49 protein-coding genes, 1 tRNA gene and 1 pseudogene (1 of these 51 running past the window's edge) are annotated in these 57,084 nt (G+C 66.4%); 25 read left to right on the top strand and 26 right to left on the bottom strand.

Going from position 1 to position 57,084, the window contains the following annotated elements; translation table 11 throughout:
* A protein-coding gene (locus tag FHY18_RS01925; RefSeq protein WP_259150635.1) for a barstar family protein crosses the window boundary here: on the top strand, positions 1–134 show its 3' portion. It extends 292 nt beyond the left edge of the window; 134 of the gene's 426 nt are visible here — the last part of the coding sequence; its start codon lies beyond the left edge, outside the window; the stop codon is at positions 132–134.
* Positions 135–345: 211 nt separating this feature from the next.
* Here the strand turns inward: FHY18_RS01925 and FHY18_RS01930 are convergent, their stop codons facing one another.
* Positions 346–2,238, bottom strand: a complete 1,893-nt coding sequence (locus tag FHY18_RS01930) for an ATP-binding cassette domain-containing protein (protein WP_259150636.1) — start codon at positions 2,236–2,238, stop codon at positions 346–348.
* Positions 2,239–2,338: 100 nt separating this feature from the next.
* Between FHY18_RS01930 and dbpA the strand changes: the two genes are divergently transcribed.
* Positions 2,339–3,715: an ATP-dependent RNA helicase DbpA gene (gene dbpA, locus FHY18_RS01935; protein ID WP_259150637.1), complete on the top strand. Its 1,377-nt coding sequence runs from the start codon at positions 2,339–2,341 to the stop codon at positions 3,713–3,715.
* 313 nt (positions 3,716–4,028) lie between these two features.
* Here dbpA and FHY18_RS01940 read toward each other — a convergent pair whose 3' ends face one another.
* Positions 4,029–4,589 carry an adenine phosphoribosyltransferase gene (locus FHY18_RS01940; protein ID WP_259150638.1) on the bottom strand — a complete coding sequence of 187 codons (561 nt, stop codon included), beginning with the start codon at positions 4,587–4,589 and terminating at the stop codon, positions 4,029–4,031.
* Positions 4,590–4,681: 92 nt separating this feature from the next.
* On the bottom strand, positions 4,682–6,238 hold the full coding sequence (locus FHY18_RS01945) for a YdiU family protein (RefSeq protein WP_259150639.1): 1,557 nt from the start codon (positions 6,236–6,238) through the stop codon (positions 4,682–4,684).
* 281 nt (positions 6,239–6,519) lie between these two features.
* Here FHY18_RS01945 and FHY18_RS01950 point away from each other — a divergent pair, with 281 nt between their 5' ends.
* On the top strand, positions 6,520–7,395 hold the full coding sequence (locus FHY18_RS01950) for an alpha/beta hydrolase (protein ID WP_259150640.1): 876 nt from the start codon (positions 6,520–6,522) through the stop codon (positions 7,393–7,395).
* A 125-nt stretch (positions 7,396–7,520) separates the two neighbouring features.
* Here the strand turns inward: FHY18_RS01950 and FHY18_RS01955 are convergent, their stop codons facing one another.
* Positions 7,521–8,219, bottom strand: a complete 699-nt coding sequence (locus FHY18_RS01955) for a glutathione S-transferase (RefSeq protein WP_259150641.1) — start codon at positions 8,217–8,219, stop codon at positions 7,521–7,523.
* A gap of 350 nt (positions 8,220–8,569) precedes the next feature.
* Positions 8,570–8,785, bottom strand: a complete 216-nt coding sequence (locus FHY18_RS01960; protein WP_005923176.1) for a cold-shock protein — start codon at positions 8,783–8,785, stop codon at positions 8,570–8,572.
* Between the two features lie 268 nt (positions 8,786–9,053).
* On the opposite strand from FHY18_RS01960, the gene FHY18_RS01965 reads away from it, so the two are divergent.
* From FHY18_RS01965 to FHY18_RS01980, 4 genes are all read left to right on the top strand, one after another.
* Positions 9,054–9,539: a YaiI/YqxD family protein gene (locus FHY18_RS01965; protein WP_259150642.1), complete on the top strand. Its 486-nt coding sequence runs from the start codon at positions 9,054–9,056 to the stop codon at positions 9,537–9,539.
* A gap of 56 nt (positions 9,540–9,595) precedes the next feature.
* Positions 9,596–10,144 carry a YaeQ family protein gene (locus FHY18_RS01970; RefSeq protein WP_014503075.1) on the top strand — a complete coding sequence of 183 codons (549 nt, stop codon included), beginning with the start codon at positions 9,596–9,598 and terminating at the stop codon, positions 10,142–10,144.
* Positions 10,141–11,322, top strand: a complete 1,182-nt coding sequence (locus tag FHY18_RS01975; RefSeq protein ID WP_259150645.1) for an NAD(P)/FAD-dependent oxidoreductase — start codon at positions 10,141–10,143, stop codon at positions 11,320–11,322. Before FHY18_RS01970 ends, FHY18_RS01975 begins: the two co-directional genes overlap by 4 nt.
* Before the next feature lie 228 nt (positions 11,323–11,550).
* A complete protein-coding gene (locus FHY18_RS01980; RefSeq protein ID WP_259150646.1) occupies positions 11,551–13,620 on the top strand; it encodes an EAL domain-containing protein in 2,070 nt (689 codons plus the stop codon).
* Positions 13,621–13,846: 226 nt separating this feature from the next.
* Here the strand turns inward: FHY18_RS01980 and htpX are convergent, their stop codons facing one another.
* A complete protein-coding gene (htpX, locus tag FHY18_RS01985) occupies positions 13,847–14,725 on the bottom strand; it encodes a protease HtpX (protein WP_259150647.1) in 879 nt (292 codons plus the stop codon).
* 97 nt (positions 14,726–14,822) lie between these two features.
* On the opposite strand from htpX, the gene gluQRS reads away from it, so the two are divergent.
* The 3 genes from gluQRS to phaR all read left to right on the top strand — a co-directional run bounded on the left by gluQRS (position 14,823) and on the right by phaR (position 17,276).
* The gene (gluQRS, locus tag FHY18_RS01990; RefSeq protein WP_259150648.1) at positions 14,823–15,722 is read left to right on the top strand and encodes a tRNA glutamyl-Q(34) synthetase GluQRS; all 900 of its coding nucleotides are present in this window, start codon (positions 14,823–14,825) and stop codon (positions 15,720–15,722) included.
* Positions 15,723–15,806: 84 nt separating this feature from the next.
* A complete protein-coding gene (locus FHY18_RS01995) occupies positions 15,807–16,547 on the top strand; it encodes a beta-ketoacyl-ACP reductase (RefSeq protein WP_259150649.1) in 741 nt (246 codons plus the stop codon).
* 159 nt (positions 16,548–16,706) lie between these two features.
* Positions 16,707–17,276 carry a polyhydroxyalkanoate synthesis repressor PhaR gene (gene phaR / locus FHY18_RS02000; RefSeq protein ID WP_259150650.1) on the top strand — a complete coding sequence of 190 codons (570 nt, stop codon included), beginning with the start codon at positions 16,707–16,709 and terminating at the stop codon, positions 17,274–17,276.
* Between the two features lie 55 nt (positions 17,277–17,331).
* On the opposite strand, the gene FHY18_RS02005 is transcribed toward phaR, so the two are convergent.
* From FHY18_RS02005 to FHY18_RS02030, 6 genes are all read right to left on the bottom strand, one after another.
* Positions 17,332–18,294 carry a TraB/GumN family protein gene (locus tag FHY18_RS02005; protein WP_259150651.1) on the bottom strand — a complete coding sequence of 321 codons (963 nt, stop codon included), beginning with the start codon at positions 18,292–18,294 and terminating at the stop codon, positions 17,332–17,334.
* A gap of 33 nt (positions 18,295–18,327) precedes the next feature.
* Positions 18,328–19,263 carry a DUF1684 domain-containing protein gene (locus tag FHY18_RS02010; RefSeq protein ID WP_259152458.1) on the bottom strand — a complete coding sequence of 312 codons (936 nt, stop codon included), beginning with the start codon at positions 19,261–19,263 and terminating at the stop codon, positions 18,328–18,330.
* Positions 19,263–21,134: a DNA mismatch repair endonuclease MutL gene (gene mutL / locus FHY18_RS02015; RefSeq protein WP_259150653.1), complete on the bottom strand. Its 1,872-nt coding sequence runs from the start codon at positions 21,132–21,134 to the stop codon at positions 19,263–19,265. Before mutL ends, FHY18_RS02010 begins: the two co-directional genes overlap by 1 nt.
* Before the next feature lie 138 nt (positions 21,135–21,272).
* Positions 21,273–22,952 (bottom strand): N-acetylmuramoyl-L-alanine amidase, encoded by a 1,680-nt coding sequence (locus tag FHY18_RS02020; RefSeq protein WP_259150654.1) that lies wholly within the window; start codon positions 22,950–22,952, stop codon positions 21,273–21,275.
* A gap of 70 nt (positions 22,953–23,022) precedes the next feature.
* The gene (gene tsaE, locus FHY18_RS02025) at positions 23,023–23,523 is read right to left on the bottom strand and encodes a tRNA (adenosine(37)-N6)-threonylcarbamoyltransferase complex ATPase subunit type 1 TsaE (protein WP_259150655.1); all 501 of its coding nucleotides are present in this window, start codon (positions 23,521–23,523) and stop codon (positions 23,023–23,025) included.
* Positions 23,520–25,007 carry an NAD(P)H-hydrate dehydratase gene (locus FHY18_RS02030; protein WP_259150656.1) on the bottom strand — a complete coding sequence of 496 codons (1,488 nt, stop codon included), beginning with the start codon at positions 25,005–25,007 and terminating at the stop codon, positions 23,520–23,522. Before FHY18_RS02030 ends, tsaE begins: the two co-directional genes overlap by 4 nt.
* Before the next feature lie 24 nt (positions 25,008–25,031).
* On the opposite strand from FHY18_RS02030, the gene queG reads away from it, so the two are divergent.
* Positions 25,032–26,099: a tRNA epoxyqueuosine(34) reductase QueG gene (queG, locus tag FHY18_RS02035; protein WP_259150657.1), complete on the top strand. Its 1,068-nt coding sequence runs from the start codon at positions 25,032–25,034 to the stop codon at positions 26,097–26,099.
* Between the two features lie 54 nt (positions 26,100–26,153).
* Positions 26,154–27,491: an exodeoxyribonuclease VII large subunit gene (gene xseA, locus FHY18_RS02040; RefSeq protein ID WP_259150658.1), complete on the top strand. Its 1,338-nt coding sequence runs from the start codon at positions 26,154–26,156 to the stop codon at positions 27,489–27,491.
* Between the two features lie 483 nt (positions 27,492–27,974).
* Here xseA and FHY18_RS02045 read toward each other — a convergent pair whose 3' ends face one another.
* Both FHY18_RS02045 and FHY18_RS02050 read right to left on the bottom strand, forming a co-directional pair.
* Positions 27,975–29,228 carry a virulence factor gene (locus FHY18_RS02045; protein ID WP_259150659.1) on the bottom strand — a complete coding sequence of 418 codons (1,254 nt, stop codon included), beginning with the start codon at positions 29,226–29,228 and terminating at the stop codon, positions 27,975–27,977.
* Positions 29,229–29,368: 140 nt separating this feature from the next.
* On the bottom strand, positions 29,369–31,234 hold the full coding sequence (locus FHY18_RS02050) for an SUMF1/EgtB/PvdO family nonheme iron enzyme (RefSeq protein WP_326521191.1): 1,866 nt from the start codon (positions 31,232–31,234) through the stop codon (positions 29,369–29,371).
* Between the two features lie 93 nt (positions 31,235–31,327).
* Here FHY18_RS02050 and rnd point away from each other — a divergent pair, with 93 nt between their 5' ends.
* Positions 31,328–32,422 carry a ribonuclease D gene (gene rnd, locus FHY18_RS02055; protein ID WP_259150664.1) on the top strand — a complete coding sequence of 365 codons (1,095 nt, stop codon included), beginning with the start codon at positions 31,328–31,330 and terminating at the stop codon, positions 32,420–32,422.
* A 95-nt stretch (positions 32,423–32,517) separates the two neighbouring features.
* On the opposite strand, the pseudogene FHY18_RS02060 reads toward rnd, so the two are convergent.
* A pseudogene (locus FHY18_RS02060) lies at positions 32,518–32,682 on the bottom strand (DNA polymerase LigD); the annotation flags it as partial.
* A gap of 332 nt (positions 32,683–33,014) precedes the next feature.
* Here FHY18_RS02060 and FHY18_RS02065 point away from each other — a divergent pair.
* From FHY18_RS02065 to FHY18_RS02080, 4 genes are all read left to right on the top strand, one after another.
* Positions 33,015–33,416, top strand: a complete 402-nt coding sequence (locus FHY18_RS02065) for an H-NS family nucleoid-associated regulatory protein (RefSeq protein WP_259150665.1) — start codon at positions 33,015–33,017, stop codon at positions 33,414–33,416.
* Positions 33,417–33,502: 86 nt separating this feature from the next.
* Positions 33,503–33,578, top strand: a tRNA-Ala gene (locus tag FHY18_RS02070).
* A gap of 152 nt (positions 33,579–33,730) precedes the next feature.
* On the top strand, positions 33,731–33,907 hold the full coding sequence (locus FHY18_RS02075) for a hypothetical protein (protein WP_259150666.1): 177 nt from the start codon (positions 33,731–33,733) through the stop codon (positions 33,905–33,907).
* A gap of 202 nt (positions 33,908–34,109) precedes the next feature.
* Positions 34,110–35,195, top strand: coding sequence for a diguanylate cyclase (locus tag FHY18_RS02080; protein WP_259150670.1), 1,086 nt, complete (start codon positions 34,110–34,112; stop codon positions 35,193–35,195).
* A 328-nt stretch (positions 35,196–35,523) separates the two neighbouring features.
* Here FHY18_RS02080 and FHY18_RS02085 read toward each other — a convergent pair whose 3' ends face one another.
* Together FHY18_RS02085 and FHY18_RS02090 are read right to left on the bottom strand one after the other, a co-directional pair.
* Positions 35,524–36,033, bottom strand: coding sequence for a chemotaxis protein CheW (locus FHY18_RS02085; protein WP_259150672.1), 510 nt, complete (start codon positions 36,031–36,033; stop codon positions 35,524–35,526).
* 11 nt (positions 36,034–36,044) lie between these two features.
* On the bottom strand, positions 36,045–37,703 hold the full coding sequence (locus tag FHY18_RS02090; protein WP_259150673.1) for a methyl-accepting chemotaxis protein: 1,659 nt from the start codon (positions 37,701–37,703) through the stop codon (positions 36,045–36,047).
* A gap of 298 nt (positions 37,704–38,001) precedes the next feature.
* On the opposite strand from FHY18_RS02090, the gene FHY18_RS02095 reads away from it, so the two are divergent.
* Complete coding sequence (locus FHY18_RS02095) at positions 38,002–38,622, top strand: DNA-3-methyladenine glycosylase (RefSeq protein WP_259150674.1); 621 nt, start codon at positions 38,002–38,004, stop codon at positions 38,620–38,622.
* Here the strand turns inward: FHY18_RS02095 and FHY18_RS02100 are convergent.
* Positions 38,562–42,956, bottom strand: a complete 4,395-nt coding sequence (locus FHY18_RS02100; RefSeq protein ID WP_259150675.1) for a DEAD/DEAH box helicase — start codon at positions 42,954–42,956, stop codon at positions 38,562–38,564. The two genes, FHY18_RS02095 and FHY18_RS02100, sit on opposite strands and share 61 nt — an antisense overlap.
* Positions 42,957–43,175: 219 nt before the next feature.
* Here FHY18_RS02100 and FHY18_RS02105 point away from each other — a divergent pair, with 219 nt between their 5' ends.
* On the top strand, positions 43,176–43,520 hold the full coding sequence (locus FHY18_RS02105) for a DUF3301 domain-containing protein (protein WP_115046748.1): 345 nt from the start codon (positions 43,176–43,178) through the stop codon (positions 43,518–43,520).
* A 233-nt stretch (positions 43,521–43,753) separates the two neighbouring features.
* Here the strand turns inward: FHY18_RS02105 and FHY18_RS02110 are convergent, their stop codons facing one another.
* The 8 genes from FHY18_RS02110 to FHY18_RS02145 all read right to left on the bottom strand — a co-directional run bounded on the left by FHY18_RS02110 (position 43,754) and on the right by FHY18_RS02145 (position 51,546).
* A complete protein-coding gene (locus FHY18_RS02110) occupies positions 43,754–44,140 on the bottom strand; it encodes a hypothetical protein (RefSeq protein WP_259152460.1) in 387 nt (128 codons plus the stop codon).
* Between the two features lie 30 nt (positions 44,141–44,170).
* Positions 44,171–44,611, bottom strand: coding sequence for a ClpXP protease specificity-enhancing factor (locus FHY18_RS02115; protein WP_259150676.1), 441 nt, complete (start codon positions 44,609–44,611; stop codon positions 44,171–44,173).
* A 78-nt stretch (positions 44,612–44,689) separates the two neighbouring features.
* On the bottom strand, positions 44,690–45,325 hold the full coding sequence (locus FHY18_RS02120) for a glutathione S-transferase N-terminal domain-containing protein (RefSeq protein ID WP_039407816.1): 636 nt from the start codon (positions 45,323–45,325) through the stop codon (positions 44,690–44,692).
* A gap of 1,211 nt (positions 45,326–46,536) precedes the next feature.
* Positions 46,537–47,295, bottom strand: coding sequence for a cytochrome c1 (locus tag FHY18_RS02125; protein ID WP_259150679.1), 759 nt, complete (start codon positions 47,293–47,295; stop codon positions 46,537–46,539).
* Entirely contained in the window at positions 47,288–48,547 is a 1,260-nt protein-coding gene (locus FHY18_RS02130; protein WP_259150680.1) for a cytochrome bc complex cytochrome b subunit, read from the bottom strand. The genes FHY18_RS02125 and FHY18_RS02130 overlap by 8 nt, the downstream gene beginning before the upstream one ends.
* Positions 48,547–49,191 (bottom strand): ubiquinol-cytochrome c reductase iron-sulfur subunit, encoded by a 645-nt coding sequence (gene petA / locus FHY18_RS02135; protein ID WP_259150681.1) that lies wholly within the window; start codon positions 49,189–49,191, stop codon positions 48,547–48,549. Before petA ends, FHY18_RS02130 begins: the two co-directional genes overlap by 1 nt.
* A gap of 368 nt (positions 49,192–49,559) precedes the next feature.
* On the bottom strand, positions 49,560–50,531 hold the full coding sequence (locus tag FHY18_RS02140; protein ID WP_259150683.1) for a transglycosylase SLT domain-containing protein: 972 nt from the start codon (positions 50,529–50,531) through the stop codon (positions 49,560–49,562).
* A gap of 49 nt (positions 50,532–50,580) precedes the next feature.
* Positions 50,581–51,546 (bottom strand): WYL domain-containing protein, encoded by a 966-nt coding sequence (locus tag FHY18_RS02145; RefSeq protein ID WP_259150685.1) that lies wholly within the window; start codon positions 51,544–51,546, stop codon positions 50,581–50,583.
* Between the two features lie 108 nt (positions 51,547–51,654).
* On the opposite strand from FHY18_RS02145, the gene FHY18_RS02150 reads away from it, so the two are divergent.
* The 6 genes from FHY18_RS02150 to FHY18_RS02175 all read left to right on the top strand — a co-directional run bounded on the left by FHY18_RS02150 (position 51,655) and on the right by FHY18_RS02175 (position 57,050).
* Entirely contained in the window at positions 51,655–52,299 is a 645-nt protein-coding gene (locus tag FHY18_RS02150; protein WP_259150686.1) for a glutathione S-transferase family protein, read from the top strand.
* 36 nt (positions 52,300–52,335) lie between these two features.
* Complete coding sequence (gene miaB / locus FHY18_RS02155) at positions 52,336–53,805, top strand: tRNA (N6-isopentenyl adenosine(37)-C2)-methylthiotransferase MiaB (RefSeq protein ID WP_259150687.1); 1,470 nt, start codon at positions 52,336–52,338, stop codon at positions 53,803–53,805.
* Positions 53,806–54,481: 676 nt separating this feature from the next.
* Positions 54,482–55,471, top strand: a complete 990-nt coding sequence (locus FHY18_RS02160) for a PhoH family protein (RefSeq protein ID WP_259150688.1) — start codon at positions 54,482–54,484, stop codon at positions 55,469–55,471.
* Positions 55,468–56,022 (top strand): hypothetical protein, encoded by a 555-nt coding sequence (locus FHY18_RS02165; protein WP_259150690.1) that lies wholly within the window; start codon positions 55,468–55,470, stop codon positions 56,020–56,022. The genes FHY18_RS02160 and FHY18_RS02165 overlap by 4 nt, the downstream gene beginning before the upstream one ends.
* Positions 56,023–56,046: 24 nt before the next feature.
* Positions 56,047–56,532 carry an rRNA maturation RNase YbeY gene (gene ybeY / locus FHY18_RS02170; RefSeq protein ID WP_259150692.1) on the top strand — a complete coding sequence of 162 codons (486 nt, stop codon included), beginning with the start codon at positions 56,047–56,049 and terminating at the stop codon, positions 56,530–56,532.
* Entirely contained in the window at positions 56,532–57,050 is a 519-nt protein-coding gene (locus FHY18_RS02175) for a hypothetical protein (protein ID WP_259150695.1), read from the top strand. The genes ybeY and FHY18_RS02175 overlap by 1 nt, the downstream gene beginning before the upstream one ends.
* Positions 57,051–57,084: the final 34 nt, after the last annotated feature.

A 57,084-nucleotide genomic window follows, 5' to 3' on the forward strand; every position in this document is an offset into this window, starting at 1 on the left:
CCGAGGCATTGGCGCAGGCAGCGCCGAGCGAGCGCGATACCTTGCTGGACATTCTCGACGAAGCCGCCACCAGCTGGGCCACGCGCGAACTGACGTTTGCAGCGTTCGTGGCGCCGGCCAGCGCTTGCGATTGAATGAGTCGGCTCACCATTGCTGCCTGAAGATGACAGGTGCGTTACCTGCATGCGCGGCGTCGCTTGCTTGTAGCTGAGCGCAACTTGCAAATGACGGCATGAGGCGCGGCCTGCGAAGCGTAGTCATCGCCCGCAGGGACGCAGCGACGCCTGCGCGAACAAACAGCGCAGCGCGACACCCAAGGCCGGCACGCAACCGCGCGCCGGCGGACTACTCCAGCTCGCTCCAGCGCGCGTATGCCGCATCCAGCTGCGCCTGCGCGTCGCTCAATGCTGCGGTGTGCGCGGTCATTGCCGCACTGTCGCGCTGATAGAACCCCGGGTCGTTCATTGCCTCGGTCAGCGCGGCGACCTGCTGCTCCAGCGTCTCGATCAAGCCAGGCAATTGCTCCAGTTCGCGCGCCTCCTTGTAGCTCAGCTTGCGCTTGGGCGCGGCATCCACCGCTGCCGCCGCAACTGCCACGGGCGTGGTCGCTGCAGCAGTCGCCGAGGCCTTGGCGACCGCCATCGCGTTGGGCGCCGGGGTGCGCCGCTGGCGCAACGAATCGCTGTAACCGCCGACGTAATCGCCGATCAGGCCATCGCCTTCCATCACCAGCGTCGAGGTCACCACGTTGTCGAGGAAGTCGCGGTCATGGCTGACCAGCAGCAAGGTGCCGGTGTACTCGCCCAGCAGCTCCTCCAGCAACTCCAGCGTCTCCACGTCCAGATCGTTGGTCGGTTCGTCCATCACCAGCAGGTTGGACGGCTGCGCGAACAGCCGCGCCAGCAACAGGCGATTGCGCTCGCCACCGGACAGGCGGGTGATCGGCGCGCGGGCGCGCTCGGGCGTGAACAGGAAGTCCTGCAGATACGCATGCACATGTTTGCGCTTGCCGTTGATTTCCAGGAAATCGCGGCCTTCGGCCACGTTTTCGATGGCGCTCCAGTCCTCGCGCAGGGTCGAGCGGTACTGATCGAAATACGCAATCTGCAGATTGGTGCCGATGCGGATTTCGCCTTCCTGCGCCTGCAGATCGCCCAGCAGCAACTTGAGCAAGGTGGTCTTGCCGCTGCCGTTGGGGCCGATCAGGCCGATGCGATCGCCACGCTGGATGATGGTCGAAAAATCCTTGACCATCGTGCGCGCGCCGAACGCAAAGCCGACCTCCTTGGCCTCGATCACCTTCTTGCCGGACGACTCGCCCTGCGAGACTTCCATACGCACATTACCGGTCAGATCGCGCCGCTGCACGCGCTCGTTGCGCATCGACTCCAGACGCCGCACACGGCCTTCGTCGCGGGTCCGCCGCGCCTTAATGCCCTGGCGGATCCAGATTTCTTCCTGTGCCAGCATCTTGTCGAAGCGCGCGTTTTCCTGCGCCTGCGCATTGAGCCGTTCTTCGCGGCGGCGCTCGTAATTGGCCCAGTCGCCCGGCCAGCTGGTGACCTGGCCACGGTCGATCTCGACGATGCGGGTGGCCAACGCACGCAAAAAGCGCCGGTCATGGGTCACGAACAGCACGCTGCCGTTCCAGCCTTTCAGGAACGACTCCAGCCAATCGATCGCTTCGATATCCAGATGATTGGTGGGCTCGTCCAGCAGCAGCACATCCGGCGAGGACACCAGCGAGCGCGCCAGCAGCACGCGTCGCTTCATGCCGCCGGACAGCCGCGCAAATTCCGCATCGCCGTCCAGTTCCAGCTTGGTCAGCGTCTCGCCGACGCGCTGATCCAGCGCCCAGCCCTCGGCCGCGTCGATCTTGGCCTGCACCTTGCCGAACGCGTCGGCGTCGAACACCTCGGCATGGCTGAGCTGGTGGAACTCGGCCAACCAGTGGCCCAACTCACCCAGGCCATCGGCCACCACATCGAACACGCTTCCGCCGGTGCCCTGCGGCACCTCCTGCTCCAGCCGTGCAATGCGCACGCCCTGCTGCACGCGCACTTCGCCGTCATCGGGCTTGAGCTCGCCGGCGATCAATTTCATCAAGGTCGATTTGCCGGCGCCGTTGCGACCGATCAGGGCGATACGCTCGCCCGGCTCGATCGTGAGGTCGGTTTTTTCCAGCAACAAGGGGCCGCCGACGCTGTAGTCGACGCTTTGCAGAGTGATTAAAGGCATGGGCTGATTGTACGGGAATCGGGAATGGTGAATCGGGAATGGAAAAGCCTCGCCGTTGCGATTCCCGATTCCCTACTCCCGATTCCCGCTAAAATGCGCCATGAACGAATTCTCCGCGCTGCCGCTGTCGCCGGCCCTGGTCCCCGGCATCGACGCCCTTGGCTACACCGTCCTTACTCCCATCCAGGCGCAAAGCCTGCCGCCGATCCTGCAGGGGCTGGACGTCATCGCCCAGGCGCCGACCGGCAGCGGCAAGACCGCCGCCTTCGGGCTGGGCCTGCTGCAGAAGCTCGACCCGGCGCTGACCCGCGCGCAGGCGCTGGTGCTCTGCCCCACGCGCGAACTGGCCGACCAGGTCGGCAAGCAACTGCGCAAGCTGGCCACCGGCATCCCCAACATGAAGCTGGTGGTACTGACCGGCGGCATGCCACTAGGCCCGCAACTGGCCTCGCTGGAAGCGCACGACCCGCAAGTGGTGGTCGGTACGCCCGGCCGCATCCAGGAACTGGCCCGCAAGCGCGCCCTGCACCTGGGCGGGGTCCGCACGCTGGTGCTGGACGAGGCCGATCGCATGCTCGACATGGGTTTCGAAGAACCCATCCGCGAGATCGCCAGCCGCTGCGACAAGCACCGCCAGAGCCTGCTGTTCTCGGCCACCTTCCCGGACATCATCCGCACGCTGGCGCGCGAGATCCTCAAGGACCCGATCGAAATCACCGTCGAAGGCGCCGACAGCGCGCCGGAAATCGACCAGCAGTTCTTCGAGGTCGACCCGACCTATCGGCAGAAGGCCGTCGCCGGCCTGCTGCTGCGCTTCAGCCCCGAATCCAGCGTGGTGTTCTGCAATACCCGCAAGGAAGTGGACGAGGTGGCCGGCTCGCTGCAGGAATTCGGTTTTTCAGCGCTGGCGTTGCATGGCGACATGGAACAACGCGACCGCGATGAAGTGCTGGTGCGTTTCGTCAACCGCAGCTGCAACGTGCTGGTGGCCAGCGACGTGGCCGCGCGCGGGCTGGACGTGGAAGACCTGTCGGCCGTGGTCAACTACGAGCTGCCCACCGATACCGAAACCTACCGGCATCGCATCGGCCGCACCGCGCGCGCCGGCAAGCACGGCCTGGCGCTGAGCCTGGTGGCACCGCGCGAAGCGGCGCGTGCGCAGGCACTGGAAGCCGAACAGGGCCAGCCGCTGAAGTGGTCGCGTGCGCCGCTGGCCACCGCCCGCCCGGCGCAGCTGCCGCAGGCGGCGATGACCACGTTGCGGATCGACGGCGGCAAGACCGACAAGCTGCGCGCTGGCGACATCCTCGGCGCATTGACCGGCGAAGCCGGACTCTCTGGCGCGGCGATCGGCAAGATCGCCATCTACCCCACCCGCTCCTATGTCGCCATCGCCCGCGCGCATGTCGCCAAGGCGCTGACGCACTTGCACGCAGGCAAGATCAAGGGACGCCGGTTTCGGGTCAGCAAGCTCTAAGCAACAGTCGCAGCCTGCGCGGGCGCACGAACCTTGCAGCGGTGCTGGCCGAGTCCAGCGAGTCTTGCTACACAGGAGGCGGCCGGTGCAATGCCGGCCGCGTGCCAGGCGTTGCTGGCGTGACGCCGTTGCATGCACCGGCAACCCGCGCCTGTCGCAAGGCACGATCAAGACCGACCAAACGCACACCAGCGATGAGCGCTTGGCAGGCAGCCGAGCATGGCGGAAAGCCGCGATGCAGGTGCGTGCGGCACAGTCCGAACACCGATCACGTCGACCTTCCGCCAAGCGCGCTCAGCTCGGTCGTCCGACCTCAGTAAGCCAAGGTCGCCAGCAGCGGCACATCGTTGGCCCATTTCTCGCGGCCCTGCAGCGCCTTCAGCTCGACCAGCACCGCCGCACCGACGACCTCCAGCTCCAGCTGTGCGGCCAGCGCCAGCGCGGCACGCAGCGTGCCGCCGGTGGCCAGCACGTCGTCGACAATCAGCACGCGCGCGCCGCGCGGCAGCGCGTCTTCATGCATTTCGATGCGATCGGTACCGTATTCCAGCGCATATTCCTGGATCAGCGTCCGCCCGGGCAGCTTGCCCGGCTTGCGCACCGGCACGAACCCGGTGCGCAGTTCGCGTGCCAGGGCTGCCCCGAGGATGAAGCCGCGCGCCTCGATGCCCAGCACCGCATCCAGCGGCGTGGTGCGCCAGGGCTGCGCCATTTCATCCAGCGCAGAGGCAAAATCCGGGCCGTCGGACAATAGCGGCGTGATGTCCTTGAACACGATCCCTGGCTTGGGAAAGTCGCCAATGTCGCGAATCCGTTCCGACCAGTGATTGGGGCCGGAGGCGTTGCTGCCGGCGCAGCGGGTACAGTCTGTCATGGTGGGATGGCGTCGTTGCCAGTGGGGACAGCCGTATTCTAGGCTGCGCAGCCCTTGGCGCGGCAGTTACAGCGTCCGTGCGTCTGAGCGCGTCAGGAACTGCAGGACAGCATCGAACACCCGGCGCGATCGCGCGCCCACTCCGGCCGGCGGGCTGCGAACGCGGCATTGCCGGGCTGGTCGTCATAGGGCCGGCGCATGACCTCCAGCAAATCCTGTACGCCCGATGGATCGCCCTGCTCGGCCTTGTCGATCGCCTGCTGCGCCAGGTAATTGCGCAGCACGTAACGCGGGTTGGCCAGGCGCATCCGCTCGCGCCGTTGTTCCGGCGACAAGCTGTCCTGCTGCAACCGGAGGGCATAGCGCTGCAGCCAATCGTGCAGCTGCGGCGCATTCGCCTGGCGCTTGTCGTCGTCGTAGAACGCATCGCGCAGCAACTGCGGATCCGGATGCTCGGGTGTGACGTCGAGCAAGGCGCGGAAGGCCAGCGTCATGTCCATTTCCGCGTCGCGCATCAGCGCGCGCAGTGCATCGATCAGTTGCAGGTCCTCGTCGCGGCACTCGGCCAGCCCCAACTTGGCGGCGGTGTCGTTGCGGTCGCAGGCCAGATATGTATCGCGAAAGCGATCCAGCCCCTGTTGCAAGGCAGCGGCGTCGGCGAACAGCGGCGCCAGCGCCTGCGCCAGCCGGCCCAGGTTCCAATACGCCACCTGCGGCTGGGTGCCGAAGCGATAGCGGCGGCCCTGCGCGTCGGTGGTGTTCGGGGTCCAGTCCGGGTCGTAATCGTCGACCCACCCATACGGGCCGTAGTCGATGGTCAGGCCCAGGATCGACATGTTGTCGGTATTCATCACCCCGTGCACGAAGCCCACCCGCATCCAGTGCGCCACCATCACTGCCGTGCGTTCGCAGACCTGCGCGAACCAGGCTGCGTACAACGCCTCGCCCGTACCTTGCAGTTCGGGGAAATCGCGCGCGATGGTGAAGTCCGCCCATTGCCGCAGCAGCGCCATGTCGCCGCGCACGCTCGGCAATTCGAAATTACCGAAACGAACGAACGATGGCGCCACCCGGCATACGATCGCTCCCGGCTCCCGCTGCGGCCGGCCGTCGTAGAACATGTCGCGCACCACTGCATCGCCGGTGGTCACCAGGCTCAGCGCACGCGTCGTCGGCACGCCCAGGTGATGCATCGCTTCGCTGCACAGGAATTCGCGAATCGACGAACGCAACACGGCCCGGCCATCGGCGCCGCGCGAATACGGCGTGGGGCCGGCCCCCTTGAGCTGCAATTCGTGGCGCCCGCCATCCACACCGACCGCTTCGCCCAGCGAAATCGCCCGGCCGTCGCCCAGTTGGCCGGCCCAATGGCCGAACTGGTGCCCACCGTAGTTGACCGCCCATGGCTGCATGCCCGGATACAGCGCATTCCCGCCAAAGACCTCGGCAAAGCGCGTGCTGGCAATCTCGGCCGCATCGAACCCAAGCAGCTGCGCCATCTCCGGCGAGTAAGCCAACACGCGCGGTGCGGCGACCGGCGTCGGCAACACCGACGACCAGGCCGCGCCGACCTCGCGACGGCGCGGCCCGTGCTCCGGGTCGCCGGGCAACTGCTGGCGCAGGCGATTATCAAAATGCAGGTCTGTCATGCGCCAAGCCTAGGCCAGCGACGGTGAACTTGGCATGGGCGGCCGCCGCATCCGCGCTGGCGGGCGCCTCGTATTCTCCACTTCGCATGCCGACACCAAGCGAGCTCCTCCTGCACATGCTGGCGACAACAGATCAACGCTAATACGCAGCGCCATCGCCACGCTCCCGTAGCTGCGACGCAGTTGCGGATGCCACCACCGAACAAGGCGGAACGATTCAACACGCGTCGCCCGTCATCAGCCGCCTGGCTCCACACCTCTTCCCTCAACCGACATCGCCCATGCCTCTTCGCGCCTCCCGCTGGATCCGTCCCGCCATCCTGCTGCTTGGCTCCCTCACGTTGACGGCCTGCAGCAGCGTGTTCTTTGGCGGCATCAATGCCGTCTCCAGTCGCGAGGGCGTCGTCGAACATCCCAACCAGGTGTTCGATCCGGAGCACGGCCTGGCCCTGGATGTCTACCAGCCACGCGGTGCGGTGGGTGCACCAGTGGTGGTGTTCTTCTATGGCGGCACCTGGAAACGCGGCAAGCGCGCCAACTATCGCTGGATGGGTGAGGCCCTGGCCCGTCAAGGTGTGGTCGCAATGGTGGCCGACTACCGCAAGTACCCGCAGGTGGGGCTGCAAGGCTTCATGGCCGACGCCGCCCGCGCGACCGCATGGAGCGCCCGGCATGCGCGCGAATATGGCGGCGACCCCAAGCGACTGGCGGTGATGGGGCATTCGGCCGGCGCCCATATCGCCGGTCTGCTGGCGACCGATGGCCACTGGCTACAGGCGCAAGGCCTTCAGCCCCAGCAGCTATGCGGCTTTGTCGGCCTGGCCGGCCCCTACGATTTTCTTCCGATGACCGACCCCGAACTTGTCGAGATCTTCGGCACCTCGCAGGACGAGCAGGCCAGGTCGCAGCCGGTCCTGCATGTCGACGGCAACGAGCCGCCGATGCTGTTGTTGCATGGCGATGCCGACCGCGTCGTTGAGCCACAGAACAGCACCGCGCTGGCTTCGGCCATGCGTGGCGAGGGCAAAAACGTACAGGTCAAGCTCTACCCAGGAGTCGGCCACATGGGTCTGGTGCTCGCCTTCCGCAAGCCGCCGGCCGACTCGCCGGAACTGCGCGACACCCTGCACTTCCTTCGTCAGTGCCAGGCACCCTGAGGTGGGGCTGGCGCACGTCATGCACCGCTGAATAACTGCTGCCCCGGCAAGCCCGCTGGCTCAGCAGGCGCCGCCGCTACAGCAACCACGTGGCTGGCAACGTCATGCCGTTGCCGGCCCTGGCATCAGTCGTTGCTATTGCGGCCCATCAGCGCATAGGGGCCACCCTTCTTCAGTGCAGCCTGGTACGCAGGGCGCGCCTCGATCCGCTCCAGGAACGCGCGCAATTGCGGGTAGCTCTCCAGCCCGCCGCCGCGCGCGGCGGCAGCCTGCGCCGGAAAACTCATCTGGATGTCGGCAGCGGTAAAGCGTTCGCCGGCAAACCAGGCGTTGGCCTGCAGCGACTGTTCCATCCAATCCAGATGCAACTTCACCTGCGGGCCGACAAAACCCGACATCGCCTTGTCCACGATGGCACGCGCGATGGGCTTGGCAAAGAACGGCATCGGCGCGCTGCGGATACGAGCGAAGATCAGCGTCATCAGTAGCGGCGGCATCGCCGAGCCTTCGGCGTAGTGCATCCAGTAGCGGAACTGCTGACGTTCGGGTGAGTCGATGGGGCGTGCAGGCGGCGACAACGCGCATTCGGTGTCGTAGCGCTCGGTCAGGTAGTCGAGGATGGCGCCCGACTCGGCGATGGTCAGGTCGCCATCGACAATGATCGGCGACTTGCCAAGCGGGTGGATCGCGCGCAACTCCGCCGGGGCCAGCATGGTCTTGGGATCGCGCTCGTGGCGCACGATCTGGTAAGGCAGTGCCAACTCCTCGAGCAGCCACAGCACGCGCTGCGAACGGGAGTTGTTGAGATGGTGAACAGTGATCATGGCAAGCGGCCGCACACGGAAAGCGTCATCCTAACCATCCGGACGTCGTTGCCGTGCGCAAGCCGTGCCGCGGCCGCGATGTAGTGCGCCGCGCAGTGGCCCAGCCATTTGCCTGCTCGCGGCGAGCAACGCTCCACATGCGGGCCGGCGTCTGTTGCAGGCGGTGCCACGTAGTCGATGACGCCGGGACGAAAATTCGGCAGGCCGCAGAAATCACCCACGGCCTGGATGCAGAAGACCAGCCATCTCCGATGACACAAGCCCCGCTGCACGGGGTACGCAGCGGACAATAAAAAACGCCGGCCGCTTGCGCGACCGGCGTTTTTGGCAACCCTAAGGTTGCAGACGGATTAGACCGCCTGCACCTGGTCAGCCTGCATGCCCTTCTGGCCCTGCACGGCGACGAAGGTGACCTTCTGGCCTTCCTGCAGCGACTTGAAGCCGGTGCCCTGGATGGCACGGAAGTGCACGAACAGGTCCGGGCCGCTTTCCGGGGTGATGAAGCCGAAGCCCTTGGCATCGTTGAACCACTTCACGGTACCGCTCTGACGTGATGCATCTGACATTTTACTAACTCCTGAACTATAGATGGATAAATCGCAGCGTCCGAAAAGCCGGAGCTGAGACTGAGTTGCAGGCGTTGGTAAAGCGGAACGATGAAGCGAGATCTGTAACGATCCGGCTGCACCAGGCCACGATTCACGGTGACCCTTGCAAACACAGTGCGTGCACAGTACTCGTGTTTTCGGCAAAAAGCGACACCTTGCGTCAAATCTTTTGCCGTCAGGCCAAATCCGACTGTCTGTCGGGCCCATCCCCATCCACAATCACTCGATGAATACGCCTCCAGCACCGAGACGCGCGCAGATCTGGGTCGATGCCGATGCCTGCCCTGCGGTGATCCGCGACATCCTGTTCCGCGCCGCAGCACGCACCGGCATTGCCGTGACCCTGGTCGCCAACCACTATCTCAGTACGCCTTCCCTGCCCCATGTACGCGCCTTGCAGGTGCCCGGCGGCCCGGACGCGGCCGACGATGCGATCGCCGAACGGGTGGCCGCGGGTGACCTGGTGGTGACCCAGGACATCCCGCTGGCTGCGCGCGCGCTGGAAGCAGGCGCCGCGGCGGTCGGGCTGCGCGGCGAAGCGTTCACCAGCAACACCATCGCCGAGCGCCTGTCGGTGCGAGGCTTCATGGAAGAGCTGCGCGGTGCCGGCATCGCAACCGGCGGGCCAGCGGCGCTGCATGCCCGCGATCGTCAGGCCTTCGCCGCCCAGCTGGACCGCTGGCTGGCTGGGCAACCACGCGCGCGGACGTAACGCGCCGTAGCTGGGACGGGCGCGTATCATGAGCGCCCTTTGCAATCGGCATCCTGATGGCCCTCACCGCCACCGTCCGCAGGGCGGAGCTCCAGATCAGCGACATGGACCGCGGCTACTACGCCAACCATTCGCTGACCCTGGCCCAACACCCTTCCGAAACCGACGAGCGCCTGATGGTGCGCCTGCTCGCGTTCGCCCTGTTCGCCGATGACCGCCTGGAATTCGGCCGCGGTCTCAGCAACGACGACGAGCCCGACCTGTGGCGGCGCGACTACACCGGCGACCCGGACCTGTGGATCGACCTCGGCCAGCCCGATGAAAGCCGCGTGCGCAAGGCCTGCAACCGCTCGCGCGAAGCGGTGGTCATCGGCTACGGCGGTCAGGCTACCGAGACCTGGTGGAAGAAGCACGCCAACGCCATGGGCCGGCACCGCAACCTGCGCGTGATCGAACTCGACTCCCAGGCCACCGAAGCGCTGGGCGCGCTGATCCAGCGCGGCATGCGCTTTGATGTGATCATCCAGGACGGCGAAGTGCAGATGCTGGCCGACCACGGCAGCGTCACCCTGACCCCGATGGTGCGACAAGCGCCGGCCGAATGAACATGCGGTGCGACGTGCTGGTCATCGGTGCCGGGGCTGCCGGCCTGATGAGCGCCTTCACCGCCGGCCGGCGTGGCCGTCAGGTACTGGTGCTGGACCACGCCAACAAGGTCGGCAAGAAGATCCTGATGTCCGGCGGCGGGCGCTGCAATTTCACCAATACCGGGACCGCGCCAGGCAACTTCATTTCCGCCAATCGCCATTTCTGCAAATCTGCGCTGGCGCGCTACAGCCCGGGCGATTTCGTCGAGCTGGTGGAGCGCCATGGCATCGCGTATCACGAAAAAGAGCTGGGCCAGCTGTTTTGCGACATCTCGTCCAAGCAGATCGTGCGGCTGCTGCTGGACGAGTGCGAGGCGGCCGGGGTGCAGATCCACACCCAGTGCGAGGTGCGCTCGGTCCGTCGCGACAGCGACGGTTTCACGCTCGACACCAGCCTGGGGCGCGTGCAGGCGCAATCGCTGATCGTCGCCACCGGCGGGCTGTCGATACCCAGCATGGGCGCCAGCGGCTTCGGCTACACCCTGGCCAGACAATTCGGCCATGCGCTGCTGCCGACGCGCGCCGGGCTGGTACCGCTGACCTTGAGCGGCAAACATCAGGAACGTCTGCAGGACCTGTCCGGTCTCGCCCTGCCGGTGGAAGCGCACTGCAACGGCGCCAGCTTCCGCAACTTCATGCTGCTCACCCATCGCGGCGTCAGTGGGCCGGCGATCCTGCAGATCTCTTCGTATTGGCAGCCTGGCGACGACTTGCGGCTCGACCTGCTGCCGGGACACGACGCGGGCGCGTGGCTGCGCGAGCAGAAACAGCAGCGCGGCGCCACCGAGCTGCGCAATGTGCTGGGCGATGTGCTGCCGCGACGCTTTGCGCAACGCCTGTGCGAGGTGTGGTTGCCGGACAAGCCGGTGCGCCAGCTGGATCCGCCGCAGTTGCAGGGCGCGGCCGAGCTGCTCTCTGCCTTCCCGCTGATCGCCAGCGGAACCGAGGGCTACCGCACTGCTGAAGTCACCCTCGGCGGTGTCGATACGAATCAGGTCTCCAGTGCGACCATGGAGTCGCGGCTGGTGGCTGGCCTGTACTTCGTCGGCGAAGTGCTGGACGTCACCGGCTGGCTTGGGGGATACAACTTCCAGTGGGCCTGGGCATCCGGCCACGCCGCCGGCAGCGCAGCCTGATCACGCCGCACGGCATTGCGCAGCACCGACTGCGTACGCAGTGAGCGATGCAGCGTGATTGCCGTGGCGTCCGCGAGGATCGACGCACCAAGGCCCGGTCGCGGCCCTGCGCGAGTTCACCGGCGGCCCATTACTTGCGCCACGTCTCACACTGGATGCGGCATGATCCACACACATGGACGTGCCAAACCCCTTCGTGTATTAAAGCCCGTCTCCAGGGAGCCGCGCATGCAAAAAGGCAAAGATCTCACCCTCCGCCTGATGATCGTCGATGACAGCGTGGAGAGTGCCGAGACCATCGTCACCGCGCTGCGCAACGGCGGCATCGCGGTACGTCCGTCGCGGCCGCAAAACCAGGAGGAACTGGCCAGCATGCTGTCGGGCCAGATCGATCTGGCCATCCAGGGCCAGGCCCAGCAGGTGCCGATGAGCGCGCTACAGGCGCAGATCGCCGGCAGTGGCAAGGACATTCCGATCATCCTGCTGGCCGAGCGCATCGAGGAAAATGCAGTGGTCGAGGCCGCTGCGCATGGTATCCGTGCGATCGCGCTGCGCCAGCGTCCGGAACATCTGCTGGCCCTGGTGCGTTCGGAGTGGGCCGACCTGCAGGCGCGTCGCGGCCTGCGCCGCATCGAAGCGCAGATGCGCGAAACCGAGCGGCGCTGCGATGCGCTGATCGCCTCCTCGCGCGACCCCATCGCCTACGTGCACGAAGGCATGCATATCCGCGCCAACGAGGCCTATCTGGAGATGTTCGGCTTCGAGTCGTTCGACGATGTCGAGGGCGTGTCGTTGCTGGACATGATCGCCGCGCAATACGTGGACGACTTCAAGCAACTGCTCAAGGCCATGGCCAAGGGCGAGCCGCCGCCGGCGCAGTACAAGGTCGACGCACGCCGGCTGGAAGGCGACACCTTCCCGGCGACGATGGAATTTGCCACCGCCACGTATGAAGGCGAGCCGTGCATCCAGGTGGTGTTCCGCCGCCGCGAGGAGTTCGACCCGGAACTGGCGCGCGAGGTCGAAGACCTGCGCCAGCGCGACCAGGTCACCGGCCTGCTCAACCGCCCCACCTTCATGGTGGCGCTGGAACAGGCGGTGGCGCGCGCCGGCCGCAGCGAAGGCCAGTCCGGCTTCCTGCTGATCGAGCCGGATCACTACAGCCGCATCCTTCCCGAGATCGGCCTGGACTCGGCCGACGCCTTGATCGCGGCCATGGCCGCGCACGTGGCCGGCATCGTCGATGAGAGCGTGGTGGCTGCACGCTTCGGCGAGCACAGCTTTGCCCTGTTGCTGGACGGCAACTACGCACGTACCCACGCGCTGGCGGAAACGGTGCGCGATGCATTCGCGCAGCATGTTTTCAGCGTCGGCTCGCGCTCGGCCACGGTCACGGTGAGCATTGGCGGCGTGCAGATCGGCGAAAAGATCGCCAGCATCGGCCAGGTGCTCAATCGCGGGACCGAAGCGGTGCGTACCACTGCCGAACTCGGCGGTAACGCGGTCAGCATCTACGACCCGGCCGCTGCCGACCGGGCCGAGGAAGAGCGCATCGAGCGTTGGGTCGCGCAGCTGCGCGAGGCGCTGGTCGGCGATGGGTTCCTGCTGCATTACCAGCCGGTGCTCAATCTGCAGGGCGAGCCGCTGGAGCTGTATCAGGCGTTCCTGCGCCTGGATCGCAACGGCGAGATGATGTCGCCGAATGCCTTCATGGCCATCGCCGAAGAGCACGACCTGATCACCGAAATCGACCGCTGGGTGGTGGCGCGCGCCATCCGTCAGCTCGGCGAGCGGCAACGTGCGGGACACACTACGCACCTGCTGGTGCGCATCGGGCCGAACTCGTTCTCCGACCCGCAGATGATCGACACCATCCGCGAGCAGTTGGCGGTGTACGGCGTGCCGGGCGAGCGCCTGTGGTTGCAGACGCCCGAATCGAAGGTGTTTACGCATCTGCGTAATGCGCAACAGTTTCTGGCGGCGGTGTCGGCGATGGGCTGCAAGGTCGGGCTGGAGCAGTTCGGTTCGGGTCTGGATTCGTTCCAGCTGCTCGCGCATTTCCAGCCGGCCTTCCTCAAACTGGACCGCGGCATCACCGGCGACGTCGCCTCGGCGCGCGAGAGCCAGGAAAAGATCCGCGAAATCACCTCGCGCGCGCAGCCGGCCGGCATTTTGACCGTGGCCGAATTCGTGGCCGATGCGCAGTCGATGAGCAGCTTCTTCAGCGCGGGCGTGGATTATGTGCAGGGAGATTTCGTCGCACCCACCGGCCCGCTGATGAACTACGAATTCGGCTGATCCAACCGAAACCGGTCACACAGAACAACAAAAAACCCGCAATGCGCGGGTTTTTTGTTGTCTTTCAACCCGATACCTGGTCGACCGGTTTCCGCCCAGGTCATGCAGCGGGCACTGTTTGGTTGAACCTGGGCGGCACGCTCATGTGGCCGTTGCACCAATGACCGATGCTGATTGCTGCAGCGGCTTCCGCATCACACGGAGCCGCCGCGATCTCGGATGCCGCTTACAGTGCCGCAGCATTGGCCGCCCGCAGCGCGGTGATGCGCTCGCTCAGCGGCGGGTGGCTCAGGAACAGGCGACGCAAGCCGTCGCCGACGCCACCGGAGATGCCGAACGCCTGCACCTGCGAGGGCAAGGTGCTCTGGCCATGGTTGAGCGACAGCCGCTCCAGCGCGGCGATCATCTTGTTGCGTCCGGCCAGCTGCGCGCCACCGGCGTCGGCGCGGAACTCGCGGCGGCGCGAGAACCACATCGCGATCATGGTCGCGAACATGCCGAGCAGCATCTCCAGCGCGAACACGATGATGTAGTACGCAAAGCCGCGGCCGCCCTCGCGGTTGCCCGACAGGGCACTGTCGATGACGCCGCCGACCACACGCGCCAACACGATCACGAAGGTATTCAACACACCTTGCAGCAGCGCCATTGTCACCATGTCGCCATTGGCGACGTGGGCGATCTCGTGGCCGAGCACTGCCTCGGCTTCGTCCTGGCTCATGTTCTGCAGCAGCCCGGTGGAGACCGCGACCAACGCATTGTTGCGATTGGCGCCGGTCGCGAAGGCATTGATTTCCGGGCCCTCGTAGATCGCTACTTCCGGCATGCCGATGCCGGCGGCCTGCGCCTGACGCCGCACCGTCTCCAGCAACCAGCGCTCGGTCGGTGTGCGCGGCTCGGTGATCACCTGCGCGCCGGTGCTGCGCTTGGCCATGAACTTGGACAGCAGCAACGAGACGAACGCGCCGCCGAAACCGAAAATGGCGCCCATCACCAGCAGGCCGCTCATCTGTGCGGAATTGACGCCCAATACCGACATCACAATGCTGGCGAGGAACAACACCGCCAGGTTGGTCAGCAGGAACAGGAAAATGCGGTTGAACATGACGCGCTTGCTCCACTCATCGGGGGTGACCTGCTGCGGATCTGCGGCCGTCGCGGCTTGAAATCAAGCAAGCACCTGACCGACGATTCAGCTGTCTATGCCACACCCTCCCTACCGCGGCCGCTTCGCGCCCTCCCCGACCGGCCCCCTGCACTTCGGCTCGCTGCTGGCGGCATTCGGCAGTTGGTTGCTCGCCCGTCATGCCGGTGGGCAGTGGTGCGTGCGCATCGAGGACATCGACCCGCCACGCGCCGAGCCGGGCGCGTCCGAACGCCAGCTGCACAGCCTGGCCGCGTTCGGGCTGACATCCGACCTGCCGGTGATCCGGCAATCGGACCGCGATGCGCACTACAACGACGCAATCGCCACACTGCTGGCGAGCGGGCTGGCGTTCGAATGCAGCTGCAGTCGCGCCGATCTGGCCCGGATGGGCGGTATCCACCACACCTGCGTGGCGGCGCTGGGCGACCGGCGCGCGGTGCGCCTGCGCGTGCCGCCCCAGGGCCCGGTCGGCTTCGACGATGCGCTACAAGGCCACGTACGGCAGGACGTCTACGCCGACGTCGGCGATGTCGTGCTGCGTCGCGCCGATGGCTACTGGGCTTACCAGTTGGCGGTGGTGGTGGACGATGCTGCGCAGGGCATCACCGATGTCGTACGCGGCGCAGACCTGCTCGACTCCACCCCGCGCCAACTCCTGCTGCAACGCGCCCTGGACTTGCCCCAGCCACGCTACCTGCACCTGCCGCTGATCCTGGATGCCGATGGCCGCAAATTATCCAAATCGCACGGCGCGCCCGCACTGGACGACACCGACCCGTTGCCGGCGCTGCATGCCGCCTGGCAGGCGCTGGGCCAGCCGCCGTCGGCCCTGCCGCAGCAGGGAGGCATCGATGCGTTGCTGCGGCATGCCGTGCAGCATTTTTCGCCCGAGCTGCTGCCGCGCACCGCCACCCTGGGCAGCGATGGGCGCGCATCGCTGCCCGGGCGTGACTAGAATTGCGACCCAGCACCGGCATCCGGGCGCGGCGTCTGCGCCGGCACCCCGATCCTCCGGCCTTCCCCGCTTAATGGAGTCGTCATGACATCTCGCGTCGCATTGGTCACCGGCGGCACCGGCGGTATCGGTACCGCCATCTGCAAGCGCCTGGCCGACCAGGGCCACAAGGTGGCCAGCAACTTCCGCAACGACGAAAAGGCGCGCGACTGGCAGCAGCGCATGCAGGCGCAGGGTTACGCATTTGCCCTGTTCCGTGGCGATGTAGCCTCCTCCGAGCATGCGCGCGCCCTGGTCGAGGAGGTGGAGGCATCGCTGGGGCCGATCGAGATCCTGGTCAACAATGCCGGCATCACCCGCGACACCACCTTCCACCGCATGACCGCCGAGCAGTGGCACGACGTCATCAACACCAACCTCAATTCGGTGTTCAACGTCACCCGCCCGGTGATCGAAGGCATGCGCAAGCGTGGCTGGGGCCGGGTCATCCAGATCAGTTCCATCAACGGGCTCAAGGGCCAGTACGGCCAGGCCAATTACGCCGCGGCCAAGGCCGGCATGCACGGTTTCACCATTTCGCTGGCGCGCGAGAACGCCGCCTTCGGGGTCACCGTCAACACGGTCTCGCCCGGTTACGTGGCCACCGACATGGTCATGGCGGTGCCGGAAGAGGTACGCGCCAAGATCGTGGCCGATATCCCCACCGGGCGGCTGGGCCGCCCGGAAGAGATCGCCTACGCGGTGGCATTCCTGGTGGCGGAAGAGGCTGCCTGGATCACCGGATCCAATCTGGACATCAACGGCGGCCACCACATGGGCTGGTAACGTTTGCTGCAACTTTGCGGTGCAGCATGGATTTTGCATAAAAACCATGCTGCGCAACATTTTTAATGTGTCCGCTTAAGCAAATAAGGCCGTTTGGCTGTTGCAACCGCTGCTGCGCTGCGCCATCCTGCGCGCACTATCAGTGTGAGTGAACGTTCCATGGCCGGACTTCGCATCATCAAGAAGTATCCCAATCGCCGTCTCTACGACACCGAGATTTCCAGCTATATCACCATCGAAGATGTGCGCCAGTTGATCATCGACGGCGAGGAGTTCGAAGTCCGCGATGCCAAGAGTGGCGAAGATTTAAGTCGTGCCGTCTTGCTGCAGATCATCGCCGACCGCGAACAGGACGGCGAGCCGATGCTCTCCACCCAGTTGCTGAGCCAGATCATCCGCTTCTACGGGGACTCGCTGCAGGGCTTCATGGGCAATTACCTGGAACGCAGCATGCAGGTGTTCCTGGACCAGCAGCAGCAGTTCCGCCAGCAGATGGGCAACCTGCTCGGGCAGACCCCGTGGGCGATGATGAACCAGCTCACCGAGCGCAACCTGGAGTTGTGGCAGGAATTCCAGCGCAACTTCGGCGCCGGTTTCGGTCGTCCGGGCGGCCCCGGCACGCCGCCGACGCCGCCTGGCGCCGGCAGCATGGGCAGTGGCCCGATGGGCACCGGCACGCACGGTGGCGCATCAAGCAGCACCACCGGCAAGGCACGCAACCGCGGATGAGCTCGCTCCTCGCGCCTTCCAGCCTGAGCGGCTGGAGGCGCGACCAGACGCTTGATTAGTGGCCGGCCTGCTGCGCGCAGGCCGAGCACATCCGCTGCACGTGGTAGCCACGCGCACGCAAGCGCTCCACGACTCCGTCGTTGCCCAAAAGATGCAGGGCGCCCACCACCACCAGGGTGGTTCCACTGTGCTTGCCCAGCTGTTTTTCCAGCCGCGGCACCCAACGCGCATTGCGCTCGACGTTGATGTCCTGATACAGCGCCGGATACTGACGGCGCATGTCTTCGGCCATCTGCGTCGATAGCGTGTGCACGTCGCCATCGCGCCAGGCCGCATGCAGCCGACGCAGCTGATCGGTGGTATCGGCCTCGTCCAGCGCCTCTTCCAGCAGCTGATGCTGCTCGGTGGGCGACATGCCATCCAGCAGGGCGATCTGTTCTTCGGCGCGCTCCAGGCCGTCGGCGGGCTTGCCCCTGGCCTGCGCCTGATCCATCAGGTAATGATCCAGGCCCGCGTTCGGGTCCATGCCTTGCCGGGTCATTTCGGCCAGGCTGACCGACAGTGCGACGAACCACGGTTTGAGCGACTGCAAGGCATCGATCGACATGCCGTACTTGCGCGCGTAGGCACTGAGTGCCTGCCAGGTCTTTGCATCCAGCACATCCTGCAGAGTGCGACCATCGGTGCGTCGTGCCACTTGCAGCATGCGGGTGGCCAGCTGCGGCGATTGCGCATCGGACGGCGGCAGCTCGAACAGCAGACGGTCGGCCTTGGCGAATGCCTGCATCACATCCGGCGACAGCGGGTAATCGCTGGGTTTGAGCACGTGGAACGAGCCCAGCAGGTAGAGCGTGCCGCCCTTGCCATCGACCTTCCACAGCAGCGGCACCGGCGGGCCGGCAGGCGCCCGGTCGGCACCACGCGCCCAGGCCGGTGCCATCCCCCCACCCCACAGCGCCAGACCGATCATCGCCCCGCCGCACCACGCGGCAACACGCGCGCGCAGGCGCACGCTCATCGCATCACCTCTCACCGGGTCCACCTCATCACGTCAGTGCGGCACCTTGTAGGTTTTCTCGCCGGCAGCAACCGCCAGATCGATCCGGTTTTCCGGCGGCGGCAACGGGCAGGTTGCAAAGGGGGTAAACGCGCAGGGCGGGTTGTAGGCGCGATTGAAGTCCACCACGACATGACCGGACGCATCCGGCACGTCCAGATCCAGGAAGCGCCCGGCCGGATAGCTGCCGTGCCCACTGGTGCGGTCGGCGAACACGACGAACGCCGGCCGCCCGGGTTCGCCGATCGTCTCCAGGCGATAGGTCTTGCCGTCGCGCTCGAATTCGACGGCGCCGGCATTGGATTGCTCGCTGCTGATGCCGACGATGTCCACGATCGGAATGGTCTTGCCGACATCGTTGGGGACGTAACGTGCGTCGATGCGCCAGGAGGGATCTGTCGGCCAGTACTCCAGCCCGGCGAACTGGCTGCGCGAGGGCGCGTCGGCATGCTTGACCCGCAGTGCGTAGCGGTCGCCGCGATGGATCAGGCTGAGCACGCCCTTGCCATCGTCGAAATGGATCAACGTAGGCTGCGGATCGCGATCGGACTGGAAGCGGATCCTGCCAGCCAGCGGCTTGCCACCCACGGTAAGCGCGGCGCCACGTTCGGGCACGAACCACACCGCCCCGCCCTCGCTGGACACCATGCCCATCTTCGGCGGCCCGACCGCAAGCTGGATGCCGCTATCGGCGCTACTGCCGATGTAATGCGCCTTCAGCGACAGCCAATGCAGACCGACCAGGCTGGTCCAGCCATCGGGGGCGCGCAGTTCGTTGATCCGGCTTTCGCGCCAGGCGGCATTGTCGGCCAGAAATGTCTTGTCCAAGGCAACCGGTGCGGCCGGTGGCGGCGCATCGCGCCCACATCCGGCCAGCGTCGCGACCACCAGCATGCCGAGCAGCCAGCCCTTCCCCATGTGCACCGCCATCACCGCCCCCTGAGAAACCAACGATCGATATCGCTCAGCGTAAACCGAGCCCAGGTGGGTCGGCCATGATTGCACTGACCCGAGCGCTCGGTGGCTTCCATATCGCGCAGCAAGGCGTTCATTTCCGGCACGGTGAGGCGACGGTTGGCGCGCACCGCGCCGTGGCAGGCCATGGTCGACAGCAGTTCGTCGCGCGCGCTGGCGATGCGGCGGCTCTGGCCGTGCTCGCGCAGGTCGCCAAGCACATCGCGCAGCAACGCCTCCGGCTCGGCATTGGCCAGCAAGGCCGGAATACTGCGGACGTGCAGCGATTGCGGGCCGGCGCGGGTGATCTCGAAGCCCAGGCTCGCCAGCGTCTCGGCTTCGCGTTCGGCGGTGTCGGCCTCGCGTTCGCCCACTGCCAGCGTCATCGGCACCAGCAACGGCTGCGCATGCAGGCCGATGCTGTCGTGCGCGTTCTTGAGCCGTTCGTAGCCGATGCGTTCGTGCGCGGCATGCATGTCCACCACGATCAGGCCTTCGGCGTTCTCGGACAGGATGTAGATGCCGTGCAATTGCGCCACCGCATAGCCCAGTGGCGGCACGCCGCTGTCTTCGGCCGTCGCTGGCAAACCGGCCCCGGAAAACTGCGGCACGCTGGCGGACTGCTGCGCATGGCCCGACGGCGGCGCATACAACGCGCTATAGGCTGCGCGCGCTTCGTCCACACGCAGGCCCAATGGCGTCTGCGAGGGCGTCCAGTTGGCGTAGCTGCCCAAGCCGCCGCCACTGCCGGATGCGCCGGCATGGGTTGCGGAACCGCCGCCAACGAGGTTGCCCATTCCGCCAGCGGCCGCGTAGCCGGCGCCATCGCTGCCGATGCTGTTGGGCGTGGCGCCGGCGCGCGTCTGTGCCAGCGCATCCTGCAAGGTGCGATAGACGAAGTCGTGAATCAGCCGCGCTTCGCGGAAACGCACCTCGTGCTTGGCCGGGTGCACGTTGACGTCCACGCGCGCCGGGTCCAGCTCGAGAAACAGCACGTACGCAGGCTGGCGGCCATGGAACAGCACGTCGCCGTAGGCCATCTTGACCGCATGCGCCACGCTGCGATCACGCACCGAGCGGCCGTTGACGTAGAGATATTGCTGGTCGGTACTGGCCCGCGAGTAATGCGGTTGCGCGACCCAGCCATGCAGCCGCAGGCCGGCGCCGCTGTGATCCACACGCAAGGCCTGCCGCGCGAAGTCCTCGCCCAAGGTTTCGCCCAGCCGCGCATCCGAATACAGATCGCCTGGCTTGTAGCGGCGCGACGGTTTGCCGTTGTGCGCCACGCGCAATTCCACATCCGGGCGCGCCAATGCCAACGAGCGCAGCCACTCTTCGATATGCCCGAGCTCGGTACGCTCGGCACGCAGAAACTTGCGCCGTGCCGGCACGTTGAAGAACAACTCGCGCACTTCCACCGTGGTACCGGGCGCATGCGCGTGCGGTGTCACCTCGCCAAGCCGCCCGCCTTCGATCTGCAGCGCCGAGCCGTGTTCGGCATCGTGCCGGCGCGAGATCAGCGTAAAGCGGCTGACCGAGGCGATCGAAGGCAAGGCTTCGCCGCGGAAGCCGAGCGTGGCGACAGTTTCCAGATCGTCCAGCGAGGCGATCTTGCTGGTGGCATGCCGCGACACCGCCAACGGCAGCTCATCGGGCGTAATGCCACCGCCGTTGTCGCGGATGCGGATCAGGCGCACGCCCCCCTCTTCCAGATCGATGTCCACGCGGGTGGCACCGGCATCGAGGGCGTTTTCGACCAATTCCTTGACCACCGACGCGGGACGCTCGACCACTTCGCCGGCAGCGATCTGGTTGATCAGGATCTCGGGCAACTGACGGATCGCCATCAGCGCGCGCTTGAGCGCTGGCAGCGCAAAACAGGGTGGATGTCGGGGGTGGCAGGCAAGACGAACGTCGGCACGGCAATCCGGCGGCGCGCAGGCGCCGTCGCTCAGGGAATCAGTACGGAATGATAGCCGAGCGGGTCAGCGACTGCCGCCGGCCACGGTGCCGACGGCATCGGCCTCGGCCTGCGCGCGCGCGGCGAACAAGGTGCCCGGCGGCGGCTGACGGGTGAAGAAGGTATCGATGCCATCCAGCACGGCGGCGGCGATCTTGCGCTGGTAGGCCGGGTCGATCAGGCGGCGTTCTTCATCCGGGTTGGAGATGAAGGCGGTTTCGACCAGCATCGCCGGCATGTCGGAGGTGCGCAGCACTGCGAAATTGGCGCGTTCCAGCTGCGGCTTGTGATTGTTGCCGATGCGCTTGAGGCCACCGAGCACATGGCCGGCGGCATCCTCGGAGGCCTTCATGTGGCCGCTCTGCGCCAGGTCCAGCAGCACATTGGCCAGCGTGCTTTCGGTCTGTTGCAGACGCACGCCACCGACCAGGTCGGCGGCGTTTTCCTTATCGGCCAACCAGCGCGCGCGTTGCGATGAGGCGCCCTTGGTCGACAGCACGTAGACCGACGAACCGGTCGCACTGCGATTTTCTGCAGCATCGGCATGGATGGAAATGAAGATGTCGGCCTTCGCAGCCCGCGCCTTTTGCGCGCGCATCGGTAATGGAATGAACACGTCGGTGTCGCGGGTCAGGTACGCCTTCATACCGGGCGTGGCGTTGATCTGGCGTGCCAGTTCGCGGCCGACCGCCAGGGTCACGTCTTTTTCGCGCTTGCCGGTCGGGCCCATCGCACCCGGATCCTGGCCGCCGTGGCCGGGATCGATGGCGACGATCAACGGCCGCATGCCCGGCGCCATCTTGACGCGCGATGCCTCGCTGGGCAGCACCGGGCGCGGTGGCAGATCGTCGTTTGCAACGGCGCCGGGCGCAGTACCGGAGACCACGGCGCCGGCGCCGGCAACTGCCATCGGCGTGCTGCCGCCATTCAAAATTGCAGCGGCGGATGCACCGCCTGCGGACGTTGCACCGGCCGCAGGCGTGGCGGGATTCATGGCGACCCGATTGGCTGGATTGCCGACCGCAGCCGCCTGCGTGGCAGCAGCGGGCGTTCCCGGGCGCGGCGTCGGCACACCGGTGGCAACCGTGGTTGGCACGGCTGCGGGCGTGACCGTCGGCATCGCCGCCGCAGGCACGACGGCCGGCGCTGACGGCGGCGGCGGTGTTGACGGCACGGACAAGGCACGTTGCGCTGACGCGGCCAGGGCAGCGGTTGCACGCGCGGCCTCGGCCTGTGCGTTGAGCGGACGTGGCGGCGGCAGTGCGGCAGGCGTACTGGCCGCAACGGAAGTGGCAGCCGCAGGCGCCGGATCGCCCGGCCACTCGATCACAAGGGTCGAAGCACTGCCCAGCGTCTGCATCTGCGGCTTGAGCGCGGTCACCGGGCTTGCCAGCTCGAACACCACCCGGAACGTGCCCGGCACCGGCTGCCCGGTGCGCACCGAGGTGACCAGGCCGTTGGCCGGCGGCAACTTCAAGCCACGTGCGGCTGCCGACTCCGGGAAATCCACCACCAAGCGATTGGGGTTGGCCAGTGACAGCGTCTTGAACCCGCCGCTGCCGGCCAGCTGGATTTCTGCACGCGTGCCGGTGGCGCCGGTACTGACGCCGACGCTCTTGATCTCGCCGGCCCACGCAGCAAAAACCGCCAGGCTGAGGCTGGCGGTCAGGGCGTAAGCGCAGAAGTGTCGGATCCCCGGTGTCATGGCGCTGGATTCAATCATCCAACTGCGTGAATTGCAAGGTGATTTCCCTTAATAATCCGTAACCTGGCGTTCATTCTTCTTGTCCGCTGACAAAAAAGGGCTGCAACTCGGCCTGTTGGGCCGCGGCATGCAGCCAGTCGCGTCCGGCAGGGCTGCGAGCCAGCAGCCTTACGCTGCGCCCATCGCCATCCACGGCCAGTTCCACATCCAGATCCACTGGCGGCAGGATGCCTGCGCCGCGCTCCGGCCATTCGACCAGCCACAAACTGGCACTACCCTCGTCCAGGCCTAGGAAATCCAGCTCGCCGGCATTGCCGATGCGGTACAGATCCAGATGCCAGGCTTCGTCGCCGCTGCTCAGCGGATAACGCTCGACCAGGGTGTAGGTCGGGCTGCGGATCGGGCCGGTGACGCCAAGCGCACGCAGTAACGCGCGCGCAAGCGTGGATTTGCCCGCGCCCAGGTCGCCATGCAGCTGGACCATGGCCGTGGCGGGCCGCACCGCTGCCAGGGCGCGGCCTAGCGTTTCGGTCGCCTCGGCGTCGGCCAGATGTGCATCGAGCTGATTCATGCGTCGGCTCCGGCATTGGCGAGGCGACGCAGCTGCGGCAGCAGATCGGTAGGCAACAGGCCGCGCTCGCCATCGCGCGCGGCCGCATCGCCGGCACAGCCGTGCAGCAACGCGCCAAGGCTGGCGGCATCGAAGGCCGACCAACCCTGCCCCAGCAATGCGGCGATCACCCCGGTCAGCAGGTCGCCCATGCCGCCGACGGCCATGCCGGGGTTGCCGGCGTCGATGATGCGCGGGACCACATGCGGGGCAGCCACTACCGTGCCGGCCCCTTTGAGCACCACCACCGCATCGAAGCGCTGGGCCAGCGCGGCAGCAGCGGCCAGGCGATCGCGCTGCACCTGCGCGGTGGGCAGTCCCAGCAGCCGCCCTGCTTCGCCGGGATGCGGTGTCAGTACCCGCGGGCCGCGCCGTGGTGCGGCGGTGGCCGCCAGCAGATTGAGGCCATCGGCATCGATGACCAAGGCGCTGTCCGACCCCAGCACGCCCTGCCACAACGCCCGTGCCCAGTCGTCCTGGCCCAGGCCCGGCCCAAGCGCAACGACATCGGCGGCTCCGGCCAGTGCGGCGATGTCGTCGTCGGCCTGCGTGGCGCGCACCATGGCTTCGGGGCAGCGCGCCAGCAGCGGGGCGACATGTTCGGCGCGGGTGGCGACCTGCACCAGCCCGGCGCCGCTGCGCAAGGCGGCTTCGGCGGTCAGCATGATCGCGCCGCCGCTGCCGAGATTGCCGCCCACGCACAGTACCCGCCCCGATTCGCCCTTGTGCGTATTGCGCCGGCGCGGCCGCAACTGCGCGGCCAATGCATCGATGCCCCAACCGTGTGCGGCCGGCTGTAGCCCATCGAAGGCGGAGGCCGGCACGTCCAGCGAGGCAATGCCGCGTTCGCCCGCATGGTCCAGTGCGTCGCCGGTATACAGGCCAATGTGCGGCACGATGAACTGCAAGGTGCTATGCGCGCGCACCGCGGTCCCGAACGCCACGCCGTGGTCGGCATCGATCCCGCTGGGCACATCCAGCGCCAGCACCGGGGCGCCTGCCGCGTTGATGGCCTCGATCAACGCGGCAGTCTGCGCATCCGGGGCGCGGTTCAGGCCGATGCCGAACAGCGCATCGACGACGACATCGGCCTGCGCCAGCGCGTATGGAAACAGCTCGATCGCACCGCCAACCGCCAGATAGTCGGTGCAGGCGCGCTGGGACAGCGCCGAGGCCGGGCCGTACTCGGGCAGATGCACCACGCACACTCGGCGCCCGGCCCGCTGCGCCAGCCGCGCAAGCACGTAGCCATCGCCGCCGTTGTTGCCGGTGCCGCACACCACCACGATGCGGCGCGCCTGCGGCCAGCGTTCCAGCAACCATTGCCAGGCCGCCTGCCCGGCGCGTTGCATCAAGGTGTAGCCATCGCCACCCAGCAGCGTGGTGGCCTGCGCATCGAGCGTGCGCGCGGCAGCGGTGTCGTAAAGAGCGAGCGGTGCGTACATGTCGGGAATTCTATACTTGCCGCCATGTCTGCCGCCGTCACCCGCCCCGACCCCACCGACGCTGCCGCGCGCATCCGTGCGCTTGCACGCGAAGCGGGCTTTCAACGCTGCGGCATCACCGGCATCGAGCTGGGCGAAGACGAGGCGCACCTGCGCAGCTGGCTGGAAGAAGGCCTGTACGGAACGATGCACTGGATGGCCCAGCACGGCGACAAGCGCTCCCGTCCGCAGGAACTGGTGCCGGGCACCTTGCGGGTGTTGTCGGTGGGCATGGATTACGGCCGCAAGGACGACAGCGAGGCCTGGACGACCTTGCACGATGGCACCCGTGCTTACGTGGCGCGTTATGCACTGGGCCGCGATTACCACAAGTTGATGCGCAACCGGCTGCAGAAACTGGCCGAGCGCATCCAGGGCGAGATCGGTGCGTTCGGCTACCGCGTGTTCGTCGATTCCGCTCCGGTGCTGGAGCGCGCGCTGGCGCGCAACGCGGGGCTGGGCTGGATCGGCAAACACACTTGCCTGATCGACCGCAATGGCGGGTCTTGGTTCTTTCTGGGCGAGATCTACCTCGATCTGCCATTGCCCATCGACACGCCCGCCACCGCGCACTGCGGCACCTGCACGCGCTGTATCGACATCTGTCCGACCCAGGCCATCATTGCGCCGTATCGGCTGGATGCGCGCCGCTGCATCGCCTATCTCACCATCGAGCACGATGGCCCGATTCCCGAAGACATGCGCAAGCCGATCGGCAACCGCATCTTCGGCTGCGACGACTGTCAGCTGATCTGCCCGTGGAACAAGTTCGCCCAGCGCACCGACGAGGCCGACTTCCGCGCCCGCAACGAGTTGGATGTGGCGACGCTGCCGCAGCTGTTTGCCTGGGACGAAGCCGAGTTCCTGCGCCGTACCGAAGGCAGCCCGATCCGCCGCAGCGGCCACGCGCGCTGGCTGCGTAACATCGCCGTGGGCATGGGCAATGCGCCAGGTACGCCGGAGGTATTGGCGGCACTGGAAGCGCGTCGCCACGATGCCTCCGAGCTGGTGCGCGAACACGTGGGCTGGGCACTGGCACAGCACGGTCTTTGACGCACAGACCAATGTGCTCACCCATGGCGTGCGCCACTACGGGATAATGCCGCGATGGCCGACCGCAACCAACAGATCCTCACTCCCAGCCAGCTCAATACGCTGGCGCGCGACCTGCTGGAAGGAAGCTTCCCGCTGGTGTGGGTGGAAGCCGAACTGAGCAGCGTCACCCGCCCGTCCTCGGGCCATCTGTATTTCACGCTCAAGGATGCGCGCGCGCAGATCCGCTGCGCGATGTTCAAGCCCAAGAGCACCTGGTTGAAGTTTCAACCGCGCGAAGGCCTGCGCGTGCTCGCACGCGGCCGTTTGACCCTGTACGAGGCACGCGGCGACTACCAGCTGGTGCTCGACCATATGGAGGAAGCCGGCGAAGGCGCGTTACGGCGGGCCTTCGACGAACTGCGCGCGCGGCTTGCGGCAGAAGGCCTGTTCGATGCCGAGCGCAAGCAGCCCTTGCCTGCCCACGTGCGGCGGCTGGCGGTGATCACCTCGCCCAGCGGCGCAGCGGTGCGCGACGTACTCAGCGTGCTGGCGCGGCGCTTTCCGCTGCTGGAAGTGGATCTGTTGCCGTCGCTGGTGCAAGGCGACAGTGCAGCAGCGCAAGTCACCTCGCTGCTGCAGCGCGCCGATGCCTCCGGGCGTTACGACGTCATCCTGATCACCCGTGGCGGCGGCTCGCTGGAGGATCTGTGGGCGTTCAACGACGAACGCCTGGCGCGTGCGATTGCCGCCGCGCAGACGCCGGTGGTGTCGGCGGTCGGTCACGAGACCGACTTCAGCCTCAGCGATTTTGTCGCCGACGTGCGTGCACCGACGCCGTCGGTGGCGGCCGAATTGCTGGTGCCCGACCAGCGCGAACTGGTGGCACGGGTGCGGCGCGCACACGCGCGCATCGCCCAGCTGCAGCAACATGCCTTGGGCAATGCGATGCAACGCGCCGACCGGCTGGCATTGCGCTTGCGTGCACATAGCCCGCAGGCGCGCTTGCAGCTGCTGCAGCGCCGCCAGGAAGAGGCCGGCCGGCAGTTGCGAGCGCGCATGACCCAGCTGCTGGAACGTCTGCAGGCCCGCGTACAACGCGGGCAGACGCACCTGCAGGCGCACAACCCGCAACGCAATCTGGCCAGTTTGCAGCAGCGGCTGCGCGCATTGCACCCGCAGGCGGCCATGCAACGGCGGCTGCAGCACGATCAACTGCGATTGCGCGGGCTGGCGCGCTCGCTGGAAGCGGTCAGCCCGCTCGCCACCGTGGCGCGCGGTTACGCCATCGTGACCCGCTCCGCCGATGGCGGCGTGGTGCGCAGCGCCGCCGACGTGACGCCGGGCGAGCGCCTGCGTGCGCAACTGGCCGATGGCAGCATCCAGGTGCGCGTCGAACGCGGCGATGACTGAGAGCGGCTGAAAAACCTAGCGAGCGCTTGCCTGTCAGTGAGTGCAGCGGTTTTGTCGGCCGCGCCTTGGTGGATGCAGTCAGACGTGCAGGTCAACCGCTGAGTGAGTCGAATGCGCGGTGCCCTCACCGCTTGCAGGACACGCCGTGAATCCGTCAATGGAGGCTCGATGGCGGCATCCATGCCGCCATCGGTCCCGCAAGCGGCGAGGACACCGCACCAGAGAGTGAGTCGGTTGCTTTGTTGAAAACATGCACACCGACACACTCGACTGGTCCTTGCCCGCCCACCGTCGCGGGACTTAAGCGGCATGGATGCCGCGCTAGAGCTTGCAAGGACGTACTTGCAGCGTGTCCCGCGAGGGTGGGCGGGCAAGGGCCCTGCAGCAAACTCGCAGATCAGCTGCTCCGCAACTGATGTATCCAAGGTGTTCGATCACTCCACCTGTCAACTCGCTCGTGTGCCGTTGGCATCGCGTCGCCCCTCACCCCCGGCTGGGCCTGGGCGTCTGCACCGCACGCTGCCAGCCCTGCATCAGCACGCCGGCCAGCACCACCGGATCGTGATCGAAGTGATGCCCACCGGGCCGCATCACGACGTCCACGCCGCGCGTACGCAGCTCCGGGCACAGCGTGTCTTTTTCTTCGCTGCCGTAGATGCACTGCAGACGCTGCGCATCCAGCGACTGGATCGCAGGCTCGACATCGCGCTCGGCATCGTTGTGCCAGCCCAGCCAGCCGCCGACACGGACCTTGAAGTCGGCCTGGTGGGCAAGCCCCAGCAGGCTGACGAACTGCACCGAGGCGCGCCGCTGAGGCGAGATTTCCGGATAGGCGAACGGCAGCACGTCGGCGCCGAACGAGTAACCGACCAGCGCCACGTGCTGGATATGCCAGCGTTGCTGGTAGGTGGCGATCACCCGGTCCAGATCCGCGCCGACCTGCTGCGGGGTACGGCTGGCCCAGAAGTAGCGCAGGCTGTTCCAGCCCACGACGGACACGCCCTGCTGCTGCAACTGCGCGGCAATGCCCTTGTCCAGCTCGCGCCAGCCGCCATCGCCGGACAGCATCACCACCAGCCTGTCGCTGCCGGGTGCGTGCATTTCGACCAGCGGCAGATCGCCAAGACCCTGCGCCTGCGCTGCCTGGAAATGGCCGCGCGTGGCTGCAGCAATCTGCACCGGGCTGGCATCGTCGACCAGATCGTCCAGGAAGCCCTGGTTGGCATCGGGCATATCGCGCGAACAGGCCAGGCCCGCATCCTTGGTGCCGGCGTCGGCCACCACCGCGCCGCCGAGCACGTCCGGCGCCGCAGACGCCAGAGCCTGACGCGCCAGCACGGCGCCATCGCCCTGCCCCACCAGCACCGGCGGCAGGAACGCATCCACGTGTTCGGCACGCAGCACTTTCTTGCCCAGCCGCTCGGCGTCGTCGGCCAGCGAGCTGCACGCGGCGCGGTGCGAGCGCACGCGTTCGCGGTAGCTGGCGGTATCGATCACTGCCACCAGCGCGCCGTCGTTGCTCAGCATGTCGGCAAGCTGCTGCGCCTGCTGCGGATGGCCGCTATCGGGCAACAGCACCACCATCGCCTTGGGTGCGCCTTCCGGACGGACCACTTCCACCGAACGGTAATGCCCGGCGATGTTGCCGTCCTGCATATGCCGCGCCACGGCGAAACCGCTGCCGCCGATCAGCAGGATTGCCACGACCCAACGAAACAGTTTGATCCCCATGCCCATCGCAGCAGTCCTTCAGAAGCGCTGGCGCTTCGACCTCGGTCCGCGCCAACGGTTCCGGCCTGGAGCAGGCGAGTGTTCGCTGCGGTTAAGCCATGCGACCCGGCGCCACTCCCGCGCCACATTCCCCGCACCCCGCGCGCCTAGATCCCTCGTGCCAGCCGGAAGCCGATGCGCGCACTGGTGGTATCGGAGTCCTGCGATTGCCGCCAGGCCGCCCGCGTCTGCTGCGGCGAATTGGCCCAGCTGCCGCCGCGGATCATGCGCTGCCGGCAGCCGGGGTTGAACCACGCCGCACCGTCGGCCGGCGCGCGACGGTAGCTGGCATGCCAGCAGTCGGCCACCCACTCGCTCAGGTTGCCGCCCATGTCGTGCAGGCCCCAGGCGTTGGCGCGGAAGCTGCCGACCGGCGCCGGGCCCCAGAAGCCGTCGCCGTAGCCGACAAAGCCGTTATTCCAGTGCCGGCCGCTGCGCGAGACATCGTTGCCGCCGGTGAAGTTGCCCGCATCCAGCGGCGGCGAGCCGGCATTGCCCCAGGGATAGCGCCCGGTGGTGCCGGCGCGCACCGCGTACTCGAACTCGGCCTCGCTGGGCACGTGGTAATGACGTCCGGTCTGTTCGGACAGCCATGACGCATAGGCTTCGGCGTCGCGGATGCTGACATGCATGACCGGGCTGTTGGGCGCGGCCTGCGCGCCGTTGTAGTCGGACTGCCAGTCCACGCCGCTGCGGCGGATGAAATTGCCGCTGCGCTCGTCGTACACCACTGAATGGCCGCGCCGGGTGGCGCGAGGACGCGCGCCGGTGGCTTCGACGAATTGACGGAACTCGGCCACCGTCACCTCGGTGATCGAGAGCGCGAAGCCGCGCGCAAAGCGCACGTAGTGCGCCGGGCGCTCGTTGTCGGATGCGCCCGGCTCGGCATCGCCCGCCCCCATCTGGAACGCGCCATGCGGCACCACGATCATCTGCGGCCCGCGGCCACCGACCTTGAGCCCGTCGGTGAAGACCTGTCCGGGGCGGAAGCTGCCGTAGTGGGTGGCCAATTCCAGGCGACGCCGCAGATCGCCGGCCATCGGGTCGCCGGGGTCGGCAATGCGCAGCACTTCGGCGAGTTTCTCGCCGGCGGCCTTGAGCCCGCGCGGCGAGGTCAGATCGTGCAGCCCGGCATCGTGCAAGGCCGCGATCTGCCCGCGCCGGGTGCGCTCGATGCGCGCGCGTGCGTCGGCGATGGTGGGCGCGCGGTCGCGCACCTGCCCGGCCATCTGCAACCAGTACCGTGCGCCGATGAAATCGGCGGCGTCGGCAGCCAGTTCGGCACGTTCCAGCAGGCTGCTTTCCACGGCGGCCAGTCCCTGGCGTGTGCGTGGGTTGTCCGGGTCCAGCTGCGCGGCATCGCGAAAATTCGCCAGCGCGCCATTGCCGTCTTCGCCCAGGCGACCACCGCGCAGGTCTTCTTCACCGGCGCGATTGAAACCGAGCACGCGTTGCGCAGTTTCCACCTCGCTCTGCAAGGCGCGTACCTTCGGGTCCTTGGGTGCGAGCGCCAGGGCCACGATGGCGAGCTCGCGCGCCTGTTCGAGCGCATCGTCCTGCCGATCGGTCTGTGCAACCAGCGCCCGGCCGCGTTCGATCAAGCGCGCGCGTGCCTGTTCCAGGCCGCGCCGACTGGCCGCATCCTTGCCGCCGCTGCGTTGTTCGATTGCCAGGTACAACGGGATCGCATCGTCCGCATCGCGATACAGGCGGTCGTCCTGCAAGGCCTGGTCGGCGCGCTTGCGTGCCTGCGCCACTGGCTCCTCGCCCAGATCCACCGTCGGCGGTTGCCACTGCGCGACCGTCTCGGCGGATTCTTCGCCACCGATGGACACATTCGGCTTGCTCGCTTGCGCGGGCGCTACCGGCTGTCGCGCAGCGGCAGGCGCCGGCGCGGGGGCACGCGAACAGGCGCATATGCTCAGCACGACCAATGCCCACGCCGCGATCCGGTTGCCGCACTTGCCCACCACCTGCTCCTTCCAGTGCTCTGCCGCACGACAGGCGATCGCGACGTTAGGCTATTCTGCGCGTTCTGCGCAAACCTCGCTGTCGACGGAAATCACGTGCCCCATTGGATCACCCACCCCTCCGAGCTGAGCGAACGCCTGCAGGCATCGCGTCCGTCCCGCATTGGCCTGGATACCGAGTTCATTCGCGAACGCACCTACTGGCCGCAACTGGCGCTGGTGCAAATGGCCATCGGCGAGGAGATCCTGTTGATCGACCCGCTGATCCCGGGCATGAACGAAGCGCTCAAGGAGTGGTTGACCGCCACCGACATCGTCAAGGTGATGCATAGCGCCAGCGAGGACCTGGTCACCTTCAGGTGCGCATGCGGCGTCTTGCCGCGGCCGTTGTTCGACACCCAGATCGCTGCCGCGCTGGCCGGTATAGGCGGCGGCATGGGCTATCAGAAGCTGGTGCAGGAAGTGACCGGCACCTTGCTGAGCAAGGGCGAGACGCGCTCGGACTGGATGCGTCGCCCGCTGTCGGCATCGCAACTGGAATACGCCGCCGATGATGTGCGTTACCTGTTCGCGATTCACGACGAGCTCACCGCCCTCCTTACCCAACAGGATCGCCTGGGCTGGCTGGCCGAAGACGCCGAGCGCCTGCTCGCCACGGTCGAGCACGATGACGGCGAGCGCTGGCCGCATGTAAGCCTGCGCACTGCACAGTTTCTGGAGCCGGCGGCGCAACGTCGGCTGCTGCGGCTATTGCGCTGGCGCGACCTGCAGGCGCGTCAGAGCGACCGCCCGCGCAGCTGGATCCTGGACAACGAACTGGCCAGCCAGCTGGCGCGGTTTCCGCCGGCCGATCTGGACGCCCTGCTGCGCCAGTTCGACAAGTTTCCCAAGGCGCCACGCAAACTCGCCAATGCGGTGTGGGACGCGCTCAACACGCCGTTGCCCGACGAAGACACCGCACCGCTGGCGCAGGCCGCCACCGACGGCAACAAGGCCGTGCTCAGGCGCTTGCAGGATGCGGTGGCGCAGCGCAGCCGCGAGCTTGGCTTACCGGATGGTCTGCTCGCCTCGCGCCGGCATCTGGAAACCCTGATCGAGCAGCACAGCTGGCCCGCCGCACTGGGCCAGTGGCGTCGCCAGATGCTGGAAGCGCAGCTGATGCCGCTGCTGGCCGACACCACGGCGCCATAGGCCCCGCGTGAGGCGAACGCAGACGACAACAGCCCGCAGCGATGCGGGCTGTTCCCAGGTGCGGTGCGCTGCTGGCGACGCGTTCGGGTCAGTCCTTGTCTTGCCCAACGGGCCAGGTCTTGCTGAAGACGATCGATCCCTGCCCCCGGGCCCTTGCGCTGGCGCCGCGACTTCTCCGGCACATTGCGCAAGCTGAAGCCATCGGTACGGTGCAGCCTGGGTCATTCCGACCACGGCAGCGGCAATGCGACCGGCGCACCGTCCCCAGGTGTTCATCGCATGCGCCTTGCTCCGGAACCGCAGCGCATCGATTCCGTCGACAACAAAGCGATCACAGGCGCGTGGGCCGGTGCTCCACGTGTCCTCGCTCGTTGCGTGCTCCTGTATCTTCATGGCCGGGGTCGCTGGCCTGCGTGTAAGCTGGGCAGCGCCCGCAACGACAATGCGAAGGCGGCCGAGCAGCGCTTGTGAAAAGCGCTGTTCACGCCACGTGCAAGCACCAGCACACGCAGCGGTCTCCCCCGGGCCGCATGCCATAATGGCGCTCGCCCTAGGGCGGCGTCTCCACTCTTTATTCCGAGGCCATACCTCTGTGAGCAATACTTCTTCGAAACTGGATTCCATCGCGCAAGCCAAAGCCAAGCTGCTGGACGAGCTGCAGAAGCTGGAAGAACAGGAGAAAACCGAGCGCGCGAGCGAGGCATCCTCTGCGCATGCCACCATCGTGTCGCTGCTCGAGCAGTTTGCCGGCCATTTCAACACCAAGCAGCGCAACGATATCGCGTCCTACCTGGGCGCCACCTCTGCGCGCAAGGAAGTGGTCAAGAGCGGCCGTAGCGAAGTGAAGCCGAAGTACGAACTGCCGCACACCGGCGAGACCTGGTCCGGCCGTGGCCGTACCCCGAAGGCCTTCGCGGCCTGGGAAGGCTCGGTGTCGTACAAGGAATGGAAGGCCAAGAACCCGGACCTCAAGTTCCCGCTGGTGCGCGAGTAATTCCTGGCGCTGGTGCGTCGGTTGGCGCGGTCCGCTGCCGGCCGCATTGGCGAACCGCGCGGCATGTGGTTAGAATCCAAGCACGTGGGGCGGTAGCTCAGCTGGGAGAGCGTCGCGTTCGCATCGCGAAGGTCGAGGGTTCGATCCCCTTCCGCTCCACCACCGCATCGAACCAAAAGCCTCGGACATCCACGTCCGGGGCTCTTTCGTTTCTGCCGATGCAAGCCAGCCGGACGGCCGGGGTGCAGGCCATGCCGCCGGTATCACATCGCGCGCGCTAACGTCCGCCTCTCCATCACAGCGGACCCTTCGCCATGAGCAACCAACAGCGCCAACCCGACAATGCCGGCGACGACGCCAGCGGCGTTTCCGACAGCCAGGAATCGCGCAAGCAGGACGAGGCGGCCAAGCAGCGTCCGGGCCAGGAAGACCTGAAAGTGCATGACGAGCACAGCCGCCGCCCCAAGGGCAATGCCGGCCAGGGCGAATGACTGCCACGCCCGAGGCTGGCAGGACTGCGGCGTCGGAGTGGAATCGCCAGCGCTTACCGCCGCCTGCCGATGTGGCAAGATCTTCAAACGTCGGCCGCCGGGGGTAGCCGACGTTTCAACGGACGGTATGGCGCACGCGATGGCAGCGACCATTGATGCAGACATTTGATCGCCTTGACGGCGCTTGTTGCAAAGGCCTTGCATGCAGCTTCCAGACGCACCCGCGTTGCACCTGATCCACGCGACCTTGTTGCCGGGCGACGTTGGCGCCTTGCTGGGTGCGCGCGCACCGGCCAATGAAGACGAGCGCCTGGCCACGCTGCACGCCTACCGGCTGCTGGATACCGCGCCCGAGCCGCAGTACGACGCGCTGGCCGCCGATGCCGCTGCGCTATGCCGCACGCCGATGGCGCTGATCTCGCTGGTCGACACGCAGCGGCAGTGGTTCAAGTCCAGGATTGGGATGCAGCCGAGCGAGACGCCACGCACGCTGTCGTTCTGCGCCCACGCCATCCTTGCGCCCGATCAGCTGATGGAAGTGGCCGACACGCATCTGGATGCGCGCTTCGTCAACAACGCGCTGGTCACCGGCGAGCCGCAGATCCGCTTCTACGCCGGCGCCCCGTTGCTGACGTCCGATGGCATTGCGCTGGGTACCTTGTGCGTGCTCGATCGCACGCCGCGGCGGCTGTCCGGTGCCGAGCGCGAAGCGTTACGGGCACTGGCGCGGCAGGTAGTGGACACCATCGAATTACGGCGTGCGGCCGAGCTGGTTGAGCTGGATGGGTTGCGCGACACGCTCACCGGTCTCTGGAACCGTGCAGGGTTGGAGCATGGCCTGCAAACGCTGCAAGACCCATGCGCCGCAGGGTCGGAATGGTCGCTGGGCTGTTTGCTGATCGATCTGGATGGCTTCAAGCGGCACAAGCTGCAAGCCGGCGTTGCCGCAGCGGAAGCGACGCTGGTGCAGGCAGCAAGACTGGTCGAAGCGCAGCTGCCGCCTGTCGCCATCGTGGCGCGGCTCGACTGCGATCGGTTGTGCGTGGCGATGCCGGCTGCGGCAGCGCCTGCTGCCATGCAGGCTGCCGGAGACATCCGCCAGGCGGTCGAGACCGCACGCTGGCCCACCGGTACGCTGACCGTCAGCATCGGGGTGGTCGATGTGCCCGCCGGCGAGACGCTCGACAGCAACACCTTGCTGGCACGTGCACGGCATGCGCTGCAGGGCGCGATCTGCGCTGGACGCAATCGCGTGCAGCGGTTCAGCGGCTGGCATCTGCAAGGCTGATACCCGCTCGCGCTGCGCTGCTTGAACTAACCTTACTTCGTGCAGTGAGCAGCAGTGGGTGCACGCCAGGCACGCCGGACCGCCCACACACGCAGCTGCGTGACGCGTGCATCGACGCGCCCTCGGAGATCTGAGCCAGAGTGCCACCGTACGTCGCCAGTTGCGTGGGCGAAAAACGACGGGCGACCTGTTGCCTGCGTACGCTGCCCAACCGACGCGACCCGGTCACGGCTCAAGGCGACTCACGCTGCGCAGTCTGCTCCCTGCACGCTGACAGTCGCCTGCACGCTCAATCGACCGGCATGGCGCGCCATGACTCACGCGACCCTCAGGCAGCCAGCGCGTCGGCGTTGCCGGCAATCTCGTCCACCTGTAGCACCTGCTCCATCTCCAGCAGCACCACGAAGCGCTCGCCCACCTTGCCCATGCCACGCAGCAGGTCGCGGCGGATATGCGTGCCGAAGGCCGGCGCCGCTTCGATGTCCTGATCGGCCAGTTCGATCACCGCGTTGACCGCATCGACCAGCACCCCGATCACCTGCGGTCCCTGCGCCTGTTCGGTGGCCAGGATCACGATGCAGCTGCGCTTGTTGATGGCGCTGTCGGCACGCCCGAGCCGCGCCTGCAGGTCCACCACCGGCACCACTGCGCCGCGCAGGTTGATCACCCCGCGCACGCAGGCCGGCATCGATGGCACCGGCGTCGGGGCGCGGTACTGGATGATTTCGCGAATGCCAAGAATGCTGGTGGCGAAGGTTTCGCCGTCCAGCTGGAAGGTCAGGTACTGGGCCGCCGCATCGGCGTCGCCAGGCATCACATCGGGGGTCTGTGCAGTCATCGATCGGTCTCTCAGAAGCGGGCGAACTGGCCTTCGTCCGGGCCCTCGGACATCGCGTACGCCGGTGCGGCATTGCTGCGCCAGCCGCGCGCACCGGTCGCACGTACCGGGCGTGCGACCGCCGCCTTGCCGCGCTTGGGCGGCGTGCTCACAGGCCCCTGCCCGCCCAGGCGGAAGAACGCCATGCTCTGCTGCAGCTGCTCGGCCTGCGCGCTCATTTCTTCGGCGGTGGCGGCCAGTTCTTCGGACGCGCTGGCGTTCTGCTGGGTGGTCTGGCTCAACTGCACCACCGCCGAGTTGATCTGGCTCACGCCCGAGGATTGTTCTTCGGATGCGGCGGAAATTTCCTGCACCAGATCCGAGGTGCGCTTGATGCTGGGCACGATGGTGTCGAGCAGGCGGCCGGCGCGGTCGGCCAGCTCCACACTGGAACTGGCCACCTCGCCGATTTCCTGCGCGGCCACCTGGCTGCGTTCGGCCAGCTTGCGCACTTCGGCGGCAACCACCGCAAATCCCTTGCCATGCTCGCCGGCACGCGCCGCTTCGATGGCGGCATTGAGCGCCAGCAGATTGGTCTGATAGGCGATGTCGTCGATGATGCCGATCTTCTGCGCGATCTGCTTCATCGCCTGGGTGGTGGCGACCACCGCTTCGCCACCTTCGATGGTTTCCCTGGCAGCCTGGGTGGCCATGCCATCGGTGATGCGGGCGTTCTCGGTGTTCTGGCTGATCGATGCGGTCATCTGCTCCAGCGAGGCGCTGGTTTCTTCCACGCCGGCCGCCTGTTCGCTGGCGGCCTGCGACAACGACTGCGCAGTGGCGCTGACTTCTTCGGAGGCGCTGGCCAGGGTCTCGGCGCTGGTATTGACCTCGCCCACCACCTGCGACAGCTTCTGCACCATGGTGCGCATGGCTTCGAGCAGCTGCGCGGTCTCGTCGCGACCATGCACGTCGATGCGCATGGTCAGATCGCCCTCGGACAAGCCGTTGGCGACCGTGACGGCGCGCCGGATCGGGCCGGTGACGCTGCGGCTGATCACCACGCCAAGCACCGCGCCGAGCAGCACGCCGCCACAGATGATGGCTACCAGCAGTTTGGAACTGCGCGCGTGGATGGCGCCGGTTTCGGCGTTGGCCGAGGCCGCGCTGCGCTCGCGCAGGCCGCTCAGGTCCGTCATCAGGTTATCCACCTCATCCGAGCTTGCGCGGACCGCACGCGACAACGCGGCCAGTTCCGGATTGGCTTCGCGCAAGGCCTCACGGTTGGCGGCCTCGATGAAACGGCCGCGCTCGTCCAGATACTTCTGCCAGGCGCGGTCGAACTGCGCGAGCTTGTTCTTGCCCTCTTCGGTCTGGAAGCTGCCGCGCGCACGGGTCATGTAATCGACCACCTTGGCGGTGTACTTGTCGATGTTCTGCACATGCGACTGGCGCTCTTCCGCGCTGCTGGCCAGCAGCAGGTTGGCGCGCGCGCGGCCGGCATAGATCAGGTTGATGTTGGCTTCCTTGACGTTGGACAGGCCCAGCAATTCGCGCTCGTACAGCGAGGTCGACAGGTCGCTGATGCGTCCAGAGTTCGAATAGCCCACCCACCCGATGCAAGCGCCGATCGCCGAGACGATCAGAAACGCCACGATCAGCCGGGTTCCGATTTTGAAGTTGCCTAACATTGGGAAGTTCTCTTGAGTGATGCGTGGGCTGCATGCGGTGCATGGGCAATCGACGGTGCTGCGCGTGCCGATCGCACGCTGCGGACTCGTCTAACCAATCGTTGATAGCTATCGGCGATGGCGAAACACGCTTGAGATGTGGCCCCTCGTACAGCGCCCATTTATGCAGACGGATATGCGGTTTTGTGACAGGGCTGGCGCTCCTGACCCGGCTTGTTCGGAAAAACCCTACCCCTGATTGACGGACTGTCCGGGACAGTCCGCAGAGACATCACGACCGTGCGGCTAGACTGGCGCAATGCCGTACAGGACCCTGCCCCGCGCGTTCTACACCCAAGATGCGCGCCAGGTTGCGCCGCGCCTGCTCAACAAGGTGCTGGTCAGCGCCGATGGCCGCCGCGGCCGCATTACCGAGGTTGAGGCCTATTGCGGCAGCGAAGATCCCGCCGCCCATTCGTTCCGCGGCATCACCCCGCGCACCCAGGTGATGTTCGGTCCACCCGGACATCTGTATGTGTATTTCATCTATGGCATGCACTGGGCGATCAATGCGGTCTGCGGGGGCGCGCCTGGGCACGCTGTGCTGATCCGCGCACTGCAGCCGTTGGCCGGGGTCGAAGCCATGCAGGCTGCACGCGGCACGGCGCCGGCCAAGGCACTGACCACCGGGCCCGGCCGTCTGGCGCAGGCGTTCGGCGTAACTGCGGCCGACAACGGGCTGGACCTGACCGATGCCGACGCGCGGCTGTGGATCGAGGACGATGGCACCCCGCCGCCGACTGTGCCGCTCGCGACGCCGCGCATCGGTATCCGCAAAGCCATCGATCAGCCATGGCGCTGGGTGGTGCCCGACAGCGCCTATGTGTCGCGTCCGCTCCCGCGCGTGACCGGCACGCGGGCAGCGCTGACAGGCGACTGAGCCAGCCACTGCTCCATCGGCGTCAGCTCGGCCGCACCCGGCCCGCGTTGCAGGATGCGCAATGCCTGCTCGCCCTGTTCGGCAGTGAGCGCGTGCAACGGCTGAAAGCGATCAGCCACCCACACCGCCATCGGCAGGCCATCTAGCGATGCGACGCGATTACCCGGCACACGTGCCACGCGCTCGCCGGGCAAGATGCTGCCCAACAGATTGCTCGGGTCGCTTGCGCTCACGCACACCCAGCGCTGCTGCGGCACCTGTGCGCGCACGCGACGCAAGGCCGCGATCGCATCCGGCAACGCGAACTGCTCGCCAGACAGGCCGGCGATGAAGCGGCCGCCACGGATTTCGCCGCGCGCTTCCAGGCGTTGATACATGCGCAGCAGTTCGCGCCAGGGCGGCAACCATGCCGCCTCGCGTTCGAGCAAGCGCCAGCACACCACGCCGTAGCGGCGCAGCAGCGTGCGCGCAACGTGTTCGAGCATCTCCTGATGCCGCTCGCCGGCTTCGGCCTGCGGCAGATCGGCCGGCGTACGCACCGGCGCCCAGCGCCCGGCATCGCGGATGCCCAGGGCACCGCTACGCCGCCGCTGACGCGAGAGCGCTGACGGCCGCTTGGACGCCGGTACCAGCAGCGCGCGCAGTCCGGCATAACTGTCGCAATGCGCACGGCCACGCATCACCAGTTCGCTCAAGGCATCTTCCAGTTCGGTGCTCATCAGGTGTGCGGCATCGGCGATCTCGTCGAAGAACAACGCGCCCTGCTGCTGCAGCACCTCCACCACGCGCTGCGCGCGCGACCCCAGCGGCGCGTCGTCTGCTGCGCGTGCCAGCCCGCTCCAGCGCTGCGCCTCGCGGCGTGGCAACAGCACGATCGGAGTGGCCCGCAGCGCGGCGCCGCTGCGCCCGCCGCCGGGACGCAGGCGCGCCCACGTGGTACGTCCGGCCGTGCACAGTTCGTCCAGCCACGCGGGTTGATAGTCGCGCACACGCGCCGGCAGCACTTCGCTTTCCCACAGCACGGCCGACGCTTCGAAACCTTCCAGTTGCCCCACAACGCCAGCCAACGCGTCCGGTCCGGCAACCCGGCTATCGCTGTCCAGATGCTGCCACTCGAACAGGAAGCGCGCGTAATCGCGCTGCGACACCGGCTCGATCTCGCGCCGCAGCCGCCCCAGCGTGTAGCGGTGGATGCGCGCCAGCAGATGGCGTTCGCACCACTCTTCCGACTGCGCATGCGCACTGAACTGGCCGGCCATGACATAGCCCTCGCGCTGCAGTGTCAGCAACGCCAGCGCGATTTCATCCTCGGGCAGGCGCAATGCGGCGGCCAATGCCGGCACCTGCGCCGGGCCGACCGCAGACAGGCGCCCGCGCAACAGCTCGCGCACCGCCCAGTCGCGCTCCCAGTCGGCCACGCGGCAGTCGTCCGGTGCCTGCAACGGCGGTTGTGCCGACGCGTGCGGATACAGGCGCATGAACCAATCGATGCGCTCGGCGCTGATCCACAGCGCCGGCGCGCCTTGCATGAGCAGGCAGCTGGCACGGCCATCGGCGGCAAGCACGCTCAACCATGCCTGCCACTGCACATCTGCCGCCTCGACGACCGGCAGCACGCCCAGCCCGACCAGGGCCTCGTGCATCTCTTCGGCATCGCGGGGCTGCGGCCAGGCTTCCTCGCGCACCGACGCGATGGCCAATGGGTCCAGCCGCCCAAGATCGTCGCCGCTCTGCGGGCTGTAGCGGCGGCTCTGCACGGCCTGGGTGCGGCGCTCTTCCAGCGGCGCGTCGTCCAGGAATGCGTACGGACGCGCGTTCAAGGCTTCTGCCGCCAGCGGAGAGGGCGCCGCCAGATCGTGCGCCACCAGGGTGATGGCGCCAGATTCCAGCCCACGCAACACCTGCAGCCAGCCTTCACTGTCCATCGCCTGGTGCAGGCAATCATCCAGCGTCTGCGTGACCAACGGATGGTCCGGCACCTCGCGCTCGCCGACCAGGTTCTCCGCACAGGCCACCTGATCCGGAAACACGGTCGCCAACAGGTCTTCGGACTTCATCCGCTGCAACTGCGGGGCGACCTTGTTGCCGCCGGTGAAACGCGGCAATGCCATCGCATTGGTGGCGTTCCAGCGCCAGCGCACGCCGAACAATGGCGCATCCAGCAGCGCCTGGATCAGCACATGTTCGGCTGACGACGAATGCAGGTAGCGGCCAACCTCTTCCAGCGCAAAACTGTGGCTGGTGGACAGCGACAACACGATCGCATCCTCGGTTGCGGCTGCCTGCAATTCGAAATTGAAGGTGCGACAGAAGCGCTTGCGCAGTGCCAGCCCCCAGGCACGATTGATGCGGCTCCCATAGGGCGAGTGGATCACCAGTTGCGTGCCGCCGCTGGCATCGAAGAATCGCTCCAGCACCAGGCACTGCTGCGTGGGCATGGCGCCCAGCGCCGCACTGGCATGTGCCAGATAGTCCACCAACTGCTGCGCTGATTCTGCAGAACAGCCAAGCGCACTGCATAGCCAATCGCGTGCCGCCCGGTGCGGTGCATTGTCGAGTCGGGAAGCAATCTCGCCGCGCAGGCGCGACACCGCCGCCGACAACTCGTCGCTGCGGCCAGGCGCTTCGCCCAACCAGAACGGGATATTCGGCGGTGCGCCCTTGGCATCTTCCACGCGCACGCGCCCGGCCTCCACACGCAGGATGCGGTAGCTGGCATTGCCGAGCTGGAACACGTCGCCGGTGAGACTTTCGACCGCAAAATCTTCGTTCACCGTGCCGATCTTTTCGGCCTGCGGCTCCAGCACCACACTGTAGTCGCCGGTTTCGGGAATGGTGCCGCCGGAGGTCAGCGCGGTCATGCGCGCACCGCGGCGCGCATGCAGCCGCCGATGCACCGCATCTCGATGCAGATACCCGGCTCGCGGCCCCAGCCGTGTGCTGAAGCCCTCGCACAGCATGCGCACCACACTGTCGAAGGTGGCGCGACTCAATTGAGCGAACGGCCATGCGCGCCGCATCAGTGCGAACAGCGCGTCCTCGTCCCAGTCTTCGCATGCCGCCTCAGCCACGATCTGCTGTGCAAGCACATCCACCGGCGCCATCGGAATGCGCAGCGCATCCAGTTCGCCACGCCGGATGCCGTCCAGCAATGCCGCGCATTCGACCAGCTCGTCGCGGGTCTGCGGAAACAGCCGCGCCTTCGGCGTGCCGCCGACCTTGTGACCGGAGCGGCCGGCGCGCTGCAGGAAGGTGGCGATCGAGCGCGGTGACCCGAGCTGGCAGACCAGATCCACGTCGCCGATATCCAGGCCCAGCTCCAGCGAGGCGGTGGCCACCAGCACGGTGAGTTCGCCTGCCTTGAGCCGTTGCTCGGCCAGCAGACGCGTCTCGCGCGACAGACTGCCGTGATGGGCGGCAACGCGCTGCTTGCCCAATAGATCGCCCAGATGCCGCGCCGCACGCTCGGCCATGCGCCGCGTGTTGACGAACACCAGTGTGGTGCGATGCTGCTGCGCTAGCGCGGCCACGTCAGCGTAGACCTGCAGCCATTGGTCGTTGGACATCACCACGCTCAGCGGCGTAGGCGGCAGCGCCAACGCCAGATCGCGCTCACGCGTGTAGCCGATATCGACGATCTCGCAGGGCGGCGCCGCGCCGTCTTCGTCAACGCCGACCAGAAATTGCGCGACGGTTTCGATGGGTTTCTGGGTTGCCGACAAACCGACCCGCGTGATCGGCTGATCGGCAAGTCGCTGCAGCCGCTCCAACGTCAGGCTCAGATGGCTGCCACGCTTGTCCGCCGCCACCGCATGGATTTCATCGACGATGACCGTGCGCACATGCCGCAACGCACTGCGCCCGGATGCCGAGCCCAGCAACACGTACAACGATTCGGGCGTGGTCACCAGGATGTGCGGCGGCACCCGCCGCGCCTGAGCCCGCTCGCGCTGCGGCGTATCGCCGGTGCGGACCGCCGTGCGCACTGCCACATCCGGCAGGCCGTCGGCAGCCAGGGCGGTGCGGATGCCCTGCAGCGGCGCTTCCAGATTGAGATGGATGTCGTTGGACAGCGCCTTCAACGGCGACACATACACCACCCGCGTCTGGTCGGGCAGCGCACCGCCATTGTCCAGCCCGTCGCGGATCAGCGCATCGATCGCCGCAAGGAACGCGGTGAGCGTCTTGCCCGAACCGGTGGGCGCGGCCACCAGCGTATGCCGGCCGGCCTGGATCGCCGGCCACGCAGCAACCTGCGCCGGCGTGGGCGCAGCGAAGGTCTGCGCGAACCACGCAGCGACCACGGGATGGAAATGCTGCAGAACAGGATGCATGGGCGATGTCAGTAACGGATGGCCGGCCAAATGCGTTCAACCCGTAGATGTACTGTCAGATGGCGCTTCTGTGGCGCGGATGCAAGCCGGCGTCGGCAAGGCTGGTGAACCCATTCACGCACATTCACGGAAACATGGGGTGACCTCCTCCGCACGCTGATTGAGAACAGCGGCCGTCATGCGATTGTCGGGCAGGCGACGCCGTGGCACATTGGCGACATGCCCAGCCTCATCCTCTTCATGATTGCCGGCGCAGCGCTGTTCGCGTTCTGGAACTCGTCGCGTGCCGCAGCCGAACGTGCCGACATCCTCGGCCGCAATGCCTGCCGTGCGGCCGATGTGCAGTGGCTGGACCAGAGCGTGCATTCCACCAATCTGCGCGTCTGCAGACTGCCCAATGGCTGGCTGGGCTTCGAGCGCACGTTCCGCTTCGAGTATTCCTACGATGGCGCCGATCGCCACAGCGGCAAACTGGTGCTGCGCGGCGATCAGTTGATTGCGTTCACCGGGCCGCAGGTCGCGACGGTGCGGGCGCTGCATCCGGAGCATGAGCGGCTGGAATGAGCAGGCTGCGCTGGCACCTGCATCTGGCAGGTGCCGATGTCTGTGGCTGATGCCGGCTTAGAGCGGGGGGCAGACGCAGTGAGCAGTCGCCAGCCCGGTGTGAACGGCGCGCCAGGAACCGCAGGGGCTGCGTGGCGCTGCCGAACAGGATTCCGGCCGCCGCCCGCGTGGCGACGAGCGCAGTCCTGTGTCAGCCGTTCTTAGGCGCGCTGTCGTCGTCGGTTGCCCTGGGCTCACTCCACCAGCCGACGAAGTATATCCATCCACCCGGATCCGGCCGCCCACCCGGATCCGGCCGCTGCCGGGACGTCCGGCACCGGCTCGTATCCGTTGCCCCGGCCGCTCAACCAGCGTAGCTGCTGCTTACCCTCACGACGCAGCTGCGCCTGTGCGAACAGGCATAGCGGGCGCAGCATGTCGGCCTTCTTCAACAGGCGCGACCTGCCATTTATCTCGATGCTGAGAAAGTGCGCTTCATCGGGCGTATCGACGTAGCTGCGCGCGACAAGACAGCGCCTGCCTTGCACGAAACGATAAATGTCGTACTCGTAGTGGTAATCGACTGCGCCGGACGCATCCGGCGCACTGCAATCGACATGACGGGCGCGTTCCACCCGCACGGGAACGCGGCTGTCAGCCACCGTGCGCGCTTACTTGACCACGCGCAGGTGTGGGCGCTTGCCACCGCCGGGCGGCTCGTCGGGCGTCGGCGCGCTAGGCGGCGGTGCGCCGGGATCCGGCGGCTCGCTGCTGGTGCCGGGGATGTCGTCCGGCAATGCCATGCCCTGCCCGGTTTCGCGCGCGTAGACCGCTAGCACCGCAGCCATCGGCACCATCACCGGATAGCTGACACCGCCGAAGCGCGCAGTGAAACTCACGCTCTCGTTATCGACCTGCAGCCCGACCACGGCGCGCTCGGCGATGTTCAACACCACGCGGCCGTCCTTGACGGCACTGGCCGGCACTTGCACGCCGGGCAGTCCTGCATCCACCAGAACGTGCGGGGTCATGCCATTGTCGTTGATCCATTCGACCAAGGCCCGCAACAGATACGGGCGATGGCTGGTCATGCGGGGGAAATCTTCGCTCATGACGTCATTTTACCCGGACATGGCCCGCAACGGCGGCTGCGCGATGGGGCGTCGGTCTGTTGGCATACAGCCGTCACATCAGCCCGGCAAATCACGCAGCTTTTTTTCCTGCTCGGTGAGGCTGCGAATGAAACCGGGATTGCGGAAGATCCGATTGCCGTAGTCCTCGATCGCCTTGCCATCCTTTGGCAGGCCGATCTCCAGTGCATCCAGTCGCCAGATGATCGGCGCCATCGCGCAATCGGCCAGACTCATTTCCGGATTGAGGAAGAACTTGCTGGCCTTGAACAGCGGCACCGAGGCGGTGAGCAGTTCCTTCAGGCGCTTGCGGCCGGCCTCGGCCTGGGTCTTGTTGCCGAGCTGGATCGCCTGCACCTGCGGCACCCAGTCGTGTTCGATCCGCAGCATCGCAAGGCGAAGGCGCGCCCGCGACAGCGGGTCGACCGGCATCAGCGGCGGATGCGGGTAGCGCTCGTCCAGATACTCGCTGACCACCGATGCGGCGTACAGCACCAGATCGCGCTCGACCAGGGTCGGCACCGAATGATAGGGATTGAGATCGATCAGATCTTCCGGGGGGTTTTGCGGGTCGACCGGCACCAGGTCGTAGGTCACCCCTTTCGCCGCCAGGACCAGACGGACCCGGTGGCACAACACGTCGTCGTTGGACGAAAACAAAGTCAAGGTATTCCGCATACGCACACTCGTCGCCATTCAAGGCTCTCCGACGACCGGAATCCGCCGGCCGCATCGGCGCGGCCGGCCCAACGCCGACCGTCACCACGGTCCTTCGAGTGTGCAATCACGTCACGCAAAAGCCAAGGGTGATAGGGCCTCAAAAACACCAACAAGCCATATTGTCGCCTCCCATGTCGGGCGCGGCCGGCGCTGACGCATCATCGGCAAGTAGGTCCGCGGCTTATCTGCGGATTCTGTGCAGGGCCCTTGCCCGCCCACCATCGCAGGACACGCCGCAAGTACGTCAAGGTAGGCGCTTACGCGGCATCCACGCCGCATAAGGTCCCACGACGTTGAGTGGGCAAGGACCTGTCGGGATGGTCGGTGTGCATGGTCTTGGGTAAAACAGTCCGCACACTGTCGGGTGCGGTGCCCTCACCGATTGCGGGACCGTGTGGCGGCATGGATGCCGCCACCGAGCCTACAGGGACGTACTTGCGGCGTGTCCCGCGAGCGGTGAGGGCGCCGCGCTCTCGACGCTGTGAGTTTGCTGCAGGGCCCTTGCCTGCCCCCTATCGCGGGACACGCCGTGAATCCGTCCATGGAGGCTCTTACGCGGCATCCATGCCGCGTAAGGTCCCGCGATAGCGGGCGGGCAAGGACCTGTCAAGATGGTCGGTGTGCCTGGTTAAGAGCAAAGCATGACGTGCGCTGGTCGCATCATTATGCGTCGACCAGCTTCTCACCCGCTCCCATCGTAAGCCGAGCAACAGACAAGCTTTTTTAGCGCGCAGCTTGCAAACATCTCGCCTGCCACCGCAAGCCGAGCAACACGCTTTCGAGAACGCAGCCGACCAACTGTCTGGTGCGGTGTCCTTGCCGCTTGCGGGACCGTGTGGCGGCATGGATGCCGCCACCGAGCCCCCAGCCCCAGGGATGGGTTCACGGCGTATGCCACAAGCGGCTAGGGCGCAGCGCCCTCGACGCTGCGAGTTTGCTGCAGAGCCCTTGTCCGCCCACCGCCGCGGGACACGCCGCAAGTACGTCAAGGTAGGCTCTTGAACGGCGTCCAAGCCACCCAACGACTACGCGACCGCCGACAGACGCGGCCCATGCTCGAAATCGGCAAGCAGCATGCGTACACCCTGCTCCTGCGCAGCGCCTGCATGCATGCATGCACCGTGCGGCCGGTCTGCTGATCCTGGGCAGCCGCAGCATTGCACGGCCGCCTCGGGTTCACAGCACGATCAATGCACGTCCTTCCAGTATTCCTTCTTCAGCAGGTAGGCCATGAAGGTGAGGAACACCAGGAACAGGATCACCCACACGCCCATGCTCTGCCGTTTCAGCGCCGCCGGTTCGCCCGCGTACTCGAGGAAGTTGGCGATATCGCGCACGGTCTGATCGAACTCCACCGGCGTTTGTCGTCCCGGCTGCCCAAGCTTCAGTGCCTCCACCGGTTTGTCGCCGGTGGCCTTGTCGGCCGGGCCGAATTGCGCCTGCTGCAGACCTTGCAGCTCCCAGAGCGGATTGGGCATGGATGCGTTCGGGAACAACTGGTTGTTCCAGCCCAGCGGGCGGGTCTGATCCAGATAGAACGACTTGAGATAGGTATAGACCCAGTCGGTGCCGCGGACGCGCGCGATCAAGGTCAGATCCGGCGGCGCCTTGCCGAACCACTTGGTCGCCGCATCGTGCGGCATGGTGCCTTCGATATGCTCGCCGATCTTGGCCCCGGTGAAGTTGAGGTTGGCCATGACCTCGGCTTCGCTCAATCCCAGATCGCTGGCCATGCGCGAATAGCGCAGGTATTTCAACGAGTGGCAGCCGGAGCAGTAGTTCATGAACAACTGCGCGCCGCGTTGCAGCGATGCGCGGTCGCCCAGATCGTTGCCGGCCTGCTGCACCTTTCCGCCCTCGGCCGCCATTGCGCCAAAGGCCAACGTCAGTCCGCAGAGAACAGCCGCCACGCGCGACTTCCATGACATCACGATGCACTTAGTCATGGGTCGTCACCCGCTCCGGCACCGGCTTGGTCTTGTCCAGCCGCGTCCACACCGGCATGGTGATGAAGAAGGCGAAGTACAGGAAGGTCAGCACCCGCCCGACGTAGGTCTCGTGCGCGTCGGTGCCCGGCCCGGAGCCGATCACCCCCAGCCACACGAAGCACACCACCAGCACGCCCAGCGCCACCTTCGAGATCCAGCCGCGATAGCGCACCGAACGCACCTTGGCGCGATCCAGCCACGGCACCAGGAACAGGATGGCGATTGCCGAGAACATCACCAGCACGCCGCCCAGCTTGTTGGGCACCACGCGCAACATCGCGTAGTACGGGGTGTAGTACCAGACCGGCTTGATGTGCTCGGGCGTGACCAGTCGATTGGCCTCGGTGAAGTTGTCGTGTTCTAGGAACAGGCCGCCAAACGCGGGGGCGAAGAAGATGATGAAGGCAGCGATCAGCAGCAAAAATCCGACACCGACCAGATCCTTCACCGTGTAATACGGATGGAACGGAATGCCGTCGGCGGGCTTGTGCGCATCCCAGCGATTGCCCTTGGGTCCCTTCTTGATCTCCACGCCATCGGGATTGTTGGAGCCCACCTCGTGCAGCGCGCCGATGTGCAGCACGATCAGCAGCAACAGCACCAGCGGCAGTGCGATCACGTGCAGCGCGAAGAAGCGGTTGAGCGTGGCATCGCCGGGCAGGTAGTCGCCCATGATCCACTCGGTCAGCCCGTTGCCGATCACCGGAATGGCGCCGAACAGGGAGATGATGACCTTCGCGCCCCAGAACGACATCTGGCCCCACGGCAGCACGTAGCCCATAAAGGCTTCGGCCATCAGCACCAGGTAGATCAGCATGCCCAGGATCCACACCAGCTCGCGCGGCTTCTGGTAACTGCCGTACATCAGCCCGCGGAACATGTGCAGATACACCACGATGAAGAACAGCGAGGCGCCGGTGCTGTGCATGTAGCGGATCAGCCAGCCCCACTCCACGTCGCGCATGATGTATTCGACCGACGCGAACGCATCGGCGGCGCTGGTCTTGTAATGCATCGTCAGGAAGATGCCGGTGACGATCTGATTCACCAGCACCACGATGGCCAGCGAGCCGAAGTAGTACCAGAGGTTGAAGTTCTTCGGCGCGTAGTACTCGCTGATGTGCTTGCGGTACGTGGGCATCAGCCCGGGTGCGCGTTCGTTGACCCACTCGAACACGCCGTTGGCGGTACGAACAAGGATATTGCTCATCAGGCAGCCCCCGTGCTTTTGGCCGACGTACCGGCACCATCCGGATCGACGCCGATCACCAGGGTGTTGTCGTCCACATAGTGATGCGGGGGCACCAGCAGATTGATCGGTGCGGGCACGCCGTCGAAGACGCGGCCGGACATGTCGAAGCGCGATTTATGGCACGGACAGAAGTAGCCGCCCTTCCACTGCGGGTCGTAGGGCTCGGGCCGGATTTCGGCCACCATTTCCGGCGAGCACCCCAGATGCGTGCACAGCCCGACCAGCACCGAGATATCGGACTTGATCGAGCGGTACTCGGGGTTCTTCAGCACGTAGTCGGGCTGTTGGTCCTTGTTCTCGGACTTGGGGTCCTTGAGCCGGTCGTCCAGCGACGGCAATGCGTCGAGCATCGCCTTGGAGCGTTTGACGATCCAGATCGGCTGACCGCGCCATTCCAGAACCAGCCGTTGCCCTTCCTGCAAGGCGCTGATGTCGGCGGTCACCGGTGCGCCGGCCAACTTGGCGCGTGCACTGGGATTCCACGACTTCACGAACGGAACTGCAACAAATCCTGCTCCGACCGCACCGACCACGGCCGTCGTCGCGGTCAAAAACCGGCGACGCCCGATATCAGCAGGTGCGTTAACCCCATCGTTGGCCATCCGGCTCTCCGATCTTGATTAGGTAGCGTGAGGCTGCCAACGGCTGGCGGGGGGTCCAGCCGCGATGAATCGACCGCAGTGTAGCGGAACGCTTAATGCACAGACAATGCAATGTACGCAGTCGGGCATGTGCGATGCAATGGCCGATGTGTGCGGGCGCCTGGGACGATGCAGGCCAAGCGCGATGGCTTATGCAGTGGCTGTGACGCAGTACGCGCGCGCAGCGCATTCGTTCGGGGGGGGGGTGACGCAGCGGCGGCATCGCAACGCATGTGCAGCATTGGCGACCACGCGAACGACAAGACCTCATGGAGTGGCCACCACAGCGCCGCATGCCGCATCTGCAAGCGCCGGGACCAACGCGTTGCTCAGTTGGCAGTGGTGCTCTGACCGCGATAACGGCCGGCCAGCAGGCCGACGCGTTGCACATAGCGCTGGGTCTCGCTGTAAGGCGGCACACCGCCATAACGATCCACGGCCCCCTCGCCGGCGTTGTAGCCAGCGGCCGCTAGCGTGAGGTCGCCATTGAAGCGCTTCAGCAACCACGAAAGATATTGCACGCCACCGCGGATATTTTGCGATGCGTCATAAGCATCGCTGACGCCGAAGCGGCGCGCAGTGCCCGGCATCAACTGCATCAAACCCTGCGCACCGGCGCGACTGAGCGCAAGCGGGTTATATGCCGACTCGGCATGGATGATGGCGCGCACGATCGCCTCTTCGACCCCGAACTCGCGCGCCGCCGACGCGATCTCCTGCTGATAGGCCGCGGTGTTGAGCCGGATTGCGCCGAAGTTGACGCCCGGCTTGGCGCCGCAGGCGTAACAGGTCTCGATGAAGCTGTAGTGGATGGTGCGCAGCCCTTCAATGCTGGCCACCTGGCGCGGACGTGCGCTGGTGTAGTGGCGCACGCCATCCTTCATATAAGAGTAGACCTGTCCGCTAACCACGCGGCGCGGGTTGACCGCAGCGGCGGGCATGATCGATGTCGCACGCTCTGCCACCGGCAGCGTAGGCGGCGCGGCCATAGCCGTCCCGGAAGCGCGGCGTGGTGGCGGGCTGATGATGGTGGCAGGTGCACCGCTGTCGATCGTGGCGACGGAACGGGCCGACGTGGTGGACACTGCCGCTGCCGGAAGCAGGGGCGCAACTGGCACACGGCGGGCCGAGCGATCGGGGGTGTAGCTGCTGATGACGCTGCAGGCCGCACCGCTCTGGCGCTTACTGAGGTAGCTGGTGATGCCGTCGCCGTTGACGCACTTGTACAGCGTGCCGGCGCTGGCCGGCGCAGCCGACAACGCGACAAACAACAGCCCCAGCAATCTTGACGTCCCCTTCATGCGGCGGAGTGTCCCAGCTTGCCCCGGGCTTGCCAAGAGGCAGTAGCGCTCAGGCCGACGGCCGGTGCAGTCGCGTCCGCAAGGCGTCCAGCGCATCGAGCAGCGGTTGCTGCATGGCGGCCGGTGCAATCGCCTCGAAGGGCAGCTCCAGCAACAGCAGATTGGCGGCAAGCGCCGGCATGGTCGGCGCGCCCAGCCCCAGCCAGCAATGGTCAGCGCCGTCTGCCTCCAGCGCGCCCAGCCAGGGTGGAACCTGCGCGGCCAGCATCTCCAGCGTGCCAGGCAACCGCACCCGCGCACGACACGGAAACGGCGCTTCGCCGATGGCCTTGCGCAGCAGTTGCAGCGGATCTTCCGGCAGCGCCCGGGCATCGAACCTGGCGCCGGTGGGCACCGCCAGATCGATACGGTCGGCGCGCAGCGTGCGCCAGTCCTGGCGTTCGCAGTCCCAGGCCAGCAGGTACCAGCGCCGGCCGTAGTTGACCAGCAGCGCCGGCTCGACGCAGCGGGTGATGGCCGCGCCAGAGTGACGCCGATAGTCCAGCCGCAGCGTGATGCGGTCGCGACAGGCGCCGGCAAGCTGGGCCAGCAAGGCCGCATCCACCCGGGTTCCCGGCTCGGCAATCGGCATGCTTGCCATCGCCGCGTGCGCCGCGCTGGCGCGTTGACCGCTGCGCCGCGGCAGCAGCGGGTCCAGTTTTGCCAGCACGCGGGCGGCGGCGGCATCCATGCCGGCGATGGCCGGCGCCGCCGCGCGCAAGGCGATCGCCACGGTCAGCGCCTCCTCCTCCTCGAACAGCAGCGGCAAGGCGGCCGCCCCCTGCCCGAGTCGGTAACCGCCGCCGGATCCAGGTGCCGCATGCACCGGGTAGCCGAGCTCGCGCAACCGATCGATATCGCGCCGCAGGCTGCGCGGGTGCACCTCCAGGCGCTCGGCAAGGGCAGCGCCCGGCCAGCTGCGCCCACCTTGCAGCAAGGAAAGCAGTCGCAACAGACGAGCAGCGGTCGAGGCCATGCCCAGACGGTATTGCGGACAGAAGCTGTCCGCAATAGCTCCGTAGGATCCTCATACCAGCAATGACCCTGCACCCGCCCCACACCACCTGATCCCAAGGAGACAGCCATGCCCGACGACCGCCATATCACCCTGTTCCACAATCCCCGTTCGCGCTCGCGCGGTGTCCTGGTGCTGCTGGAGGAACTGCGCGCCAGCTACAGCCTGCAGGTCATCGATCTGGAAAAGGAGCAGCAGCTTGCGCCGGAGTTCCTTGCGATCAACCCGATGGGCAAGATTCCGACGATCGTGCACGGCGACAGCGTGGTGACCGAACAGGGCGCGATCTACCAGTATCTGGCCGAGCTGTACCCCGAGGCCGGCCTGTCGCCCGCGCCGGGCGATGCCGACCGCGGCGCTTACCTGCGCTGGCTGGCCTTCTACGGCGCGGCGTTCGAGCCGGCGATCGTCGACCTTGCGCTCAAGCGCACGCCCCCACCGCGCTCGCTCTCACCCTATGCGGACTGCGACACCGTATTGAACGTGGTCTACACACAGCTGGCGCAGGGCGACTACCTGCTGGGCCCGCGCTGCAGCGCAGCCGACGTGCTGTGGGGCGGCGCATTGGCATGGATGGTGCAGTTCGGCCTGATCGACCCGCCAGCCCCGACCCGCGCCTACATCGCACGGATGGCCGACCGCCCGGCGGTCGCGCGTGCCACCGCCATCGATGGGCAGGCAGCCGACGGCGCAGGCACGGGCATGAGCGGGTAAACTGGGCGGCTATCTCACCCGCCTGGAATAAGCGCCATGCCCGGGACATCCGTTTCCGATCTGTCTGCGGCCACCGCCGTGGACGCCCCTGCCCTGCTGCCGTTGCCGGTCGCCCGCCCGGCGGCGCCTGCCGTGGTGCGCGGCAAGCTGTACATCAAGACCCACGGTTGCCAGATGAACGAGTACGACTCGGCCAAGATGGCCGACGTGCTTGCCGCCTCCGAAGGGTTGGAGCTGACCGACAACCCCGAAGACGCCGACGTGGTGCTGGTCAACACCTGCTCCATCCGCGAAAAGGCGCAGGAAAAGGTGTTCAGCCAACTGGGGCGTTGGCGCTTGCTCAAGGAAAGCCGGGCCAAGGCCGGCGGCACGCCGGTGATCATCGGCGTGGGCGGCTGCGTGGCTTCGCAGGAAGGCGAGGCCATCGTCAAGCGCGCGCCGTATGTGGATCTGGTGTTCGGGCCGCAAACCCTGCATCGCCTGCCGGAACTGATCCGTGCACGGCGCCAGTCCGGCAAGTCGCAGGTGGATATCAGTTTCCCGGAAATCGAGAAGTTCGATCGCCTGCCCGAACCGCGCGCCGATGGTCCATCTGCCTTCGTGTCGATCATGGAAGGCTGCTCCAAGTACTGCTCGTTCTGCGTGGTGCCCTACACACGCGGCGAAGAAGTCAGCCGCCCGTTCGAGGATGTGCTGGTGGAAGTGGCGCAACTGGCAGCGCAAGGCGTGCGCGAGATCAACCTGCTGGGCCAGAACGTCAACGCGTATCGCGGTGCGTATGGCGCCGATGCGGGTGAAGCGCCGCAGTACGCCGATCTGGGCCTGTTGATCCGCACCATCGCGCAGATCGAGGGCATCGGCCGCATTCGCTTCACTACCTCGCATCCGCTGGAATTTTCCGATTCGCTGGTGGATGCGTATCGCGATGTGCCGCAGCTGGCCAACTATCTGCATCTGCCGGTGCAGGCCGGCAGCGACCGCATTCTGTCGGCGATGAAGCGTGGCTACACCGCACTGGAATTCAAGTCCAAGATCCGCAAGTTGCGCGCGGTGCGTCCGGATATCTCGATCAGCTCGGACTTCATCGTCGGCTTTCCCGGCGAGACCGAAGCGGATTTCGAAAAGACCATGAAACTGATCGAAGACGTCGGTTTCGACCAGAGCTTTTCGTTCGTGTATTCGCGTCGCCCCGGCACGCCGGCCGCGGATCTGGAAGACGACACGCCCGAGGCGGTCAAGCAGGCGCGCCTGGCCCGCTTGCAGGCGCATATCAGCGCGCATGCGGCGACCATTTCGCAGTCCATGGTCGGCAGCGTGCAGCGGGTGCTGGTGGAAGGCCCGTCGCGCCGCGACCCGAACGAACTGACCGGCAAGAGCGAGAACATGCGCCCGGTGAACTTCCCCGGCAACCCGCGCCTGATCGGGCAGTTTGTGGATGTACTGATCACCGAGGCGATGAGCAACTCGCTGCGGGGCCGTATCCAGCTGGACGAGAGCACCAGCTGACATACGCGCCGCATCTGTGCGGCGCTGCATTGAAGATGCGATCGCAGCGCACCTACGTCGTGCCTGCGCTGCAGGCGTGATGCCTCGTGCGCAACGGTTGAACGTTGCATGCAGGCTGCTCGGAGTAGTGCGTGCCTGCGCCGCGCTGTGCGGCCCATGCACTGACACGCATTGCGCCGCGTCGATGCAACCCGGTGCACTCGCTGCCTACGGTGACTGGTGGTCGATGCACGCGGGAGTGCAGCCGTGTTGCCGCAGAACAGCAAGGCCCCGCCCCACGTATCCGACGCTGCCCGCGCAGCGACTGCATCGTGTGGCCAGGAGCGCATGGCCTGGTTGCGGCAGTGATCAAAAATTCACCACACAGGTTCAACACCTTGCAGTGCAAGGCGTGGTGACACTTACCCACAGGCTTTGCCGAATTCGATCCACACCGCGTGTGGACAACCCTGCGCGCAGTGGCGACTTTTTCACCACTCACCTGTCAGACCTTATGCCAGTAGGGCTGACGCAATCTATCCACAGGTTAGTGATGCGTGACTCCACAGCGCTTGTGGAAAAGCTGCCCGCCCCGTATCGACCACGCCGCGACGCCCGGCATGTTGGTGGGATCACATCCTGCGCGCTACCCTCACCTGCCGCCCTACCGACGCTGCGCGCGCTGTCCGATCCGACCATGAACTCACCTGCCTCCCGCGATTTCACCCTGGAACCCGACGACACCGAGCGCCTGGCCAATCTGGCCGGCCCGTTCGACGCGCACCTGCGCCAGATCGAACTCAAGCTTGGCGTGGAGATCGCCAACCGCGGCAACATCTTCCGCATCACCGGGCCGGAGCCGGCGATCACCGCCGCGCAGACGCTGTTGACCGCGTTGTACGACGAAGCCGCCTCCACCACCTTCGATAACCATGCGATCCATCTGCGCCTGAACGATGCCAATGTCGAGCATGTGGTCGATCGTTCCTATGTGGCACAGGACGTGGCGATCAAGGTCAAGCGCGGCACCGTGCGGGGCCGTGGCGCCAACCAGGCCAAGTACCTGCACGCGATCACCACCCACGACATCAATTTCGGCATCGGCCCGGCCGGCACCGGCAAGACCTTCCTGGCGGTGGCCAGCGCGGTGGAAGCGTTGAACGAATCGCGCGTGCAACGGCTGATCCTGGTGCGCCCGGCAGTGGAAGCCGGCGAAAAGCTCGGCTTCCTGCCCGGCGACCTCAGCCAGAAGGTGGACCCGTACCTGCGCCCGCTGTACGACGCGCTTTACGAAATGCTGGGCGTGGAAAAGGTGATCAAGCTGCTGGAGCGCAACGTGATCGAGATCGCACCGCTGGCGTATATGCGCGGCCGCACGCTCAACGATGCGTACGTGATCCTGGACGAGGCGCAGAACACCACCATCGAACAGATGAAGATGTTCCTGACCCGGCTGGGCTTCGGCTCCACCGCAGTGGTCACCGGCGACCTGACCCAGATCGACCTGCCCAAGCACGTCAAATCCGGCCTGCGCGATGCGATCGAGGTGCTGCGTGATGTGGACGGCGCCAGCTTCACCTTCTTCGAGGCACGCGACGTGGTGCGCCACCCGCTGGTGCAGCGCATCGTTACCGCGTATGAAAAACGCGATCAACAGGACGCCGCTACCAAGAACAACGCTGAATGAAGCTGCGCCTTGCCGGCTTGACGTTGGCAAGCGGATTGCTCGCGGCGGCATCGCTCGATGCCACCGAAGCGCCGCCGGCGCCGGGAATCCCCGTTGTGGATCGCGATGTGATCCCGGCGGCGCAAGTGGCGCCCCCCTGTGTATCGCTGGCTGCCGACCACACCAGCATCAGCATTCCAACCGCGTACCTGGAGAAACTGGCCGAACAGGCGCAAGGCGATATGCCGGCAGGAAACGAGCGCGCACGATTCGGTGCTTGGCAGCAAGGGCGCAGTGCACGCTGGCTGCTTGATCTACCGGGAACGGTCACCGATGCACGCGGCTGCGAAAGCTCACCGATCCAGCACGCGCACCGCGCAAGCCAGTCACTGGTCGGCGGGCTCCTGGAAAGTGGTATCGCTGCGGTCTGGGTGCATGATCAACCCGGATTCGTTTCAAGGTTGCGGGTACGGGACTACAATCGCGGCTGCGGGCGCGGCCCGATCGGAAGTTCGAGCTACCGCGTGGCCAACGGGCCTGCGGTGATACTGCTGATCACGTGCACGCGCTGACCCCCAGCCCAGGAAACTCTCGCCATGACCCGTGGACCCATCCGCCTCGACGTCGCCGTCAGTTACGCGTTGCCGCGCGCCGGCCTGCCGTCGGCGGTAAGTTTTCGCAAGTGGGTGGCTGCGGCGCTGAAGGGGCGCATCCGCGAGGCCGACCTGGCAGTGCGCGTGGTCGACGAGAAGGAAGGCTGCTCGCTCAATCATCATTACCGCGGCAAGGATTACGCCACCAATGTGCTGAGCTTCCCGGCCGAACTGCCCGAAGGCTTGCCCAAGGGCATCAAGATGCCGCTGCTAGGCGATCTGGTGATCTGTGCGCCGGTGGTGGCGCGCGAGGCGGCCGAACAGGGCAAATCGCTGGCGTCGCATTACGCGCATCTGACCGTGCACGGCACCTTGCACCTGCTGGGCTGGGACCACGAAGACGATAAGGAGGCCGATGCCATGGAGCAACTGGAGCGGGAGATCCTGGCCGATCTGGGCATCGACGATCCGTATGCGGGGGAGCGCTGATGCGCGCGTTGCTGGCCATGAGCGTCCTGCTGCTGAGCCCGTCGGCGGCTGTTGCCCAGACCGCGCCGGTGCGTCCTGACCTGCCGGCGCTGATCGAATGCCGCCAGCGCATCGGCGACTTCAATGCCCTGGCGCCGGTGCTGGCCGACCCGCTCAAGGCGGTCGCGCTGGGCTGGACGCCGCTGGATCAGTCCAACCTGTTCATGACCGAATACACGCTCAACACGCCGATCAGCGTGTTCGGCCACAGCACCACGCATATCGCGTTTTCCGGCGCCAGCATCATGGCGCTGCTGGACCTGCCCGACCCGCGCCCGCTGGCCAAACAGCTGAAGCTGGAGCTGGGCGTGGATAACGCCGACAAAGTGATGTACGGCCGCGAGCTGGTCAGCGAAGACACCACCAACCCGAAGACCGGCGAGGCGATGATCGAATCGGTCGTGCTCAGCGTGACCAACGTCAAATCGCATCCGGGCAAGACCGTGGTCGGCTGCGGCTACAGCCTGGACCTGCCCTGACACCCCGGCGCCCGGCAGCGGATCCACAGCGCCT

The organism is Xanthomonas sp. 3793, assembly GCF_024806835.1.
Classification (GTDB): Bacteria; Pseudomonadota; Gammaproteobacteria; order Xanthomonadales; family Xanthomonadaceae; genus Xanthomonas; species Xanthomonas arboricola_F.

Bases quoted from the DNA above. Each gene is read 5' to 3' on its own strand.
- FHY18_RS01930 (WP_259150636.1), bottom strand. From the start codon at position 2,238: ATGCCTTTAATCACTCTGCAAAGCGTCGACTACAGCGTCGGCGGCCCC.
- dbpA (WP_259150637.1), top strand. From the start codon at position 2,339: ATGAACGAATTCTCCGCGCTGCCGCTGTCGCCGGCCCTGGTCCCCGGC.
- FHY18_RS01940 (WP_259150638.1), bottom strand. From the start codon at position 4,589: ATGACAGACTGTACCCGCTGCGCCGGCAGCAACGCCTCCGGCCCCAAT.
- FHY18_RS01945 (WP_259150639.1), bottom strand. From the start codon at position 6,238: ATGACAGACCTGCATTTTGATAATCGCCTGCGCCAGCAGTTGCCCGGC.
- FHY18_RS01950 (WP_259150640.1), top strand. From the start codon at position 6,520: ATGCCTCTTCGCGCCTCCCGCTGGATCCGTCCCGCCATCCTGCTGCTT.
- FHY18_RS01955 (WP_259150641.1), bottom strand. From the start codon at position 8,219: ATGATCACTGTTCACCATCTCAACAACTCCCGTTCGCAGCGCGTGCTG.
- FHY18_RS01960 (WP_005923176.1), bottom strand. From the start codon at position 8,785: ATGTCAGATGCATCACGTCAGAGCGGTACCGTGAAGTGGTTCAACGAT.
- FHY18_RS01965 (WP_259150642.1), top strand. From the start codon at position 9,054: ATGAATACGCCTCCAGCACCGAGACGCGCGCAGATCTGGGTCGATGCC.
- FHY18_RS01970 (WP_014503075.1), top strand. From the start codon at position 9,596: ATGGCCCTCACCGCCACCGTCCGCAGGGCGGAGCTCCAGATCAGCGAC.
- FHY18_RS01975 (WP_259150645.1), top strand. From the start codon at position 10,141: ATGAACATGCGGTGCGACGTGCTGGTCATCGGTGCCGGGGCTGCCGGC.
- FHY18_RS01980 (WP_259150646.1), top strand. From the start codon at position 11,551: ATGCAAAAAGGCAAAGATCTCACCCTCCGCCTGATGATCGTCGATGAC.
- htpX (WP_259150647.1), bottom strand. From the start codon at position 14,725: ATGTTCAACCGCATTTTCCTGTTCCTGCTGACCAACCTGGCGGTGTTG.
- gluQRS (WP_259150648.1), top strand. From the start codon at position 14,823: ATGCCACACCCTCCCTACCGCGGCCGCTTCGCGCCCTCCCCGACCGGC.
- FHY18_RS01995 (WP_259150649.1), top strand. From the start codon at position 15,807: ATGACATCTCGCGTCGCATTGGTCACCGGCGGCACCGGCGGTATCGGT.
- phaR (WP_259150650.1), top strand. From the start codon at position 16,707: ATGGCCGGACTTCGCATCATCAAGAAGTATCCCAATCGCCGTCTCTAC.
- FHY18_RS02005 (WP_259150651.1), bottom strand. From the start codon at position 18,294: ATGAGCGTGCGCCTGCGCGCGCGTGTTGCCGCGTGGTGCGGCGGGGCG.
- FHY18_RS02010 (WP_259152458.1), bottom strand. From the start codon at position 19,263: ATGGCGGTGCACATGGGGAAGGGCTGGCTGCTCGGCATGCTGGTGGTC.
- mutL (WP_259150653.1), bottom strand. From the start codon at position 21,134: ATGGCGATCCGTCAGTTGCCCGAGATCCTGATCAACCAGATCGCTGCC.
- FHY18_RS02020 (WP_259150654.1), bottom strand. From the start codon at position 22,952: ATGACACCGGGGATCCGACACTTCTGCGCTTACGCCCTGACCGCCAGC.
- tsaE (WP_259150655.1), bottom strand. From the start codon at position 23,523: ATGAATCAGCTCGATGCACATCTGGCCGACGCCGAGGCGACCGAAACG.
- FHY18_RS02030 (WP_259150656.1), bottom strand. From the start codon at position 25,007: ATGTACGCACCGCTCGCTCTTTACGACACCGCTGCCGCGCGCACGCTC.
- queG (WP_259150657.1), top strand. From the start codon at position 25,032: ATGTCTGCCGCCGTCACCCGCCCCGACCCCACCGACGCTGCCGCGCGC.
- xseA (WP_259150658.1), top strand. From the start codon at position 26,154: ATGGCCGACCGCAACCAACAGATCCTCACTCCCAGCCAGCTCAATACG.
- FHY18_RS02045 (WP_259150659.1), bottom strand. From the start codon at position 29,228: ATGGGCATGGGGATCAAACTGTTTCGTTGGGTCGTGGCAATCCTGCTG.
- FHY18_RS02075 (WP_259150666.1), top strand. From the start codon at position 33,731: ATGAGCAACCAACAGCGCCAACCCGACAATGCCGGCGACGACGCCAGC.
- FHY18_RS02080 (WP_259150670.1), top strand. From the start codon at position 34,110: ATGCAGCTTCCAGACGCACCCGCGTTGCACCTGATCCACGCGACCTTG.
- FHY18_RS02085 (WP_259150672.1), bottom strand. From the start codon at position 36,033: ATGACTGCACAGACCCCCGATGTGATGCCTGGCGACGCCGATGCGGCG.
- FHY18_RS02090 (WP_259150673.1), bottom strand. From the start codon at position 37,703: ATGTTAGGCAACTTCAAAATCGGAACCCGGCTGATCGTGGCGTTTCTG.
- FHY18_RS02095 (WP_259150674.1), top strand. From the start codon at position 38,002: ATGCCGTACAGGACCCTGCCCCGCGCGTTCTACACCCAAGATGCGCGC.
- FHY18_RS02100 (WP_259150675.1), bottom strand. From the start codon at position 42,956: ATGCATCCTGTTCTGCAGCATTTCCATCCCGTGGTCGCTGCGTGGTTC.
- FHY18_RS02105 (WP_115046748.1), top strand. From the start codon at position 43,176: ATGCCCAGCCTCATCCTCTTCATGATTGCCGGCGCAGCGCTGTTCGCG.
- FHY18_RS02115 (WP_259150676.1), bottom strand. From the start codon at position 44,611: ATGAGCGAAGATTTCCCCCGCATGACCAGCCATCGCCCGTATCTGTTG.
- FHY18_RS02120 (WP_039407816.1), bottom strand. From the start codon at position 45,325: ATGGCGACGAGTGTGCGTATGCGGAATACCTTGACTTTGTTTTCGTCC.
- FHY18_RS02125 (WP_259150679.1), bottom strand. From the start codon at position 47,295: ATGACTAAGTGCATCGTGATGTCATGGAAGTCGCGCGTGGCGGCTGTT.
- FHY18_RS02130 (WP_259150680.1), bottom strand. From the start codon at position 48,547: ATGAGCAATATCCTTGTTCGTACCGCCAACGGCGTGTTCGAGTGGGTC.
- petA (WP_259150681.1), bottom strand. From the start codon at position 49,191: ATGGCCAACGATGGGGTTAACGCACCTGCTGATATCGGGCGTCGCCGG.
- FHY18_RS02140 (WP_259150683.1), bottom strand. From the start codon at position 50,531: ATGAAGGGGACGTCAAGATTGCTGGGGCTGTTGTTTGTCGCGTTGTCG.
- FHY18_RS02145 (WP_259150685.1), bottom strand. From the start codon at position 51,546: ATGGCCTCGACCGCTGCTCGTCTGTTGCGACTGCTTTCCTTGCTGCAA.
- FHY18_RS02150 (WP_259150686.1), top strand. From the start codon at position 51,655: ATGCCCGACGACCGCCATATCACCCTGTTCCACAATCCCCGTTCGCGC.
- miaB (WP_259150687.1), top strand. From the start codon at position 52,336: ATGCCCGGGACATCCGTTTCCGATCTGTCTGCGGCCACCGCCGTGGAC.
- FHY18_RS02160 (WP_259150688.1), top strand. From the start codon at position 54,482: ATGAACTCACCTGCCTCCCGCGATTTCACCCTGGAACCCGACGACACC.
- FHY18_RS02165 (WP_259150690.1), top strand. From the start codon at position 55,468: ATGAAGCTGCGCCTTGCCGGCTTGACGTTGGCAAGCGGATTGCTCGCG.
- ybeY (WP_259150692.1), top strand. From the start codon at position 56,047: ATGACCCGTGGACCCATCCGCCTCGACGTCGCCGTCAGTTACGCGTTG.
- FHY18_RS02175 (WP_259150695.1), top strand. From the start codon at position 56,532: ATGCGCGCGTTGCTGGCCATGAGCGTCCTGCTGCTGAGCCCGTCGGCG.